We start from the raw sequence: 57,126 nt of genomic DNA on the forward strand, positions 1-57,126 counted from the left end.
TGTGTCACCAGCCCTGGGTTGTTGTTCGAGGCGGTGCAGGCGCGCCGCGGACTGGCCGACGGGCCGTCGTGGATTCTCGACCAGGTGTTTCCCGCGGGTCGGGCGGCGCCGATGGTGACCGTCCTCGACGGGCACCCGCACACCCTGGCGTTCCTGGCCGGGATCAACCACGTTCCCGGTGCCGCGCTCGGGGTCAGCCGGTTCGGGCAGGTCGGCTCCCTCGACGACGTCTACCGCTACCACGGCATCGACACCGATGCCGTCGTCCGCGCCGCCCTCGACATCTCCTGAACATCTCGATACCTTTTGGGTATCAAAGTATCCAGAACTAGTGTTGGACTTGAATGGTTGTCGCTCCTAGCCTTGGACACAGCGCGCACCGACAGTGACGCGATTGCGAACGAGGAGAACGAAACCCATGGCCACTGCGTCCCCCCAAGAGATTGCCCACAAGCTCGGCTCCGGTCTGTTGTCGTTCCCGGTCACCCATTTCAAGAATGACCACTCGTTCGACGAGGCCGCGTACCGCGAGAACATCGGCTGGCTCGGGCAGTTCGACGCCTCCGGTTTGTTCGCCGCGGGCGGCACGGGCGAGTTCTTCTCGCTCACCCCGCCCGAGGTGGAGCAGGTGGTCCGGGCCGCGGTGCAGGAGGCGCCCGACGGTCTTCCGGTGATTGCGCCTGCCGGTTACGGCACGGCCACCGCCGTGCAGATGGCCCGGTCAGCCGAGAGCGTCGGCGCGCACGGCATCCTGCTGCTTCCCCCGTATCTCACGGAGGCAAGCCAGGACGGTCTCGTCGCCCACGTCAAAGAGGTTTGTGCTGCAACCACTCTCGGTGTGACGATCTACAGTCGCGCCAATGCCGTCTACACCGAGGCCGCTGTCGCGGAGCTCGCGGACAGCTGCCCGAACCTGGTCGGTTTCAAGGACGGTGTCGGCAACATCGAGCAGATGACGCGCATCTACGCCGGCCTCGGCGACCGGCTCACCTACGTCGGCGGACTGCCCACCGCCGAGATGTTCGCCTTGCCGTATCTCGCACTGGGCGTCACCACGTACTCCTCGGCCATCTACAACTTCGTGCCGTGGTTCGCGATCGACTTCTACAACGCGCTCCGCAGCGGCGACAACGCGTTCGTCATCAACGCGCTCAACGAGTTCGTGATCCCGTACTGCAACCTGCGCAACAAGAAGCAGGGTTACGCGGTCAGCATCATCAAGGCCGGAATGACGGTGATCGACCGACCCGCCGGCCCCGTCCGTGCGCCGTTGACCGACCTCGACGCCGTCGAACTGGCCGAGCTCGCCGACCTGATCAAGAAGGTGAGCTGAGTCGCACCGTCCGCGGATTCATCATCGGAGAACGCCATGACACTCACCGCAGCACGTGCACAACTCGCCCTCGATCTCGCTCGGCGCCATGCCGCGACACTCGACGTCGCCGTTGCCGTCAGCGTTGTCGACGACGCCGGAAAACTGATGTGCTGCTCCCGAACCGACGGCGCTGCCGCGGAACTGCTCGACTCCGCGACCCGTACTGCACTCGGCGCCGCCCGGCGAAGGTCGGGCACGACTGACGGGCGAGAGGTAGAGCCGGCGCCCGGTGTGAGGGTCGACTGCGGCGAGGTCCCTGCGTGGACACCGCATCCCGCCGACAAGACCGCTGCGGTGGGCGTACTCGCGGTCGCGACGTCCGTCAGTGGTGCCGGGCCACGCATCGTCGAGACCGTCATCGACGAGATCCACCGGTTCGACGAGCGACACCGCCGCAACATTTCGTGACTAGCCCGATCCGCCTCCAGCGGGCCCGTTCGGCGACTATCATCGCCAGCACAGTGGGAGGCGGATCAATGGCCGAACAGATCGACGACTACTTCACCTCTGTCGTGTCGGGGCTGGTCCCCGGGGAGAGTCGCTCCGGTGTCCGTCCGGAGGATCCGATCCAGCCGCCGTCACCGTTGTCGGTGCAGGGCGCTCTGGACCTCTTCGACGCCCAGGTCGGCAGCAGGCATCTCGATCTGGCGGCCCGCTGGTTGCGGTCGCGAGGCAAGGGTTTCTACACGATCGGCTCGTCCGGGCACGAGAGCAACGCCGCCGTCGCGGCCGCGCTGCGACCTACCGATCCCGCTCTGCTGCATTACCGTTCCGGTGGCTTCTTCTTGGCGCGGGCGCGGCAGGTGGACGGCAGTGATCCGCTGCGCGACGTCCTGCTCGGACTCGTGGCGGCGACGGAGGAACCGATATCGGGTGGTAGGCACAAGGTGTTCGGCCGCCGCGACCTCAACATCATTCCCCAAACCTCCACCATCGCTTCACATCTCCCACGCGCTGTCGGGGTCGCCTTCTCGATCGCCCGGTCGGAGAAGCTGCACGTGCCCTCGCCGTGGCCGGCCGACGCAGTCGCCGTGTGCAGCTTCGGGGACGCGTCCGCGAACCACTCCACGGCCGTCGGTGCCATCAATACCGCGGTGCATGCCGCCTACCAGGGGTTGCCGTTGCCGCTGCTGCTGGTATGCGAGGACAACGGGATCGGGATCAGCACCAAGACACCGCAGGGCTGGATCGCCGCGAACTTCGGCAACCGTGAAGGCCTCGAGTACTTCGAGGCGGACGGCTCCGACCTGCCGGCGGCGTACGCAACGGCGAAGCATGCCGCCGACTGGGTCCGCAGGCACCGGAAGCCCGCGTTCCTGCACCTGCGCACCGTCCGGTTGATGGGTCACGCCGGCTCCGATGTCGAGGCCGCGTACCGGACGTCCGCCGAGATCACCGCCGACTTCGACCGCGACCCGGTGCTGTGCACGGCGAAACTACTGGTCGAGCGAGGACACCTGAGCCCGACCGATATCCTCGACCTCTACGAGAAGAAGCGCGCCGAGGTCCTCGGACTGGCCGAACAGGTCGGCGAGCTGCCGCAGCTCGACAGTCCCGCGGCGGTGATGAAACCCCTCGCCGACTGTGCCGAGCAGGCCGCCGCGACCGTGCCGGAGCGCGTCGACCCGGACCGTCGCGCGCAGTTCATCGGATCACCGCTTCCCGAGGAGGAAGGTCCGCTGACCACCGGTCTCGCGATCAACCGTGCCCTGCTCGACGTGCTGGCCCGATACCCCGAGGCGCTGGTGTTCGGGGAGGACGTCGCCCGCAAGGGCGGGGTCTACGGGGTGACTCGTGGCCTGATGAAGAAGGCCGGGTCGGCGCGCGTGTTCGACACGCTTCTCGACGAGCAGGCGATCCTGGGACTCGCGCTGGGCGCGGGGGTGTCCGGTCTGCTGCCCATCCCGGAAATCCAGTACTTGGCCTATCTGCACAACGCCGCCGACCAGATCCGGGGGGAAGGCGCGACATTGCAGTTCTTCTCCGACCGCCAGTACCGCAACCCGATGGTGGTGCGGGTCGCCGGATACGGGTACCAGAAGGGGTTCGGCGGGCATTTCCACAACGACAATGCGGTCGCCGCTCTGCGCGACATTCCCGGCATCGTCGTGGCGTCGCCGGCACGCCCCGACGACGCCGCGGCCATGATGCACACGTGCGCCGCGGCCGCCCGCACCGCCGGGGCGCTGTGTGTGTATCTGGAACCCATTGCGCTGTACCACACCCGGGATCTGCACGAGGACGGTGACGAGCAGTGGCTGGCATCGTATCCGGATCCTGTGAAGCAGGCAGAGAACCACGTGCCGATCGGCTCCGCTCGCACTTACGGTGACGGCACCGACCTGACCATCGTCACGTTCGGCAACGGAGTACGTATGAGCCTGCGGGTCGCCCGCCGGCTCGAACAGGCGCACATCGCTGCGCGCGTGGTGGATATGCGCTGGCTCGCACCGCTACCCGTCCACGACATCGTCCGGGAGGCGAACGCGACCGGCCGGGTGCTCGTCGTCGACGAGACCCGCAAGTCGGGAGGTGTGTCCGAAGGTGTGGTCGCGGCGTTGGTCGACGACGCCTTCACCGGAGTACTCGCACGCGTCACGAGCGACGACAGCTTCATCCCGCTCGGCGACGCCGCACTCGAGGTCCTGCTCTCCGAGGAGACCATCGAGGCCGCGGCGGTCAAACTCGTGAGCCGCTAGCGCCCGCATCCCTCGCGCTTCGCTATGACGGCAACGTCAACCGGTATCCCCTCCGCCATTGCCAAGCTGTTGTCCGGTCGGGCATGTTCGAACTGCATCTCTCCACACCGGCGGACAGGAACATTTCATGAGTGGCGATCAGCGACCCCACATCGTGGTGATGGGGGTGACCGGCTGCGGGAAGACGACAGTCGCGCAGCAACTTTCCGAACTGACCGGCCACTGGTTCCTCGACGCCGACGACCTGCATCCGCCGTCGAACGTCGAGAAGATGGCCGCCGGTATCCCGCTGACCGACGACGACCGGGCACCGTGGCTCGCAGTCGTCCGTGACCGGCTGCAGGAGCTGTCCGATCAGGGACGCCGTGGTGTGGTGGCGTGCTCGGCGCTGCGGCGGAGCTACCGGAACATCCTCCGCGACGTCTCCGACCTGGTGCTGTTCGTCCACCTCACGGGGGATCGGGACGTGATCCACGGCCGGATGCAGGCGCGGAACGGGCACTTCATGCCGCCTGCCCTGCTCAATTCCCAGTTCGCGCTCCTCGAGCCGTTCGACGCCGACGAGTTCGGAGTGGTCCTGGACGTCGATCCGGCACCCGACGTGATCGCACGGGCCGCCGCCGAATACCTGCACGAAGAACGAAAGGTTGTCACACAGTGAGTTCGCACGGGAGTTTCGATGTCGAGGGCAAGATCGCGCTCGTCACGGGGTCGAGTCGGGGAATCGGCTTCGCACTCGCCAACGGACTCGCCGAGGCGGGTGCGGAGGTCGTGCTCAACGGCCGCGACGCCGACGCCCTCGCCCGCAGCCGCGACGAGATCGTCCGCGCCACCGGTGCGACAGTCCACACCTGCGCCTTCGACGTGACCGCTCCCGCCGAGGTCGCCGCCGCCGCGCAGCGGGTCGAGAACGAGATCGGTCCCGTCGAGATCGTCGTGAACAACACCGGCGTCCAGCACCGCAGCCCACTGCTCGAGTTCGGCGACGACGACTTCCGTCGCGTACTCGACACCAACCTGAGCAGCGCGTTCTTCGTCGGCCGCGAGTTCGCGCGGGCGATGGTCCGGCGGGGGCGCGGGAAGATCGTCAACATCTGTTCGGTCCAGAGTGAACTCGGCCGGGCGGGCATCGCCCCGTACGCCGCGAGCAAGGGTGGGCTGAAGATGCTCACGCGCGGAATGTGCGCCGACTGGGCACCGTTGGGGCTGCAGGCCAATGCCATCGCACCCGGGTACTTCGACACCCAGCTCACCGAGGCGCTCCTGAACGATGCCGACTTCAGTGCGTGGCTGACCAAGCGCACGCCCGCCGGGCGGTGGGGGCGCACGGAGGAACTCGTCGGCGCACTGCTCTTCCTCTCGTCGCCGGCGTCGGACTTCGTCAACGGCCAGATCCTGTACGTCGACGGCGGCCTGACCGCCGTAGTGTGATCCCCACCCGACCGACTCGAAAGACCATGATGCCGAACACCGCAACGCCTCGTATCCACCTCGGACCGAATCCGGACGCCGCCCTCATGAAAGGGATCGAGCGGGGCGGAGGCGTACTCACGCCGCTTGCCGACGCCGAAGCCGTGGTGTGGGCGCAGGGTCCCGACACGTTCCCCGCGCAGTTGCCGGACTCGGTGCGGTGGGTGCAGCTGCCCTCGGCGGGTGTGGAGCCGTGGATTTCCGCCGGGATCGTCGACACCGACCGGACCTGGACGTCCGCGGCCGGCGCCTACGCCGGTAACGTCGCGGAACACGGAGTTCTGCTGCTCCTGGCCGGGATCCGCGCCCTCACCGAGCAGGTGCGCGCGACCTCGTGGCGCAAGGCCGAGTTCGACCCGCAGGTGGGCACCCTGCGCGGGGCGACGGTCGCCATCGTCGGGTGCGGTGGCATCGGCCGGGCGATGATCCCGCTGCTCGACGCGTTCGGCGTTCGGGTGCTGGCCGTGACCCGTTCGGGAACCCCGGTCCCGGGTGCCGTCGAGACGCTGCCGTCCGATCGGACGTCGGAAATCTGGTCGAGAGCAGACCATTTCGTCATCGCCGCACCGGCGACGGCGGCGACCGCGCAGATCGTCGACGAGGCCGCGCTCGCGCAGATGAAATCGACGGCATGGATCGTGAATGTGGCACGCGGCTCCCTCATCGACACCGCGGGGCTCGTCGACGCGCTGCGCACCGGATCGATCGGCGGCGCCGCCCTCGACGTCACCGATCCCGAACCCCTTCCCGACGGACACCCGCTCTGGACCCTGCCGAACGCGATCATCACGCCGCACGTCGCGAATCCGGCGACCGGTCTGACGCGGCTGCTTGCCGATCACGTCGAGTCCAACGTCGAACGCTTCTCTGCCGGAGCGCCTTTGATGGCACCGATCGACCCGACCCGGGGTTACTGAATCCCTCGTTCGGCTTCCGAACTGGTCCTGATGTAGTTGGCGACGACGCTGCGCACCACCTCGCGTACCGCCTCGGCAGGTCCCGAGAGCGGCTGATTGGCGGGTGTTCCGAGGGAGACCTGGACTTCGATCGACGGTTCGATCCGGCGGAGTTCCAGGTTCTCCACATTCATGATGCGGCGTGCCACCGAGAACGGTAATACCGTCGCGCCCAGACCGTTTCGGACCGCCTGCGCCATCAGAGTCACCGATTCCACTTCGCCGACCACCCGCGCGTGCTCGAAGGCGTGTTCGTAGGCCTGCTCCACCACCTTGCGGATGGTGTGCATCGGGCCCGGCAGCAGCAGCGGCAGGTCGACGAGGTCCTTGATGGCGACGGCGGTCCCGGTGTCCCCGGGCAGACCGGTGCCTGCCGGCGCGACGACCATCAGCTCCTCGGTGAGGAGACGCTCGAAGTTGACGCCCTTGATCGGACCGGCGTCGTAGAGCAGCGCCATGTCCATGCGGCCGGTCATCATGGCCTCGCTCAGCACGCCGCCGAAGTTCTCGTTGATGTGCAGGAGGATGCTGGGGTACCGCGACCGCACCGCGGTGAGCAGCGGCAACGCGATGGAACTCACGGTGCTGTATGGCGCGAGCCCGACGGAGACACCGCCCGCCAGTTCTCGACCGACGACGCTCACCTCGGCCTGGGCGCTCTCCACCTGCCGCAGGATCACCTGCGCGTGCCGGTACAGCGCGCGCCCCGCATCGGTGGGTTCCACTCCCTGCTTGCTGCGGATCAGCAGCTGCTGACCGAAGTGGGTCTCCAGCGCCGTCATCTGCTGGCTCAGGGCCGGCTGGGCGATGTGCAAGATGTCGGCCGCCCGCGTGATGCTTCCGGCGTCGACGATGCGGACGAATGAGAACAAGCGTCGGGTATCCACGAGCGATCTGCCTTTCTGACAATGCGGCGACGCACGCACGCCGCGGTTTCGACAAGGTTGCCGGGCGGAAACACCGCTGTAGCCAAATGCGAGGCGCTGTTCTTCCCTTTTTGCATCGCCGCTGTTCAAACACCATAGACGTTCGTTATCGCCTCACGTAAAACAGGTATTAACCGCCCGAACCGGATCCTGCGTAGCGTCCGTCTACATCGAAAGTTCACAGGAACTGCACCAGCGGTTCCACTGCAGGTCCCCATGGGAGGCACCGTGACTGTCAAGATCGATCTCGTCGCCGACCTCGGCGAGAGCTTCGGCGCCTGGACGATGGGCGACGACGACGCGCTGCTCGACGTGCTGACGTCCGCCAACGTCGCGTGCGGATTCCATGCCGGTGACCCCAGGACCATGGACGCCACGGTCCGAGGATGCGTCGCCCGCGGAATCGGCATCGGCGCGCACCCCAGCTTTCCCGACCTCGCAGGGTTCGGCCGGCGCGCGATGGACCTCACCGCAGACGAGGTCCGCACGGACGTTCTGTACCAACTCGGCGCGCTGCACGCCTTCGCGACTTCGCACGGCACGACGCTCTCGCACATCGCACCGCACGGTCGGTTGGGAAATCTCGTCGCGACGCGGGCGGATTACGCACGTGCCGTCGTCGATGCGGTGGAAGCGTTCGACCCGCGGCTGATCGTGCTGGCCCAGGACGGTGAACTCGCCGACCACGCCCGTGACCGCGGGATTCGCGTCGCCATCGTCGCCATTGTCGACCGCGCGTACCGCTCGGACGGCACCCTGGTGCCGCGGTCCGAGGCCGGTGCCGTGATCCACGACCAGGCCACTCTGGTGGCGCGCACGGTGCAGATGGTCACCGAGGGTGTCGTCGAGGCCGTCGACGGCACGCGCATCCCGATCGAGGCCGACACGGTGCTGCTGCACGGTGACGGCGCCGACGCCGTACGCAACGCGCGAGCTATCCGCGACACGCTCCTGCGGGCGGGTGTTGTCATCGCCCCGGTGACCGAGGTTCTCGCGGCCAAGGAAGAGAAGGAGTCCGCGTCGTGTCCGGCGTGACCTGCATCCGGCCGCACCGGGAGTTCGTCCTCTCGGATTGCGGAGACTCCGCGGTACGTCTCACGTCGTTGTCCTCGGATGCGGAGGAGCGCTGGCGGGTGGTCCACACGGTTGCCGCCGCGCTCGACGCACGCGGCGACGAGGTCGCGGTCACCGGCATCATTCCCACGTACGACGCGTTGCTGGTCGAATTCGATTGTGGTGCAACCACCCACGACGCCATTCGTGCGCACGTCGAACGACTGATCGAGCTCCCCGCGGATGCCGCGGCGCGTGGCCCGCGGCAGTTCGAGATCCCGGTCGTCTACGGGGGAGAATTCGGCCCCGACCTCGACGAGGTGGCAGCACACCTCGAACTCTCACCCGCCGAGGTGATCCGACTGCACGGTGCCGGCCCACTGACCATGCGCTGCTTCGGTTCCCCGGGCGGCGCCCCGATGCTGGACGGTCCCGCGTTCCCGCGGCCCGTCCCACGCCGCACGATTCCGCGGCCGCATGTACCGGCAGGCGCCGTCGCAGTCGCGGGCAGGCAGGCCGTCGTCTCCGCGCGTCCCGCTCCGGGAGGCTGGCCGGTGATCGGTCGAACACCGCTGACCATCGTCGACCCGGCGACCGACCCACTGTCCGACTTCCGGCCCGGCGACACGTTCCTCTTCGTTCCGATCACCGCGGCCGAGTGGTCGACGTACGAGGGGGTCCGGCATGGCTGAATCGATCACCGTCACGACACCCGGGCTGACCTCGATCCAGGACCTCGGCCGGCTCCGCGCGTCGCGGTTCGGTCAGATGACCGGCGGAGCCTCGGACCAGTACAGCGCCGACGTGGCGAACGCACTGGTCGGGAGCCCGCGTACGGCGCCTCTGCTCGAACTCGTCGCGATGGACTTCGGCGCCGTCGCGAGCATCGACCTGCTCGTCGCGGTGACCGGAGCGCCGGCGGAGGTGCGGGTCGGGGGTGTCACCCGCCCACAGTGGGAGCCGTTCGTGTGGACCGCGGGCGAAGAACTCACCGTCCGCGGAATCCGCGACGGGCTCAGGGTCTACCTCGCCGTGCACGGAACGATCGACGCGCCCTACCTGCTCGGTAGCTGCGCCCCCGACTCGGTTCTCGGTTTCGGCCGGCAACTGACGGTCGGCGAGTCCGTCGCCATCGACGTCGACGGACCGCCGATCGACCACCCGCACTTCCGGATGCCGCTGTTCCGGCTCGGCGCCCGGCCCGCGGCCTTCACCGGGTGCTGGACCATCGACGTGACCGATGGCCCCGACGTGCACGAATTCGGCGCGACCGCCACCCGATTGTTCGAGACCCCCTTCGTCATCGGCGACAACTCGAACCACATCGGTCTCCGCCTCACGCCGACCGATCCGGGTAGCCCCGTCCCCAGGCGGGACCGGTCCACGGAGGTGCTCTCCCGCGGAGTGCCGATCGGTGCGGTCGAGGTTCCCGCCGGCGACGAGATCCTCGTTCTGCATCGTGGACGAGGGGTGACCGCCGGATACCCGGTACTCGCGGTCGTGACCGCCACCGCCCTGTCCCAGCTCGGCCAGGCACGTCCCGGCCAGGAGGTCCGGTTCAGGAAGGTGACCGTCCCCGACGCCGTGGACGCCTACCGGACACAACGCCGCTCGATAGGGCTCCTCCGCTCCCGCGTGGCGAACGCGTTCGCCAGTCTTCAGATCCCCCTTCACACAGAAACGACATCCGCCCAGCACAGCTCGGTACCCCAGATGGAGTCAGCATGACCAACGCGATCTCACCCGACACGGCCGGGCACACGGCCGATCACGAGGTGCAACCCCGCCAGCTACGCAAAGTCGTTCTCGCAGGCTGCGTGGGCATCTTCGTCGAGCTCTACGACAACGGCATCTTCGCCTTCATGGCGACCGCCCTGGCCATCGTCTTCTTCGACGTCTCCAAGTCGAGTGACGCGCTGATGCTCGTCTTCGCCGGCTACGCGATCTCGTTCTTCGTGCGACCTCTCGGCGCGGTCGTCTGCGGGATCCTGGGGGACCGGATCGGCAGGCAGAAGATGCTCGTCTTCGTCATCATGCTGATCAGCGTCGCCACCGCGGGGATCGGTGTTCTCCCGACCTACGCCGCGATCGGCATCGCCGCACCCGCGTTGTTGATCCTCCTGCGCATCCTGCAGGGATTCTCCGTGGGCGGTGAGGCGGCGGGAGCCATGACCTTCCTCGCCGAGCACTCCCCGGAGGGCAAGCGCGGACTCATCACCAGCTACGCACAGATCGCGTCCTTCCTGGCCCTGCTCACGGGCACGCTGGTCGCGTTCGCGATGTCACCGTGGCTCAACGAGGCCGCCATCAACGGCGGCGGACCGGCCAGCTGGGCCTGGCGTGTGCCGTTCCTCGTCGCGATCCCGATGGGCATCATCGGCTGGTACATCCGCCGGGCCATCAGCGACACCCCGAACTTCGAGAAGCTCAAGGCCGAAGGCGGACTGTCCCGCAACCCGCTGAAGGAAGCGTTCGCGACCCCCGAGCACCGCAAGGCGATGCTGCTCGCGCTGTTCATCCCGCTTATGAACGGCTCCGGATACTACGTGCTTTTCTCCTACATGCCGACGTTCCTCAAGGGTCAGAACATCGGGTTCTCGACCGGCACCGCCCTGCTCGTGACCGCGGCGAGTCTGGTGGCGATCTGCATCGCCATTCCGTTCATGGGTGCTCTCTCGGACCGCGTCGGCCGCAAGAAGGTCATCGCCGGCGCGGCGATCGCCATGGCCATCGGTGCCATCCCCTGTTACGCCCTGATCGCGACCGGCAACTTCGTGCTCGCGGTGCTCGGGGCGTGCATCATGGCGGTGATCTTCGCCGGTCACACGGCCGTCATCCACATCCTCATCGTGGAACTCTTCCCCACCCGGGTCCGGTACTCGGCGTACGGGCTGGGCTACAACATCTCCTCGGCGGTCTTCGGCGGCACGGCGCCCCTGCTCATGACCTGGCTGATTCCTCAGTTCGGAATCTACGTTCCCGCGGTCTACGCCGTCGTCACCGCGGTGGGAACCCTCATCGCCGTCAGCACCATTACCGACCGGGCGCACGTGCCTCTCCGTGACACGCTCTGACGGATCCAGACTCGGCCCGGTGGTCTCCTGACGACTCGAAGACCACCGGGCTGTACCAACTTTCACCACCACCACCAGCAAGGCAAGGGAGCGTTATGCCATTCAACGACTACCGGGCGGCACTCGTCACCGGTGCCAACACCGGAATGGGTGCGGCGGTCACCGAGATCCTGACCAAACGCGGACTGACCGTCTACGGTGTGGCCCGCAACAAGGAACGGCTCGACGAGGTCGCGGACCAGACGGGAATGATCCCGCTCGCCGTCGACATCACCGACATCGACGCTTTGAGCGCCGCCGTCGAGGGGCTCGAGATCGACGTGCTGATCAACAACGCGGGAGTGTCGGCCACCGGCAACATCCTGGATGCCTCCGCGGAGTCGGTCGACGCCATGGTGGACGTCAATCTCCGTGCGGTGCTGCACCTGTGCCGGCTGCTGATGCCGGGAATGGTCGAGCGGGACCTCGGCCACATCGTCAACATCAGCTCCATCGCCGGCCTGTACAACTTCTACGGCCACACCGCCTACCACGCCACGAAGGCCGCGGTGCACCAGATCTCGCGGCAACTGCGCAACGACACCATCGGCAAGCGCATCCGCGTGACCGAGATCTGCCCGGGCAGAGTCGAAACCGAGATCTTCGGACGCAACCTCGGCGGGTCGCCGGAGGCGATGAAGGAAGCGTGGGAGACGTATTACGAGGGCTTCGAATCCATCACGACCAAGGACATCGCCGACACGATCGAATTCGCGATCGACGCCCCGCGCCACGTCAATCTCGGACTGATCGAAATCATGCCCACATTCCAGGTACCGGGTGGACTCGACTTCATCCGGCGCAACGATTGAGGCCCGCGGTGAACACTGCACAGCGCGAGTCCGGCGCTCCGCCTCCGACCGAGACCCTCGGGGTGGTGGCGCACGCCGCGGGTGACCTGCGCATCGAATCGGTGCCGCTGCGCCGGCCCGAATCATCCGAGACGATCGTCGAGATCGCCTACGGCGGGATCTGCGGATCCGACCTGCACTACTGGACGCACGGGGCGGCGGGTGAGTCGATTCTGAAGGCGCCCATGCTGCTGGGCCACGAAGTGGTGGGAACGGTGGTGCAGGGAGCGGCCGACGGGAGCGGTCCCGCAGCGGGTGAACGTGTAGCCGTGCATCCCGCCACCCCCGGCGGTCGCGGCGCCAGGTTCCCCGAGGATCGCCCGAACCTCTCGCCGGGATGCACCTACCTCGGTAGTGCAGCGCAATTCCCCCACACCGAAGGGGCATTCGCGAAGTATGCAGTTCTGCCGTCCCGGATGCTGCGGCCGCTGCCGGCCGACCTTCCGCTGCGCACCGCCGCCGTCGCGGAACCCGCCGCCGTCGCATGGCATGCCGTGGCCCGCGCCGGCGGCGTATCCGGGAAGAGCGCTCTCGTCATCGGGTGTGGGCCCATCGGCGCCCTCGTGGTGGCGGTCCTTCGGCGGGCCGGTGCGCGCGAGATCACCGCAGTCGACGTGCACGAGTATCCCCTCACCGTCGCACGGGCGCTCGGCGCCGACCGGACCCTGGACGCCACCGACGCCGAGAGCATCGCGGCCGTCGACGCCGACATCGTGGTCGAGTGCTCCGGCAACCGCTTCGGGCTCGAGTCGGCCATTCGCGGCGCGACGCGCGGCGGCAGAGTCGTGATGCTCGGGCTGCTCCCGACGGGTCTTCAACCTGCGCCGCTCTCGCTCGTCATCACGCGGGAGCTCGAACTCGTCGGTTCCTTCCGATTCAACGACGAGATCGATTCAGTACTAGCCGCTTTGGCGGACGGCAGCCTGAACGTCGAACCGGTGATCAGTCACGAGTTCGGCATCGAGGACGGCCTCGAGGCCTTCGCCGTCGCGAAGGACGCGTCCACGTCCGCGAAGGTGTTGCTGGCGTTCTGATTCCAGCCATGCCGAACGGCTATCACCCGACAAGTAATCGGTCTTGTACAGGCGCGATGTGCCCCCGATAGCCTGGGTGTGAAGGTACCGCCCGACTTCCCGGCTTCTTTCGATCCCACGCCCTCTACCAGGAGGAACAATGTCCACCTTCGTCCCTGCAGCACGAGTCGACCAGATGCGTGAGTCACCGAGTGTGGCAGCTGCGCAACGGGTTCGCGAGCTCCGGGCGTCGGGGCGGGAGATCCTCGACCTGACGGTCGGAGAGCCCGATTTCGACACGCCGGACCACATCAAGGCGGCTGCCGTCGCGGCGATGGAATCCGGTCTCACCAAGTACACCCCTGTCAACGGCATTCCCGCACTGCGGGACGCGATCGCGAAGCGGATGCTCGACCGGACCGGTGTCGAGTTCGCGGACAACGAGATCACCGTCGGCGGAGGTGCCAAGCAGGTCATCTTCCTGGCGCTGATGGCGACGGTGGAGGAGGGCACCGAGGTGATCGTGCCCGCACCGTACTGGGTGTCCTATCCCGACATGGTGACCGTCCACGGCGGAACACCCGTCGTCGTCGACTGCCCGGAGTCCGACCGGTTCCTGCTCACCGCGGAGAAGCTCGCCGCCGCCATCACTCCCGCGACGAAATGGGTGATCCTCAACGCACCGTCGAATCCGACGGGCGCGGTGTACAGCGGGCAGGAACTGGCGGAACTGGCAGCGGTTCTCGACCGGAACCCGCACGTGAACGTGCTGTGCGACGAGATCTACGACGAGATCGTCTTCACCGACTCACCCGTTCCGAACCTGTTGTCGGCCGCGCCGCACCTCCGCGATCGGATCCTGGTCACCAACGGTGTGTCGAAGGCCTACGCGATGACCGGCTGGCGCCTGGGGTACGGCGTCGGGAACAAGGGGCTGATCGGAGCGATCAACAAGCTGCAGTCGCAGAGTTCCTCCTGCCCTTCGTCGATCAGCCAGGCCGCCGCGGCCGAGGCCCTCACCGGGGATCAGAGTTTCGTCACCACGTCCGTCGCGAGCTATCGCGCCCGGCGGGACGTCATCTTCGAATTGTTTTCCGGCATAGACGGTCTGGAACCCGTACTGCCGCAGGGCGCGTTCTACCTGTTCGTCGGATGTGCGGGCCTCGTGGGCAAACGGACTCCCGACGGCACGCTGCTCGAGAACGACCAGGACGTGGTGCTCTTCCTTCTCGACCACGCGTCGGTGGCCACCATCCAGGGTTCCGCGTACGGCGCCCAGTCGTACTTCCGCGTCTCGTTCGCCACGTCCGAGGACGTGCTCAGGAACGCGGCCGCCGCGGTCGAGAAGGCCGTCGCGTCGCTCAGCTGATCCCACCCGCCATACACGACATACGGAGACAACATGGTTCACGTCACTACCAAGATCGACCGCGCCGACAAGGCCGCGATCGACCGACTGGGCGCCTACTCGGCCGCCACCATCCACGAGGCGCAGGGCCGCAAGGGCGCACTGGATTCGGGGATCAAGCCCATCGATCGCGACATGTCGTTCTGCGGAACGGCCTTCACCGTCGTGTGCCATCCGCGCGACAACATCATGCTCCAGGTCGCCATCAGCTACGCGCAACCCGGTGACGTGCTCGTCGTGTCCTCCGGCGATCAGCCCGCAGGACAGTTCGGTGACGTGCTGGCCAATGCGTGCGTGGCCCGGGGCATCAGCGCACTGGTCACGGACGGCGGAGTGCGGGACAGCCGGGAGATCCGCGAACTCGGGTTTCCCGTCTTCTCCAAGCACGTGTGCATCGAGGGGACGGTGAAGGAATCCCTCGGTCCCGTCAACCAGCCGTTGGTGTTCGGCGGCCAGATCATCTATCCCGGCGACGTGATCAAGGGTGACTGCGACGGAGTGGTCGTGGTCCGACGCGACGAGGTCCAGTTCGCCATCGACGCTTCCCGTGAGCGCGACGCCGCCGAAGCCGCCTACATCGAGCGGTACAAGAAGGGCGAAACCCCGATCCAGGTCAGCAATCTCGCCCAAGTGCTCGAGGCGAAGGGTCTCACCGTCGACCAGTGAGCCGGCCGCTCCCCGCCGCAGAGGTCCATCAGAGTTCCACGACGAAGGCGTAGGTCATGACTGTTCAAGACTTGGCTCCACCGGTTTCGGCACCGGATCGCGCTGCCCCGGGAGCTTTGGCCCACCGTGCCGCGCTGACGCAATTGCGTGATGCGACGGACATTCTCGGTCTCGACGAGGGCATGTATCGGCTGCTGGCCACTCCCCGGCGATCGCTGACCGTGTCGGTGCCGCTGCGGCGCGAAAATGGAAGCGTCGAAGTCTATTCCGGATACCGTGTCCAGCACAACCTCACGCGCGGGCCGGGCAAGGGCGGGGTGCGGTTCCACCCCGACAGCGACATCGACGAGGTGACGGCGCTCGCGATGTGGATGACCTGGAAATGTGCGCTGCTCGGGCTGCCCTACGGCGGAGCGAAGGGTGGCATCGCGATCGATCCGCGGGGGCTGACGCTGTCGGAGAAGGAACGGCTGACCCGGCGCTACACGCAGGAGATCCTCCCGTTCATCGGCCCCGACAAAGACATTCCCGCGCCCGATGTCAACACGGACGAGTCCACCATGGCCTGGATGATGGACACCTACTCCGTCAATGCGGGCTACTCCGTCCACGGGGCCACGACGGGGAAGCCGCTCACCGTCGGTGGATCGAACGGCCGCGCCGGCGCCACCTCCCGCGGGGTCGTGCTCGCCGCACTCGACGCGATGCGCCACCAGAACATCGACCCCACGGGACGCACTGTCGCGGTGCAGGGGTTCGGCAAGGTCGGTGCCGGTGCCGCGCGGTTCTTCGCCGAGGAGGGCTGCCGCGTGGTGGCGGCGTCCGACATCAGCGGAGGGTGCTACCGGGCAGGCGGACTCGACATCCCGAACCTCGAGGCGTGGGTCGCGGCGGGCGGATCCCTCGCGACCTACCCGGACGCGGACTCCGTCACCAACCGGGAACTCCTCGGCCTCGACGTCGACGTTCTGGTTCCCGCCGCGATGGACGGCGTCCTGACCGCGGACAATGCCGCCGATGTCCGCGCCCGCATGATCGTCGAAGGCGCCAACGGGCCGACATCACCCGAGGCCGACGCCATCCTGCAGAGCAACGGCGTCACCGTGGTCCCGGACATTCTGGCGAACGCCGGCGGGGTGGTCGTGTCGTACCTCGAATGGGTCCAGAACCTGCAGGCGTTCTCGTGGACCGGTGCCGAGGTGGACCGGAAGCTCTGCGTGTTCATGCAGAACGCCTCGCGTAGCGTGTGGGCCCTCGTTGCGGAGAAATCCCTGACGCTGCGTCGCGCTGCCCACGTCATCGGCGTCGGGCAGGTCGCGGAGGCGCACGAGGCGCGGGGCCTGTTTCCCTGACTGCCGTCCCACGGAGCGATTATGCCGTGAACACCTGCTTGGAGGATTCTTCGCGGAGACGATGTTCGTCCTCGCCGGGTGTGTCCGAGCCGCCGGTCAGCTCGTCGAGGAGGATGTATCCCCCGTAGCCGAGGCCGGCGACGGCGAGGACGGCGGCGTACAGCCGGTCGAGCATCAGTTTCTCCGTATCGTCTGCGGAAACCCCCGAGCCGGGAAAGTATGCCCCCGGACCGGCTGATCCGGGTACTGCCCGAACGGACGGTTCAAAGACTCTCCTTGACAGACCTCAAGGTAAGGAAACCTTGCAATCGTGATGTGACTCTGGTCTCATTGTGGGATGTCCACCTCTGTCGGCGGCCCAGCGTCTGTCTCTCTCGTGAGCCGAGACGTCGAGGAGGCGCGTCACGTGGGCGGGCGGCTCTTCTATCCGCATTCCGTGGAAGTTCTCGGCGACCAGCGGAGCTTCGGCATACACCTCGATGCTGCCGAGTTGGGTCCCGTCACGATGGGCTGGCTGTCCTACGACACCGAGGTCGAGATCGAGACCGGTGAACTCGAGGACTGGTACCAGGTCAACGTGCCGGTGAGTGGCCGGTTGAAGACGAGTTCGGGCGCCGAACGGATCATCGCGACCCCGTCGTGCGCCGCCGTGTATCGCGCGGACCGCGGATCGGTGCTCCAGGGCTGGGGGCAGGAGACCCGACGGATCCTGGGGATGAAGATCGATCGCCGCGCCGTCGAGGAGCAACTCGCACTGCTCCTCGGACGCCCGATCCGCAATCCGATCGCCTTCGACCTCGCGTTGGACATCACCACCGGGCACGGGCAGCAGTGGTGGTCAGTCATGCAGGCACTGTCGGTGCAACTGCGCGACACCGACGCGCTCTTCCGTCACCCGCTACTGCTGGCGCCGCTGACGCAGAGCGTGATCGTGTCGCTGCTGCTGGCATCGCGGCACGACTACAGCGAGCAGTTGGCGGCGACCGTCGCCCCCGCCTGCCCGGCGGCGGTCGAGCACGCCAAGCAGTACGTCGAGGCGCACGCAGCCGAGCCGTTGACCGCCCTCGAGATCGCCGGCGCGGTCGGGGTGAGTCTGCGTGCGCTGCAACACGGGTTCCAGACGTCGTTGCAGACCACCCCGATGCGCTATCTACGGGACCTCCGGCTGCAGAAGGTCCGCGGCGACCTGCTGGCGGCCGACCCCGAGACGGCAGGCGTCGCCGAGATCGCATACCGGTGGGGTTTCAACCACCTGGGCCGCTTCGCCGGGCAGTACCGCGAGATGTTCGGTGAAAGCCCATCTGCGGCACTGCGTTCGACTACTCCCGCCTGATCAGAACCGGAGGACCGGTTTGATCGAGGCGCCGCTGGTCATGTCCGCCACGGCGGTGTTGATGTCGTCGAACGCGTAGTGCGTGATGAGGCGGTCGATCGGCAGCCGGCCCGACTTGACGAGGTCGACGAGCACGGGGATGAGAGTCTGGGTTTCGCTGTCGCCGAGCGTGAGACCCACGATGGTGCGGCCCGGGATCATGGCGTTGACGTCGACCGGCACCTCGGTGCCGAAGGCGGGTGCGCCGACGATGACGGCCGTGCCGCGAGGTGCGAGCGCGTCGATCGCGGTCCGCAGCACCCCGACGTTGCCGGTGGTCTCGACCGCGCCGTCGACGCCGCCGGGAACGATCTTCGCCAGTTCCTCGGCGGTGTCGACCTCGGCAGCGTTGATCACCTGGGTCGCGCCGAGTTCGCGGGCGAGATCGAGCCGCGCCGGGACCCGGTCGACGACGATCACCTTCGACGCCGGGGTCAGAGCCGCAGCCATCACGGCCGACAACCCGACAGCGCCCGCTCCGGTGACGAGTATGGTCTGCCCGGGTCGGGGGTTGAGCACGTTCCACACGGCCCCGACTCCGGTCTGCACACCGCACCCCAGCGGCGCCAGTACGTCGAGTGGGGCGTCCGGGTCGACCTTGACCGCACTGCGTACGTCGACGATGGCGTGCCGGGCGAACGACGACTGCCCGAAGAAGTGCCCACCGATAGCCTCGCCGCCGCGACTGACGGGGCTGGTGCCGTCAGCGCGCCCGCCCCCGATCAGGTTGAGTGGCAACCAGGTTGCGCAGTAGGCCGGATGACCGTCGCGGCAGTTCCCGCACGAGCCGCACGAGCTGAACGACAGGAGGACGTGATCACCGACGTCGACTGTCGTCACGCCGGCGCCGATCTTCTCGACGATCCCGGCTCCCTCGTGCCCGAGCACACCGGGCAGCGGGAACGGCAACGCGCCCGAGGCCACTCCCAGGTCGGTGTGGCACAGGCCCGCTGCGACGAGACGAACAAGGATCTCGTCGGGGCGTGGTTCGTCGAGGTCGACTGTGGACACGGTGAACTTCGCTCCGCCGGTTTCGACGACGGCGGCAGTGGTGCTGGTGATCATGGATGCTCCTGAAAGGTGGGTGCGCACTAAGCGAGGGAGATGACGACGGACTTGACCTTGGAATACGACTCGAGGGCCTCCGGGCCGTATTCGCGGCCGAATCCGGAGTTCTTCACGCCACCGAACGGGACGGCGGGGTCGAGCATCGCCCAGTCGTTGACCCACACGATTCCGGCCTGCAACCGGGCGGCGACGCGGTGGGCGCGGGCGACGTTCGACGTCTGCAGGCCCGAGGCGAGCCCGTATTCGGTGCTGTTGGCCAGCGCGATCGCCTCGTCCTCGGTGTCGAACGGTTGCACCGTCAGCACCGGTCCGAAGATTTCCTCCTGCACCACCCGGGAAGAGTTGTCGAGATCGGCGATGACGGTCGGCTCGTAGAAGAAGCCGCCGTTCAGGTCCAGACGTTCGCCGCCGGCGACGATGCGGCCACCGTCGGCGCGGGCAATCTGCACGTACTCCTCGACCTTCCGCACGTGCTTGTCCCCGGCCATCGGTCCGACGACGGTAGTCGGGTCGAACGGGTCACCCACGGGCACACCGGGAACGGCCTGGCCGAGGATGCCGACCACGGTCTCGTAGAGCGGGCGGGCCACGAGCAGTCGCGGGCCGCCCATGCAGAACTGTCCGGTGTTGAACACGAAGCCCTTGATGATCGCGCCGATCGCCTTGTCCACGTCGGCGTCCTCGAAGACGAGGTGCGCGGCGTTGCCGCCGAGTTCCATGGTTACGGGTGTGAGGTTCTCTCCGGCGACGCTCGCGGCGTGCCGGCCGACAGCAGTCGATCCGGTGAACGCGATCTTGTCGATCCCCTTGTGCTGCAACAGGGCTTCGCCGACGGTCGACCCCTTGCCGGTGACGACGTTGACGACACCCGCGGGAACCCCTGCCTCGGTGAGGATCTCCGCCATCAGCAGGGCGCTCAGCGGGGTGTCCTCCGCGGGCTTGTGGACCACGGTGTTCCCGGCGGCCAGGGCGGGAGCGATCTTCGACGTACTGAGGATGAGCGGGAAGTTGAACGGGGTGATGGCCCCGACGACCCCGAGGGGTTCGCGGCGAGTGTAGGCGTGGGCGTCGAGTGGCGTCTCCCGGTTCGATCCGCCCGCGGTCTGCGCGAGCGCGGCGCAGTACTCGTACTGTTCGGCGGTGGTCACCACGTCGACCGGTCGGCACAGGGAGACGGGCTTGCCGACATCGACGCTCTCGACGGCGACGATCTCGTCGGCCCGTTCGCGGACGAGTGCGGCGACACGGAGCAGGATCCGGGCCCGTTCGCGGCCGGGCAGTCCCGACCATCGGCCGTCGTCGAACGCGGCACGTGCGGCGCGTACGGCGGAGTCGAGATCGTTCGCGTCCGCCTCGGCGACGGTGGTGACGGGATTCCCGGTGGACGGGTCGACGATCTCGAATCGTCCCCCGGCAGCGGCCTCGCGCCACTGCCCGTCGATGAACAACTGGCGCGGCCCGATCTGCGGGCGGGTGATGACGGCGGTGTCGTCGGTGACTGTCATGTCGCTGCCTTCGCTTCGTGTGAGCTGCCGACCGTGTTCGGCAGGGTTCCTGGTGTTTGTCGTTGCGGTCGAACCCGGCTCGGGCGAACTAAGATCGTCAGGAAACCTGAGGTCCGAGTTCGTGGGCCTCGAGCTCGAGGCGCGGGGAGAAGTGGACGATGGCGGCGGACCTTCCGGACGAGATCGACGAGACACCGCTCGACGGGGAGTACGCGCACGACTCCGCGCCGACCCTGCTGTACGCGATCAAGCAGGTCGAGCTGGCGATCCGGTCCCACATGGATGCCCTGCTGCGGCCGATGGCCATCACCGCGTTGCAGTACACGGCGCTGACGGTCCTGCGCCGCCGCGACGGGTTGTCGTCCGCCGAGCTGGCACGAAACTCCTTCGTCACCGCGCAGACGATGGGCGAAATGCTCGCCGCGCTGGAGCGCCGCGGGCTGGTGACCCGGCGCGTCGACCCCGCCAATCGTCGCCGCATGCTCACCAGCCTCACCGCGGAGGCTCTGGACCTTCTCGCCGAGTACGACGCGAGTATCTGCGGTCTGGAGGAACAGATGCTCGCCGACATGAGTGTTCGTCAGCGCGAGGCGTTCCGCGGATACCTCAGCCGCTGCCGGATCGCCCTGGCCGAGACGCACGCGCACTGAGGCGCGTGGGGCGTCAGAGGTTCTGGCCACGGAACCGCTGCGGCCACACACCGGACTTGCCGGGCGCGATGATGCCGTTGGGGTCGAGCGCGTCCTTGATCTTCTCGTGGAACTTCAGCAGCGCACCGTCGCCCCAGTCGAACGTCGCCATCACGTCGTCCATCAGGGCGTTGTGGGTGCGATATTCGCCGTAGCCCGCTTCGGCGGCCTCGCGGACGAGGACCTTCGTCATCTGCAGGATTTCCTCACGAGCGTCGGGAATCGCCGTGTCGTAGATGAACAGGCACACATGGTGCATCTCGCGGAGTCCGACGATGAATTGCGCCGCGTAGTCCTTGGCGTATTCGTCGGCGCGAGCGCGGACCATCTCGAACTGCTTCATCGCCTCGCGCCCGTCCGGCGCCGACACCGGGGAGAATCCGATGTGCCCGCCGTTGGGCACCCAGTCCAGGAGTTGCAGTTCGTCCAGGCTGGGGATGCCGTTGTTGATCTTGTGCCTGTCCTGCAACACATGTCCACCGCGGTCGTCGCGTTCCTCGTGCGTGAAGAAGCGGGCACCGGGAATCTGGCCGAACGCCTCCTTGATCATCCCGTAGTACATCTCGATCAGCGGCGGCGGTCCGTACAGGGTGCCGTAGAAGTTCCAGAATCCGAGGTCGAGATCCTTCTTCATCCGCTCGATCGCTTCGGCCGGCATCGGCCCGTCGCCGTCGAACCATTCGGTGCGCTTCGACACCGCGGCCGCGTCCATGAAGATGTTGCGCAGCACCGGAACATTCTGCAGCGGAGCCATATTGATGCGCAGCGGCAGCATGATGTCGACGATCTGCTCCAGATCCTCCTCCTTGTCGAAGGTGATCAGGAACGACTGCGATGCGGGCGGCCGTTGCATCAGGGCGATCCCCATCTTGGTGACGATCCCGAGATTGGACTGGGTGAACATGCCGTCCGGGAAGGGGCCGAAACCGTAGGGGAACAGTTGCCACGCGTCGCTGCCGGGCAGTGCGCCCATGCCGGTCCGCATCACATCACCCTGCGGCAGAACCACTTCCAGCCCCGTCTGCCACATGAAGTGATCGCCGTACGGGGTGTACCCGACGCCGCGGTCCAGGGTGTTACCGACCACACTGCCCCATCCCAGGTCGGGGCAGTCGAGCATCAGGCCGGAATCGTGACTCTGGAGGTACTCGTACAGGTCGAAGTAGGTGACCCCGGGTTCGAGCAGTGCGTAACCGTACTTCTCGTTGACCTCGAGGATTCGGTTCATCCGTTCGCCGGTCTTGACGATCACCGAACCCGACAGCCTCGGAGCGGCGCCGCCGTAACCGTTGTTCTTTCCGGTCGAGACCGGGGAGAGGGGGATGCCGTACTCGTTGGCGATCCGGACGATGTCCTGGACCTGCTCGGTCGACTCCGGTGAGACGACGGCCGACGGCATGTTGGCCTCGGCAGCGCCGACCGGGTACGGGTCGCGGAACGCTTCGAGTTCGTCTGCGGTCGACAGGACCCACTTGTCACCCACGACGTCGCGGAAGCGCTGGAGCGCCGCGTCGAATCGCTCGTCGGAAACGCCAGGGGGAAGGGTTCGCGCCATTCTTGACTGCTCCTCGTTCGGCGGCCGCCTCGCGGCGGCCGGGTCGTACGCAAGACCTGCGACAGCTGTTCGCTGAATATCAGGTTTCCTTGCTTACAAGTGTGAGGGGCGTCACTGGAAGGGGCAATCCGCTATGCGCTGGGCGTGATGTGGATTTCGTCGGCATCCGTGCAGGTCAGCGGGCTTCTCGCCGAGAGGTCTATCCGGTTTGCGCAAAACGGCGGCGGTGGCCGGGTCACCCGTCAGGGAGCCCCGGCCACCGCCGCTTGCGCCTGCGTTGCTCAGGGTTTGAGCTGGATCTTCACCGCACCGTCCTGCTTCTTCTGGAAGATCTCGTAGGCGTGGGGTGCCTGTTCGAGGGGGAGTTCGTGGGTGGCGAAGGTGTCGACGCCGAGTGGGTCGTCGTCGCCGAGGAGCGGCATGATGTCGTCGACCCACTTCTTGATGTTGGCCTGGCCCATGCGCAGCTGAATCTGCTTGTCGAACAAGGTGAGCATGGGAATCGGGTCGGCCATGCCGCCGTAGACGCCGATGATGGAAATGGTGCCTCCGCGGCGGACGATGTCGATCGCCGAATACAGCGCGCCGAGACGGTCGACACCCGCCTTCTGCATGAGGGGCGCCGCGACCGCATCGGGAAGGTACCCGACGATCTGCTGGGCGAGTTTGCCGATCGGTGAACCGTGCGCCTCCATGCCGACCGCGTCGATCACCGAGTCGGTGCCCCGACCGTCGGTCGCATCGCGGATGACGTCGGCGAGGTCGCCGCCGTGCTCGTCCAGGTCCAGGGTTTCGATGCCCCGGGCCTTGGCGCGAGCAAGACGTTCAGGGACGTTGTCGACCGCGATGACCCGGACGCCCTTGTGGTGGGCGATGCGCGCCGCCATGTCTCCGATCGGTCCGAGGCCGAGCACGGTGACCGACCCGCCCTCGGGGATCGCGGCGTACTCGACCGACTGCCACGCCGTCGGCAGCACATCGGACAGGTAGACGAAACGGGAATCCGGCGGGCCCTCGGGAACTTTCATGTGGGTGAACTGGGCTTGGGGGACGCGCAGGTACTCGGCTTGTCCTCCCGGCACCTCGCCGTAGAGCTTGGAGAAACCGAACAGCGCCGCTCCCTTGCCCTGTTCGCGAACCTGCGTCGTTTCACACTGCGTGTACAGCTGCAAGTTGCACATGAAACAGTCGCCGCACGAGATCTGGAACGGGATCACGACGCGGTCGCCGATCTTCAGGTTGCCCGCCTCCGCCCCGACTTCCTCGACGATCCCCATCGGTTCGTGGCCGAGAATGTCCCCTTGTCCCATGAACGGACCGAGAGTTTCGTACAGGTGCAGATCGGAACCGCAGATGTTCGTCGTCGTGACGCTGATGATGGCGTCCGTCGGGTGTTGGATCTTCGGATCGGCGACGGTGTCGACGCTGACCTTTCGTTTGCCTTGCCACGTGACTGCTCGCACTGGGAACCAAACCTCTCATCGGCCGATGTCCGTACTCGGGTGCCCGACGGGAGATGGCGGTAAACCGTGCTCGGGGTGCGTGCTACTTGACGGCGATGACGTCGACGGGACGAATGTCGGGGTCCTTGGCGAGTAGCTCGGGGCCGACGTTGCCCAGTGCCTGGGGGATGGCTCCGGTCAGATGCGCCTGCCGGGCTTCCTCGTTCTCGAACGTGTCGAAGATGCCGTATGTCGTGTCGCTGACTTTGAACGCGTACCAGGTGACGGTGCCGTGTTCTTCTGCCGCCAGGGCGCGTCCCTGCTCCAGGAACGCGGCCAGTTCTTCGCCCTTGCCGGGCTTGGCCTCGAGCAGTGCCAGTATTCCTCTGTCGATCGTCATGATGTCTCCTCCTCATCGGTTTCCGGCGTCGTCCACCCCTGACGCTATGGGCGACGAGCGGCAAGCGGGGCGGCGGACGCGCCACCTTTGTTACCGTTTCCGTCATGAGAGTCGCGGTGCTCGCCGTGGACGGCATGTTCGATTCGGGTCTGAGTGTCATGCTCGACGTCCTGGCGACGGCTGACGCCCTGCGCGACGACGCGGAGGCCGGTGACCAGGCGTTCACGGTCACCCCGGTCGCCGTCGGATCGTCGGTCCGCACCGGTCACGGACTCGTCCTGGCCACCACCCCGCTGAGGGAGGTCGCCGAGCCGCCCGACGTCCTCGTCATGCCCGCCGTCGGGGTGAAGACGCCGGATCGGATCGTCGACGTCGTGCGCGGGCATCCCGCCCTCGACTGGGTCGCGGAGGGTCGCAGTTCCGGGGTTGCCCTCGCCGCGGCCTGCAGCGGGACGTTCTTCCTGGCCGAGGCCGGGGTGCTCGACGGCTTGACCGCGACGACGAGTTGGTGGCTCGGGCCGGCGTTCCGCGCCCGCTATGCCCGCGTCGACCTCGACGAGCGGCGCACGCTCATCCACGACGACCGGGTGACGACGGCCGGGGCGGCGTTCGCACACATCGATCTCGCGCTGACGATCGTCCAGCAGAACAGCCCCGCGCTGGCGGATCTCGTCGCGCGGTACCTCCTGATCGGCGACCGGCCCTCGCAGGCAATCTTCGCGGTGCCGTCCCTGCTCGCTACCGCCGATCCGACGATGACCGCCTTCGAACGGTGGATTCGCGATCACCTCGCGGAACCGTTGCCGATCAACGCGGTCGCACACGCGATCGGGGTGAGTGAACGAACGCTGCAACGCACCACCGCCGCTGTGCTGGGTATGTCGCCGGTGGAATTCGTTCAGGAGATCCGACTCGATCAGGCGACGTTCCTCCTGCGCACGACACAGCAGAGCGTCGACACGATCGCGTCCGCTGTGGGCTACCAGAACTCGGCCACACTCCGCGCGCTGATTCGCCGTCGGCGTCACACGAGCACAACCGAGATCCGGCGTGGCAATGCGTCATTCGGTCCCGAACATAGGAGGAGCGGGCGGGGAGCGCGGACCGGTCGGTAGTTGCGCACTGGCGCCGGACGGACTCGGGCGGGACGATCGATGGTGACGAACGGAGAGGAGCATCGTGAATCGAAATCAGCCGTTCGTGTGCGAGATGGCGTTCCACATCGTGCACCTGCACCGGGCGGGGGAGACGGACAAGGCGCTGAATCTGCGAAAGCAGCCGCAGGGAATGACCGTCGACGACGAACAACTTCACCGCGCGGTCGCGCAGATCTACGGGCTGCCCGACCAGTCGACCGAGGCGATGGAGGAGTGGGTGCGCTCCCAGTACCTGGCGGACGGACGTGACAAGGGCTATCTGTCCGACGACGAGGCGTCCGCCCCTCTGTGGCTCCTGGCCGGCAAGGCGCACACCTACTACGGCGACCTGAAACCGCAGGCGAGCTGAGGGCCCCCGCACTCTGCTATTCGGCGCGGGCCGAGACGAGGGCGGCGAGACCGTCGAAGATCCGAGCCAGGCCGAATTCCAGCGCGTCGTCCTGCCCTGACATGGAGCTGGCCGACGCGAACGCGGCTGTCACCTGGGGGTAGCGGTCGGCGTGGTCGGCGAGGATTCCCGTCATGATCGCGTTCAGGGACTTCTCGGGTGTGTCGGTTTCGGCGCCGGGTGCCGTCGTCTGCTGAGCGAGGCTGCGCACGTGGCCGGTGATCAGGACCACCGCGTCCAGGCGTTCCCCGCCGGTGAGTCCGGTGTCGCGCAGCGCCTCGAGGCCGGTTTCGAGCCAGTCCAGTTCGTTCGGGCCCAGCACTCGCGGACCGACCGCGACGTCGACTACCCACGGATGCCGCCGGAGGCCCGCCCACATCCGGAGAGCCCACTCGTGGAGCGCAGCGCGCCAGCCGCCGTCGATCTCGGACAGGTCGGGCGCGGGTCCGAGAGCGGCATCGAGCATGAGGGCGGTCAACTCCGCCTTGCCGGGGGTGTAGCGGTAGAGGGACATCTTGGTGAACCCGAGGTCCTCTGCGAGGCGCTGCATCGACAGCGTGGCGAGGCCCTCGGCATCCGCCATCGAGATCGCGGTGGCGACGATCTGCGCGAGGCTCAGCGCAGGTTTCGGTCCCCGCTTCGGTCTCTCCGACGATCCCCACAGCAGCTCGGCGGTACGGGGCTGGGTGACCATCTGCGCTCCTCCGGGCCGACTCTTGATCCGGAATAGTGTCTACCATACACTGAATTGCGTCCGTCAGACGCAATTAATCCGTGGAGGCTCCCATGCCGAATAGAACCGTCCTGATCTCGGGTGCAAGCATCGCCGGGCCTGCTCTGGCGTTCTGGCTCAGCCGCTGCGGATACGCCGTCACCGTCGTCGAGCGGGCACCGGACCTCCGGCTCGGCGGCCAGGCCGTCGACTTCAAGGGGGAGATTCACCGAAAAGTGTTGGAGAGGATGGGAATACTCGACGACGTGCACCTCAGGCAGACCGGGAAGACCGACCTCCTAATCGTCGACGAACGCGACAGGCACTTGGCGACCATCCCCGGGGAATTCGTCGGCGGCGACGTCGAAATCCTGCGGGGCGACCTGACCGAGATCCTCTACCGGCGCACCGCGGATTCGTGCGAGTACCTCTTCGGCGATTCCGTCACCGCTCTGATCGACACGGACTCGGGCGTCGACGTCACGTTCGAGAAGTCGGACGCACGCCGGTTCGACCTGGTGTTCGGCGCCGACGGCATCCACTCGGCCGTCCGCCGGCACCGGTTCGGGCCGGAGGACGAGTTCGTCCGATTCCTCGGGTACTACTACGCCGTCGTCGGGACCACGCGCTCGGCGAGTGACGAATCGCCGGACAGGGAACGCGGGACGGGACTGATGTACAACGAGCCGGGACGGATGGCCGTCGTCGGTGGACCGAAGGCTCCGGAGTTGTTCGTCTTCGCCTCCGACAAGATCGAGTACGACCGCGCCGACATCACCCAGCAGAAACGAATGCTGACCACCGCGTATGCCGATGCGGGTTGGCGCGTGCCCCGCCTGCTCGCGCAACTGGACGACGCGCCTGACTTCTACCTCGACTCGATCGCGAGGGTCGAGACCGATACCTACACCGCCGGCCGTGTGGCCTTGGTCGGCGACGCCGCGTACGGAAATACGCTGGGCGGCTTCGGGACCGGACTCGCCCTCGTGGGTGCGTATGTACTGGCGGGTGAGCTCGCTGCCGCCGACGCCGACCACCGCGTGGCGTTCGGACGCTACAACGAGCAGATGCTTGGGTACGCGAAGATCGCCCGCAAGGGCAGCGCCGGACCGTTTCTCGCGCCGAAGTCGGCGACTCGAATCAGGCTGCGAAACTGGACGTTCAAGTCCACGTTCCTGTTCGGCCTGATGATGAAGCTGACCGACTCCTTCGCCACCGACATCGATCTGCAGGACTACCCGGCGCTGCGATCAGCCTGGTGTGCCGGCGATGTTGACCATCCATGAAATGCCGAACTTGTCTGTACAGGCACCGAATTCGTCTCCCCACATCTGCTTCTCCAGGGGCACGGACACGGATCCGCCGTTGGCGAGCTTGGCCCAGTAGCCGCGGAGTTCGTCGCCGTCGTCTCCGCTCAGGCTCACCGCGATGTTGGTCCCCGGGTTGTGTTCCATACCGGGCGGGGTGTCTGCACCCATGAGCGTGTAGCCGTTGTCCGACTCGAGCATGGCGTGCATGATCTTGTCTGCGCCCTCGCCCTCCGGCGCGCCGTATTCACCGAACGTGTTCAACGCAAGGGTGCCGCCGAAGACGTCCTTGTAGAACTCCATTGCCTGCCGCGCGTTGCCGTCGAAGCTGATGTAGGGGTTGAGCCGAGAGGTCATGGGACATGCTCCTTCTTCGTGCCGGAACCGACAGCAACGACGGTACAACGACCGGCCGACACGATGTGGGGAACGGACGGCCGAGGCGGATCAGTGCGTCGAGACCGTCGCGAACGCCGCCCACAGCACCGGTGAGTGCTCGATCGTCCGCTCGTCCCGCCAGGCGGCCACCCGGTCGCGTTGCCAGTCGCAGAGGGCGCCGACCGCGTCGGGCAGTTCGTGCGCCGTGTCGATCGAGCAGATTGCGTCCTGCAGCGGCCGCGCGTGCGATGCGGCGCCGGCGATGCGCTGGAACGCGAGGTCGGTGGGCAGGGCCCAGCGGCTGGCGGTGACGAGTTCCGCCCCGCCGGCGATCATCGCGGAGACCAGTCCGAGTGCCTCGCTGAACCGCAGGTCACCGCCGCTCTCGCAGGCGATCAGCGCAACCCTGCTCGGGATCGGCCACAACTCCGCGCCGCGGATCGGCTCGGCCGTGAGCGTGTGCGTTCCCAGCAGAAGGTCCTTCGCGGACAACGGCCGGTGGGCGCGGGTCGGCTCCGCGAACCCGACGGAGTCCGCGGCGCAGGCGAGGTGCAGTTCGGCGTGCTCGCTCTGACCGGATTCGGGTGCCGCCGCGGTGACGTGCCCGACGTAGACCAGCCGGCCCGCACCCTCACGCAACGCTGCACCGAGCCACTCCCGGTCGACGTCTTCGCGGCGGAAACAGTCCGTCGAACCGTCCACGGAAGGGAGCAGCCGGCCCTCGTCGGCGTACGTCGCGACCCGCTGCGACAGCGGGTTGTCCGCGGCCATCCGCCCCAGGACCGAGCCGAGTTCCGAATCCGCACGGAAGCCCGGCACCCGCGGGTCGAGCACCGCGACGACCGGGAGTTGCCGGGTGTGCGCCCAGGTTCGGACCGGTCGGCCGGGCGAGTGGACGATGCTGAGCGGAGCCAGCAGGCTGACATCGGCGATGTCGACGAGACGCAGCCCGGCGTCGGGTGCGATCAGTTCCCACGGCACCTGAGCGACGCGGGGCGACGGTTGGATCCGGAGGTGCGGCCGCACACCGCGGGCGAGCAGGTCGTGCAATTGCTGCGCGAGGACGAACGGAACGAATGTGCGTGAAAGAAGCTGAGCCAGATCATGCTCCGACTCGTAGGCGGAGAAACCGCCCGCCGTCAGCGCGTGGTGCAGTCCCTGCGGATCCGTGAGGTCGGGCAGGGCCCGGGCCAATGCGGCGAGGGCTTCGTCCACCTGCGCGGCGGGTGCGACGCCGACACCGCCGGGATGCGAGTCGTGGGTCCACCGCCACGACGTGTACAGATCGCCGGCGTCGGCCATCCGCACGATCGCGGTCGGTTGTTCGTGCGAGGTCACCATGCGCCCGCCACCCGGCGGTCGCGGACGTACTGTCGCGGAACGGTCAGCAGGTGACACAGGTGAGTCGGCACCGTCCCAGCATCCCCTACCCACCCAGGTCGTGGCGTGTGTACCGGGCACGCGGGTCGATTTGAAAGCCGAAAGCCGTGCCTGACATGCAGGCACGGCTCGTCGACCTCGGCGGAGCTATCCGACCGTTGCGGCGGTGGAATCCTCGGCGGGGACGCCCGTCCGGATGAGCCGATCGAATGCGCTCAGTGCTGCCGTTGCCCCGGCACCAGCGGCGATCACGATCTGCTTGTACGGCACCGTCGTGCAGTCGCCGGCGGCGAACACGCCGGGCACCGACGTCTGGCCGCGGTCGTCGATCGCGATCTCGCCACGATCGGACAACTCGACCGACCCGGCCAGCCACTCGGTGTTGGGCAGGAGGCCGATCTGGACGAAGACACCCTCGATGTCGAGCGTGTGCGAGGTATCGGTCGAGCGGTCCTGGTAGGTCAGGCCGGTGACCTTGTTTCCGTCCCCGAGGACCTCCGTCGTGAGCGTGTTCAGGAGGATGTCGGCGTTCGGGAGGCTGCGCAGTTTGCGCTGCAGCACCTCGTCGGCGCGGAGCACCGAGTCGAACTCGACGAGAGTGACGTGCTCGACGATTCCTGCGAGATCGATCGCGGCCTCGACTCCGGAGTTACCGCCACCGATCACGGCGACGCGCTTGCCCTTGAACAGCGGTCCGTCGCAGTGCGGGCAGTACGTCACACCCTTGTTCCGGTACATGTCCTCGCCGGGCACGTTCATCGAGCGCCACCGCGCACCCGTCGACAGGATCACCGTGCGTGCGAGAAGAGAAGCACCGCTTTCCAGCTCGATCTCGACGAGGCCGTTCTCGGTGGCGGCAGGCACGAGCTTCGCGGCCCGCTGCGTGTTCATGATGTCGACGCCGTACTGGCGGACGTGATTCTCGAGCGCCGACCCGAACTGGGGACCCTCGGTGTAGGGAACGGAGATGAAGTTCTCGATCGCCATGGTGTCGAGTACCTGACCGCCGAAGCGCTGAGCGGCGATTCCGGTGCGAATTCCCTTGCGCGCGGCATATACCGCGGCCGCGGCGCCGGACGGACCGCCTCCGACGACGAGCACGTCGAACGGATCCTTCTGGGCGATCGCGGCGGCTGCGCGGTCGGCGGCGCCGACGTCGAGCTTGCCGGCGATTTCCTCCAGGCTCATCCGGCCGGAGCCGAAGAGTTCGCCGTTGAGGAAGACCGTCGGCACGGCCATGATCTGGCGGCCGTCGACCTCGTCCTGGAACAGCGCGCCGTCGATCGCGACGTGGCTGATGCGCGGATTGAGCACGCACATCAGGTTCAGGGCCTGCACCACGTCCGGGCAGTTCTGGCAGGACAACGAGAAGTAGGTCTCGAAGTGGAAGTCGCCGTCGAGGTCGCGGACCTGCTCGAGCAGCTCGGGGGCCTCCTTCGACGGGTGGCCGCCGACCTGGAGCAAAGCGAGTGCGAGCGAGGTGAACTCGTGGCCGAGAGGGATGCCGGCGAAGCGGACCTCGATGTCCGTGCCGCTGCGGCGGACCGCGAACGACGGGCGTCGCGTGTCGTCGTCGCGGCGTTCGTAGGTGATCTTTTCCGACATCGCCGCGATCTGGGTGAGCAGTTCGGCGAGTTCGACCGACTTGGGTCCGTCGTCGAGTGAGGACACGAGCTCGATCGGCAGGGTCAGCTTTTCGAGCAGGGACTTCAGTTGGCCGGCAAGCGAGGCTTCGAGCATGAGAATCTACTCCATCGATCGGGAGGACAAGGGATCGGAAACCGGAAATTTTGGTTCAGGTGGTCCGGAAGGTGTTGGTGCGACACCGATTTGCCCCCACGGGAGCTGAGCACCGGGAACCGCCCGCACGGGCTCAGGAGACCTGAGCCCGTGCCTGCGGTACGACTGCGCTGCGTCAGATCTTGCCAACGAGATCGAGCGACGGGGCGAGGGTCTCTTCGCCCTCTTCCCACTTGGCCGGGCAGACCTCGCCCGGGTGCGACCGGACGTACTGAGCGGCCTTGACCTTGCGAACCAGCTCGGCGGCATTGCGCCCGATGCCTTCCGCGGTGACCTCGGTGAACTGGATGACACCGTCGGGGTCGACGAGGAAGGTGCCGCGGTCGGCCAATCCCTCGTTCTCGCGGAGGACCTCGAAGTTCCTGCTGATCTCCTGGGTCGGGTCGCCGATCATGGCGTACTTGATCTTGCCGATGGTGTCGGAAGATCCGTGCCACGCCTTGTGCGTGAAGTGAGTGTCGGTGGACACCGAGAAGACCTCGACGCCCAGTCGCTGCAGTTCCTCGTGGTGGTCGGCGAGGTCGCCGAGTTCCGTCGGGCAGACGAAGGTGAAGTCGGCCGGGTAGAAGTAGAAGACCGCCCACTTGTCCTTGATGTCGTCCGCGGACACGGTGATGAACGCGCCGTCCTTGAAGGCGTTCGCGGCGAAGGGCTTGATCTGCGTGTTGACCAGGGCCATTGAAACCTCTATTCGTGGAGACGGGAAGTCGATAGCGACGAGGCTATCCAGCAGATTGGAATAGGTCCAATCTATGAGACCTATTCGATAGATTGGATGGGGCTATCAATGGGCGCCGAATCGGCAGCGTTGCAGGTCAGTGCCACACACCACCCACACCGACGGACGCACGGTGTGACGACCGCGACACTCATTGCACCGAAAGTCCTCGTAGGGAATGGAAGCGGAGTTCGACGGGCGAGGTCACGATGCGGGCACCACCCGGCTGTCGCGGACCTCGCGCCCATAGCGTTCCTCGGCGACCGCGATCGAGGTACCCAGTGCAATCCGCCCATCCGGCGTCACGCCGAGCCGCGGAGGAAGGGGCACCGGCAGACCGGCGCCGGCCGCGACTCCGGCCAGTGCGGCGCCGAGCAGGAACGAACCCTCGGTGACGGTCGCGCCGGCCGGGGGAAGGTCCGGCAACTCCAGGGGGAGGCGCGCCGGCGTGCTGTGCCCGGCCCGGCCGACGTCCACCGTCGTCCCCGCGCACTGCGCTTCGACGAGATCGGCCACCAGGCGCGCGTCACCCGAGGTGTACGCGAGCCGGAACGCCAATTGCATCGCCGGATCGGCGATCTCGCGGTTCCACTGCACACGCTGACGCCCGTTCGGGAGTGTGTACCGCACGGCGTCGATGGCGATCGCCGCGGGCACGGCGAGCGCGGTGGCGCGTGCCAGCACGGCGCTGTCGGGGGGTGTCGGCGGCCGCGAGCGCGGACTCGAGGAGGGCTGCGTGCCAGAAGTCGACCTGCGCACAGTGCAGCCCGAGCCCCAGCCCGCGGTACGTGTCGAACGCGGCGGCGAGCAGTCTCTCCCCCTCGTCGGGTCGCCCTTCGCCGAAGGCGACGGTGGCGAGACGGGTCTCGACGTCCGCGACGTCGAGTACCGCTCCGGAACTCCGGAAATAGTCGAGGCTGCGGCGATAGAGTGTCGTCGCGCGTTCGGTGTCGCCCCGGCCCTCGGCGAGAAACGCCAGCACCTTCGATCCGATCCCCGCCCGGTGGCCGATCCCGCCGCGCTCGAAATTCGTCTGGCTCGACAGCAGCAGCGGCTCCGCGTCGTCGGGTCGCCCCGAGCGGACGTGCATGATGCCCAGGTTCTGCTGCGTTTCGGCGACCGCGTTGACGTCGCCCGCGGCCTCGAACGCGTGGAGCGCCTGCCCGGCGAAGTCGTCGGAGAGGTCGAAGCGCCCGGTCTCGAAGTGGATGGCGGCCAGGTTCATGAGCGGGTGACCCGCCAGCGCGGGGGCGAAGCGCACTGCCGCGTCGAGGGACTCGGTGGCGATGTCGGCCGCGTGCGCCCACTGCTGCCGGTGCATCGCGACCGCGGTCAGTGACAGCAGGCACGCGACCCGCAGGTCGCCCTGATCGTCGGCTGCCGCGAGCAGTCCCCGCGCCTGCTCGAGCGCGTCCTGTGCGCCGTCGAGGTCGCCGATGTGCTGCAATGCCTGCGACAGGTTGACCAGCGCCGCGGGACGCATCCGGATCGCGTCGGCCGGCATTGCCGCGAGGGCTTCCCGGTAGAGTTCGACGGCCCTCGTGTGATCGCCCAGCTCGTCGGACATACTGGCCGCGTTGATGATCGCGCTCGTCCGAAAATCGCCGGTGGTCGATCGGGCAACCTGCTCGAACGTCCGGAGTGCCTCGCCGACGTCTCCCCGCGAATACGCTGCGGCCCCCGTGGCGAGGAGGTCACGCGCTTCGTCCGGGCCGAGCGTCTGTTCTCCCACGTCAGAAGTCCGAATCCGAGGCAGCCGCCGCTGTCTCGGCGAGCAGGGATGCGTCCGACCCGTCGTCCGCCGCCATCTCCGAAGCCCGACGTAGCCGCCGGCGGACCAGGGCCCGAACCCGCTCCCGGACCTCCGGGCCGCCACCGTCCGCGGAACCGTTCACGCCGAACCCGGGCAGATACACATCCACGGACACCCCCGCCTCCGAGCCCTGCGGTGCGGCCGACTCGCCGAACCAGACATCCCCCGACAGTCGCAGCGCGACGTCGACGGTGCCCGAAGCGGTGCCGAGCAGCGCGTGTGGACGCACATGTTCCGGAACGGGTTCGGAGAGACCCGGTATCGCAACGACATTCACCCGCACGGTCGTGCTCCCGGCGGCGCGCACCACCTCCCACGACACCGCACGCTCGGACGCGTCGACGAGCCCGGGTGGGTACCGGCGCCAGTCGGATCCGGTGGTACCCCGCGCCAGGACGAGCGTGCTCGGCAGCGTCGCGGCCGCCGCGCCGGCCGCGAGGGCGTAGTCGTCTGCCCGCGCGGGACGGTCGGCGAGCACCGGGCCGGTCGGCACGACGGCGTCGTCCCCGTCGACGAGTAGATCGCATTTCTCGACGAGGGTGGCGATCTCGCCGTTCAACAGCCCCTCGTCGAGCGGCGGGACGGCGTCGACCGTCGAGGTCGGCCACCACCGCGCCGCCCAGTGCGCGTACGCGAGTCGCCGTGCGGCTGCAGCCACCCGGGGTCTTGCCGGCGCGACCGTGACGTCGCGTCCGGAGCCGGCCGCCACGGCGAGCGCGACTTCCGCGCCGAACACGGCCCACACCCAGTTCTGTGCCGATTCGACGTCGTCGAGCACCGCGACCGGGACCGTGTGGTCTGCGAGCACACTCCACGACAGGTGCCCGCCGTGGACCTCCAGTACTGCCACGTCGATACCTGCGGCGTCGTCGAGGACGCTCGGTGCGTCGCCGGGGGCGATGATCCAGACCCCGTCGGGCGCGCGCTCGATCCGCACCGTGCCGGTCGTCAACTCGCCCTCGATTCGGCAGCAGCCGCCGCATCAGCGAGCGGAATTGCGCTGAGCGCCTGCTTGACCCGCATGCGGTGATCGAGGATGACCGATCGCGCCACCCCGTCGAGGAGGTCCCAGAGCTCGTCCGGTTCGTGGACGGAGAACTCGCGCACGTCGCGGCCGTGGAGGCGGACCCACAGGCGGCGGAGGTAGGGCCGCCAGGGCTCGAGGAGTTCGGCGGCGATGGCCGTCAGCGGATTCGCTTCGGGTAGCGACGCGGCGTCGGCGTTCACCATGAGGCGGCGTGCCTGCAGGACGTACGCCTCCCGTCGCCAGCGGCCGTTGATCACCCGGACGGCGGTCGTGTCCGTGGCCGCAGGAGAGGACGCCGTTCCGATCGGGCGGAGACCGGTCGCCAGTGCGGCGCCCGTCGTCGCCGCGACCCGCAGAGACTCGTCGAGAAGCGCCCAGGGCGAACAGCTTCGGGCGATCTCGGTGGTGACCAGTTCGTGGATCGGTGGCAGCTCCGCACGATCGGTCGACGCGCGGAGCACCGTGAAGACGCGTTCGTAGACGGATCGGTCGAACGGGAGCGCGAGCGCCGTAGTGGACGCCGACGTTCCGAGACGTGGCGGTCCGGGGAGGGGATGCACCGTCAGGCCGAACCGGTGAGCCGAGACCTCGGTCGTCCACAACGCAATCCCGTGGTGAGTGCCCGCATGACCGGCGACCAGGCTGTCGAGAGCCCACCGCCCGTTGTCACCGTCCTGCTCGAGGCGCGCCCCGGGACAGGCGTCGAGGACCATGTCGATCTCGGCGGTGTGGTCGCCGGTGGCCGCGCCCGACAGCGGTCGCCGTCCCCACGCGACGTCGATCAGAGCGTTCAGTTCGCGTGCCCGCGCCGGGTCGGTGACGTGTGCTTTCAACGCCTGAGTGGTGCGGCCGGCCGCGAAATCGTGCACGTTGCGCAGCGTGTCCTCGGCGACGGATTCGTCCCGGAGCGGGTCGGGGGCGCCCGAACCGGTCGCGAGTTCGAAACAGCGTTGGAAGTACAGGTCCTGGGGGTTGCCGTCCGTGATCCGCAGCGCCCGGCGAACCCGTTTGAGCAGGGTGAACCAGGCGGCGGTGGCCCGGAGCGCGTCAGCGGAGGCGTGCACCCGGGTGGCGAGCAACTGCGCCCCGTCGGACGAGACGATCGGACCGGCGCACAGCGGGTTCTGCACCGGGCGGATGACCAGCGGATCGAGGATCAGTTTCACGGTGCGGCTCAGCGGTCCGCCGTCCGGCCCACTGAGCGGTTCGACGCCGTCCAGCTCGCGCCACACCTCGTCGAGGACCATCGCCCGCGGTCGCCGAGCGGCCACTGAGCTCCTCGATGCCGTCCGCATTCGAGCAGGTTACCGCAGGGATGCCCCGTCGACGTGTCGACAAATCTGGGATCGGTAGGGCGCGAGTAGTTCCTACCTTTCTCACATCGGCTCCAGTCCGCGAGCCGAAGGAATCGACGACGGGCGCCGTGCGCCCCTCACGAAACGTGAAGGACGGATCATGAACAAGATCGTTCGGACTCAGAAGCGCGTCTACACCGCCGGCATCGTGGCGGCCGCCGCTGTCGCCCTGCTCGTCTCGGGCTGCAGCGACACCAGTGACAGCAGTTCCGGTGGTGGAAGCTCCGAACAGTCCCCGGCCGCCGCGAGCCCGGCGGGTGCGTCCTCGGCCGCGGTCGACGGTAAGGCACTGGACGCCGACTTCGACGCCACCTGCGCCAAGCAGGGCGACATGCTGGCGTTGGCACTGGCGGACACCGCCAACGCGACGTACGGCGACCTGGCGGTCTCCGCGACGATCACCGGCACCGACACGGTGCAGGCCGTCGGAATCGCGGGCAGCAAGGGCGGGTCGAACGGCCTCCCGTACGCCCTCGGCTTCGGGCAGGGAATGCCCGGCGGCTCCGCGACGGTCGTGAAAGACGGCGATATCTACACGATCACCGGTGAAGGCGTCGGTGCGCCCGACATGAGCAACCCGACCGCGCCGAGTTCGGCGAAGTTCGACATCACGTTCGCATGCTCGACCGTCGTGGGCGGCTGAGCCGGCTCGCCGGGGACGCGCGCGAAGTTGCGGCAACCGAGTTCGCGCGCGTCCCTCCAGTTCTTCCACCCCAGTTCAGGCACGGAAAGGACACATCATGAAGAAGCTCGTGCGCACCGCCGCTCTGGTGTTTCTCGTCGGGTCGGTCGGCTACTACCTGTGGTACTGCCTCGGCGATCGGGGACGGTCGAACTACGGAATCGAAGCGCTGTCGTGGGTCGGCCCGCAGATGATCTGGCCGATCGTCGCGGTCAGCGTGGTCGTGGTCTGTTTCGCCGTCACCGGCGACAGCGTGCTGGCAGCGTTCACGGGACGCAACAGTGCCGCGTTCCCGCACGGAGCGGTCGGGATCGGGACGGTGCGGTCGGTGCGTCAGACGGGGATGACGCTCAACGATCAACCGGAAGTGCGGATCGACCTCGTGGTGGAGGGCGCCGACGGCACGATCTTCGAATCGCACGCCAGGATGATCGTGCCGCTGACCGAGTTGGCGCTTCTCCGTCCGGGTGTCGTTCTCCCCGTCCGCTACCTGCCGGGCCGCACCGACAAGGTCGAGATCGATCGCTCGGGAGACACGTCGACGGCGCAGGACGCGTTGAACCGATCCATGATTCGTCAGGGCCTCACCACCCCGGGCAAGCTCGACATCGCGGCCCGCGGCGTTCCCGCGCAGGCGGTGGTGCAGTCGCTCAGTGTGCCCGGCGAGATCCGCGACGGAAACTCGAAGGTCGATCTCGGGCTGGTGGTCACGCGGCCCGACGGCACGACGTTCACGACGCGTGTCGAGAAGTTCCTGCCGCCGCGCAGTGTCGGGCACGTCCAGGTCGGCCGGGTGGTGACGGTCCATTATCTGCCGGGGAACGAGCAGGAGGTCGTCATCGCCCTGCCGGCGAACGTGTAATGACGGGATCAGTCCCCGGCACCGTCCCGGGGCGGTAGTCCCAGCGACCGGACGAGAAGGAGGAGTTGGTCGCGCAGCGACCCGACGTCACCGACCGCGGCGGTGAGGGCCGCATCCTCCTTCTCGAGGGTCAGTAGGTGGCGGTAGATCGCGCGACCCGACTCGGTGATCGCGACCCGCTTGCGCCGCTCGTCGCGCGGATCGATCTCCCGGTGACGTGCCCGGTTCGCTCGAGTCGGTCGATGGTGCGGCCGATGGTCTGGTCCGTCACCCGCGAGGCCTTCGCGATGTCCCGTTGCGAGGCCGGCCGGTCGGAGATCGAACATCGCAATCCGGGCATCCGGTCGTCGAACCGTCCCGCATTGGAGAGCACGTGACCACAACTGCCCCGCCCACGCCCGGTTCGTCGCCTTCGGTGGATTCTGCCAGCCCTGCTGGTGATCGTCTGGCTGGCCGTCGGCGGTTTCGGTGGTCCGTTCGCCGGCAAACTCTCCATGGTCCAGAACGACAGCACGTCGTTTCTGCCCGCGTCGGCCGAGGCCACCGAGGTGTCCGCGCTGCAGAAGGCTTCATCGACACGCGGTTCGTGCCCGCGATCGTCGTCGCCGAGCGGACGTCGGGGATCACCGCGACCGACACCGAGTTCCTCTCGGGAACCGCGGCCTCCCTCGCCGGTTCGGAGGGGTTCGGTGACGAGGTGTCGCCGCCGATCCCGTCCGTCGACGGTCGGGCGCTGCAGATGTTCGTGCCCGTCGACAGCTCGGGGGAGGTCGGCGACAGTGTCACGGAACTCCGGGACGCGCTCGGCGCCGCACCGGGAGGTCTCACCGTCCTCGTCACCGGGCCCGCCGGTCAGGTGGCGGACCTGTCCGCGGCGTTCGCAGGCATCGACGGGCTGCTGTTCCTGGTGGCTGGTGTCGTCGTGATCCTCATCCTCATCGTCGTCTACCGCAGTCCGATCCCCCCGTTCGCGATGATCACCTCCGCCGTCTTCGCGCTGGGACTGTCGAGTCTCCTCGTCTACCTGCTCGCCGACGCAGGCGTGATCGCGCTGAACGGGCAGAGCCAGGGAATCCTGTTCATCCTGGTATTCGGCGCCGCGACCGACTACGCACTGCTGCTCGTGTCCCGCTACCGCGAGGAACTGCGGATCGAGCAGGACAAGTACCGCGCGATGCGGACCGCGTGGCGGGCGACGCTCGAACCCGTCGCCGCCTCCGCGGGCACGGTCATCGCCGGCGTGCTCTGCCTGCTGCTGTCCGATCTCAACTCCAACCGCGGACTCGGACCGGTGGCGGCCATCGGCATCGCGGCGTCGTTCGTCGCGTCCATGACGTACCTCCCCGCGGTGCTCGTGCTCCTCGGCCGGACGGCGTACTGGCCGACCCGGCCCGCCTTCGACGCGCGGCACGCCGAGAAGGACGAGGCCGCAGACCACAAGTTCTGGGCCGCGCTCGCGGCGCGGATCGGTGCGCACCCGCGCCGATTCTGGGTGGCGTCCGGCCTGGTGCTGGTGCTCTTCGCGCTCCTGATGCCCCAGTTCGAGGCGAGCGGGGTCGCGGAGTCCGAGACGTTCCTTCTCGACGTCGATTCCGTTGCGGGCCAGCAGATCCTCGGCGACCACTTCGACGCCGGTTCCGGTTCGCCGGCGGTGATCATCGCGAACGAGGGCTCCCGCGACGCGGTGGTCGACGCTGCCCGGGTCGACGGGGTCGGCGACATCACCGTGCTGTCGACCCCCGGCACGCAGGACCCACTGGTGGTGGACTGCCGGGTGGCGATCGAAGCCACTCTGACCGATCCGGCCGATTCCCTCGCGGCCGAGGACACCATCGTCCGCCTGCGTGACGCCGTACACCCGATCGACGGCGCCGACGCCCTGGTCGGTGGCACCACCGCCACGGACCTCGACACCAAGACCACGTCGACGCGTGACCGCACCCTGATCATCCCCGTCGTGATCCTCGTGGTGTTCGCGATCCTGTGCCTGCTGCTGCGTTCGCTACTCGTGCCGCTGCTGCTGATGGGAACGGTGGTCCTGTCCTTCGCTGCGACGCTGGGCATCTCGTCGTTGGTCTTCGAGCACATCTTCGGGTTCCCGGGTGCCGACCCCGTCGTCCCGCTGTTCGCGTTCGTGTTCCTCGTCGCCCTCGGAATCGACTACAACATCTTCCTCATGACCCGGGGCCGGGAAGAGGCACGGCGCATCGGCACGCGCCGGGGAGCGCTCCGCGGCCTGACCGTCACCGGCGGAGTGATCACGTCGGCGGGAGTGGTTCTGGCGGCGACCTTCTCGGCGCTCGCAGTGATCCCGCTGATCTTCCTCGCGCAAATCACCTTCATCGTGGCGTTCGGTGTGCTCCTCGACGCACTCCTCGTGCGGTCACTCCTGGTGCCCGCCCTCACCGTCGACATCGGGCAGAAGATCTGGTGGCCGAGCAAGCTCGCGTCGGCACCGGAGGCCGACGAGAACGTCTCTGCGGAGCCTGAATTGGATTCGAGTCGTACGTGAGCGCGTCACGCCAACGCGAGTAGTGCCAGTGCTGCCTGGTCGGGCACGGTGACGTTCAGGCTCGTCAGCTTCTCGAATCTGCCGAGCCGGTTGAGCACCGTGTTGCGGTGGCAGAACAATTGCGCCGCGGTGTCGGTGACGCTTCCCGTCGCGAGGTAGGCGCGCACGGTCTCGAGGATGCGTTCGCGTTCCTCGTCGGTGATCGAGGCGAGCCCGGACAGTAGGTGGGCCGAGAAATCGGTCTGATCGTCGAGCCGGCCCTTGGTGACCCGGGCCCACGCGTCCGTCAGCGTCGTCAGGCCGTGTTCGTCGGGGCGGATCGTCCGGAAGATCTCGTGGGCGGTGTTCGCGGCCGCCGGTACCGCGGCGAGGCCGGATACCGCCGCGACCATGCCGCCGGCCACGTCCTGCAGTTGCCGATGCTGTGTCTCGAGCCCCCGGGTGGGTGTCCGCGGCGCCGGCCACAGAACCACCACGCGGCCGGACTGATTCAGGACGAAGAGTTGTTCGCCACCGGCCGCGAGAGTGTTCGCGATCCTGTGCACTGCCTGGGATGCTTCGGGATCCACGACGACGACTCGGAACGTCGCGTCGGCGTCGACCTTCAGCGCCCGGGCGATCTGTTCGATCTTGCTGGGGACGAGGCCTGCCGGCCCGAACAGTTCCGCCAGGTACGTCTGCTGCTCGTCGCGGGTGAAGGCGGCCATCGCGGCCTTCTCCTCGAGGTAGCTCTGGTGGACGGCGCGAGCGTAGTCGTCGACCACGTTCCACAGGCTGTCGACGTGCAACGCGAGGACGGCCATGTCTGCCGAGTTCGCGCGCCACAGCAGAGCAGACCAGATGATGCCGAAGTCGAGACGGACCGCAGTGACCAGATCTTCGACGGGTATTCCCTGCCGCGCGCGCAGACGACCCAGGTCCGAGGGCAGCGAACTGAGCTGAGTCGTCGTCGCGCCGGCGGTGACGGCTTCGAGTATCAACCGAATCGACTCGCGAGCGGAATCGCGCAGACCGCCCTGGTCGACCAGCCCGGACTGGTAGGCCTCGACAGATTCGAGTCTGTCGAGGAAGGCGGCAGCCAGATCGTCCGTGTTGCGCATGGTTCCGACGATCAGTTCACGCCAACGAGGCAGAGTCTCCTGCTTCCGCTTGGCGAGGTTTCTCACGGCAACGTCCTTTCGCCCGAGTTTGCGGTCAGGTTTCGTCGAGATCTCCGATTCGAGCATCGGGGTAACACGTCGTTGGAGATTCGTTCATCGGCTCTCGTCGCGGTGGGCGAATCACCTGGGGCAGCTCGACCGGCATCGTTGCTCCTTCGCCGTCACATTATGCACATACACAATAATCCTGCCCTTCCTCGAGGCAGATTGCGATTTCCTCCCGCTGCGGGGTGCGGTTTGATTGAAGACACGCCAATTGGACTTTCCTGCCCTTCACCCACGACATTCGGAGCAACACCATGAGCCCCTCGGCAACCCGACAGGTCGGCCCCCCGACCCCGATTCCACGAGACACGTCCCGTCGCGTGGCGTTCGCTGCATTCGTGGGAACGGCGATGGAGTGGTACGACTTCTTTCTGTTCACCACGGCCGCCGCGCTGGTGTTCAATGTGCAGTTTTTCGTCTCCGACAACGCGCTGACGGCGACGCTCGCCTCGTTCGGCACGCTGGCGGTCGGATTCGTTGCGCGTCCGGTGGGTGGACTTCTGTTCGGATGGCTCGGCGACCGGATCGGTCGCAAGAAGATCTTGATGACCACCATCGTCGGTATCGGGGTCGCCACCGTGCTGATCGGCATGCTGCCCAACTACTACTCGATCGGTGTCATCGCGCCGATCGCCCTCATCGTGCTGCGCGTGCTTCAAGGACTGGCCGTCGGAGGCGAGTGGAGCGGTGCGGTCACGATTGCAGCCGAGAACGCCTCACCGGAGGAACGGGCGAAATACGCGTCCATCCCGCAGCTCGGATCCCCGGTCGGCACGATCCTGTCCTCGGGTGCCTTCTTCCTGACCTCGGCCCTGCTGTCGGAGGACGTCTTCGATTCCTGGGGTTGGCGCATTCCCTTCCTGCTGGCCCTGCCGTTGCTGGGAGTGTCCATCCTGATCCGTCGTCAACTCGAGGAGTCCCCCGAATTCGAGGCCTTGCAGGAGGAGGATGCCGTTGCGGAGGCACCACTGCGCCAGGTGTTCGTCGGGGCGTGGCGGCAGCTGCTCGTCGGTGCTTCCGTCATGCTCATCGGCGCAGGCGGCTTCTACTTGATCACGACGTTCATCATCAGCTACGGCAAGCGGGTTCTCGGCCTGGAAGCTTCGATGCTTCTTCTTGCGACCGTCATCGCGGCGGTGATCGAGATTCCCGTCATCATCTCGGGCGGACGATGGGGTTCGCGATTCGGTTCGTGTCGCGTAGTGATCGGCGGTGCCATCGCCACAATGGTCCTCGCGTTCCCGATCTTCTGGGCGATCGGCACCGCGAACCCCTTACTCGTGGTACTCGGGATGAGCGTGGGCGTTGCTGCCGTGTCCTATCCGTACGCGGTCAGCGGGGCCGTACTCACCAGTCTGTTCCCCGCGAAGGTGCGGTACAGCGGCGTCGCCGTCTCGTCGAACATCGCCGGACTGGTATCCGGCTGCGTCCCGTTGATCGCGACCGCCGTGTTGACCGTCACCGGCGACCACCTCTGGCCCGCAGCGATCATTCTCGTTGCCATCGGCGTGATCGCTCTGGCCGGCGGCGTTCTCGCACCGCGATGGAGTGTTGTCGAAGACGGCCTCAAGCACTGACATTCACTCTCGACCCACAGAAGGAACAGTCGTCATGAGCACAGCAGAGCAGCAGATTCCCGCGTCCGGCCCGGCCGCGACGCAGGAGCAGAGCGAATGGGACCTGCGCGTCGAGTTGGCGGCCGTGTACCGCCTCGTCGCGCACTTCCGGATGACCGATCTCATCTTCAGTCATATTTCACAACGACTTCCGGGCGAGGAACCTCGCTTCCTGATCAATCCGTACGGACTGCTGTTCGAGGAGATCACCGCGTCGAACCTCGTCGAGGTGGGTCTCGACGGCGAGCTGTTCACCCCGTCGGAGTACCGGGTCAACCCGGCCGGGTTCGTCATTCACAGTGCCATCCACGCCGCCCGGCCCGATGCGCACTGCGTGCTACACACCCACTCCCGCAACGGTTGTGCGGTGGCAGCTCAGAAGAACGGCCTTCAGCCGGTCAACCAGACGTCGATGGAGTTCTACAACCGGATCGCGTACCACGACTACGAGGGTGTCGCACTGAACGATGCGGAGAAGGTCCGACTCGTCGCGGACCTCGGTGACAAGAACGCGATGATCCTCCGCAACCATGGCCTCCTGACGGTGGGGGACAGCGCGCGCCGGACCTTCCTGCGCATGTTCTATCTCGAGCGGGCATGCGAGATGCAGGTCGCAGCGCAGTCCACCGGCCAGGAACTGATCGTTCCCTCGCCGGAGGTCTGCGAGCACACCGCTCGACAGCTGAACAACGAAAACCGAGTCGGCGCAACCGATGACCACGACAACAGCGACAATTGGGACCTCGCCTGGTCTGCGCTGCTGCGTCTGGTCGATCGCATCGCCCCGGACTACCGGTCCTGAGATGGCGCACAACACGAAACGCCGTGCCGTGGTGGTGGACGGGGTCGGTACGCTCGTCGCCGATCCCGCACTGCTGCCGGACCTCTGGATGCTCGACGTGTTGCCGCATCTGCCGCACGGTGACGACGTCATCGCCATGGCGGTGAATCCGGAGACTGCTCAGGTCGGGCCGGAGGACCTGGATCGGGTCCCGAATCTGCGGCTGCTCGCCGCGACGTCCGCCGGCACCGATCATCTCGACGTCGAGGAGGCACGCCGCCGCGGTATCACCGTCACGAACACCCCGGACTACTGCACCGACGAGGTCGCCGACCACACCACGGCGCTCGTCCTCGGGCTTCTCCGCCAGACGCACCGCCTCGACCGATCGGTTCACCTCGGCGGCTGGACGGTGGGCACCCCCCGTCCCCGGTTCGTACGTGGTGCAACCCTGGGGATCTGGGGTTTCGGTGCGATCGGGCGTGCGGTCGCACACCGCGCACATGCCCTCGGCATGCGTGTGCAGATACATTCGCGCGGGCCGATCGGCGGAGACTTTCCGGACTACACACAGGTGAGCTGGGACGAGCTGATCACCACCAGCGACGTTCTGTCCGTGCACGTGCCGTTGAGCGACGAGACGCGGGGCCGGCTGGACGCACCGGCGCTGCGGTCCATGCGGCGGGACAGCTATCTGGTCAACGTGTCTCGCGGCGGAATCGTCGACGAAGTGGCCCTCGACGCCGCGTTGCGCTCCGGCCACCTGTCGGGAGCCGCGGTCGACGTGCTCAGGACCGAACCGCCCGCCGAGGGTCACGTTCTCTCCTCCACACCGAATCTGGTCATCACACCGCACGCAGCGTGGATCTCCGAGTTGTCGATCCACGCCCCGTTCCGCATGTTCGCCGAGGCTGTGGCAGCGCTTCCGGAGTAACCGGACCGGTAGCCTGAGCGGTCGAAGACATGTGTATGCCCACCCACACGACGAAAGTCGTGTGGGTGGGCATACGTGTCACGCCCGAGCGAATCCGCCGCAGGGGATGCCTGTGGGAATGCACAACGATCCTGCGCGAACCGGTTGAGGTTCGTCATCCCGAAAACATGCCTGGACGTGCTTGTATTGATGCATCCGCAGTCGCACACGATGTCGACTCCGCTACCCGGACGCCGGGGCCGGCGGACGCAGATCCACTCCCGGGAGGAATCCACATGACCACCGCCAGCAAGACCGATTTGGATCGTTCCGTGGTCGCGGACTTCGAGCAGTTGTCACAGTTCGGCGCGACACCGGGTGGCGGCGTCGACCGGCAGGCCGCCACCGATGCCGACGGGGCCCAGCGGGCCTGGCTCGCCGAGTGGCTCGTCGCCCGAGGCTTTCGTGTCGAATACGATCGTGCAGGCAACCAGTTCGGCCTGCTGGAAATCCATCCCGGTGCCCCCTATGTTCTGACGGGCTCGCATCTCGACAGTCAGCCGCTCGGTGGCCGCTACGACGGCGCGTACGGGGTGCTCGCCTCGGCGCACGCCGCTCAGCGCGTCGCGCAGGAGTGGCGGGAGGGCAACATTGCGCCGAAGTACAACCTTGCGGTGGTCAACTGGTTCAACGAGGAAGGCTGCCGGTTCAAGCCGAGCATGATGGGCAGTTCCGTCTTCACCGGCAAACTCGATGTGGAACAGGCGTTGTCGACCACCGATCGCGACGGAGTCTCGGTCGCGGAGGCACTGTCCGGTGTCGGCTGCCTGGGATCGGGTGCCGGACCGCAGGCCGCCGCATACGCCGAGATCCACATCGAGCAGGGTCGAAATCTCGAGAACGACGGAATTACCATCGGCGTGGTCGACTCCACGTGGGCGGCGCAGAAGTACGAACTGGTGGTCCACGGCGATCAGTCCCATACCGGGTCGGCGACGATGCCCGATCGGCAGGACGCGCTCCTCGGTGCCTCCCTGCTGGTGGTGGCGGCGCGCGAGCTGGCGGAGGATTTCGCGGCCGCGCCGCTGCACACCTCCGTCAGCCAGATGACCATCGAGCCCAACTCCCCGGTCGTCATCGCCCGGGAAGTGCGGATGCACCTCGACCTGCGATCGCCGAACGAATCGGTCGTCGATCTCGCCAACGAGCGACTGATGGCCCGGTTCGCCGAGATCGAATCCCGCGCTCAGGTGCGCATCGAGAAAGCCACCGCGCATTCCTGGGGAGTGGCGGACTACCAGCCCGAGGGTGTGAAGCTCTCGATGGCCGCCGCGGAAGACCTGGGTCTGACATATCGGCAGATCATGACTGTCGCCGGGCACGATTCGGTGAACATGAAGGATGTTGTTCCGACGGTGATGTTGTTCGTGCCGAGCGTCGACGGAATCTCGCACAACGAGCACGAATTCACGACCGACGACGATGTGTGCGCCGGTGTGGACCTGTTGACCGAGGTGGTCGGCCGCCTCGCCGTCGGAGAACTCGACGAGACCGCGTAATCGGAATCCGAATCAACCGCGCCGGCCCAGTCGGCGCGGTTGATTCAGCTCTGCTGCGCCGCGAGCGCGACCATGGCGAGCGCCGCGTCGGCCGGTTTCGTGATGTCGAGCCCGGTCAGCTCCTCGATTCGGTGAAGCCGGTTCAGCACGGTGTTCCGATGGCAGTAGATGGTCGAGGCCGTTCCCAGCAGGCTGCCGGTGTGCAGATAGGCCGCCATTGTCTCCAGCAGCCGCTCGTTCTCCCGCTCGGTCGCCTCGCGTAGAGGGACCAGAACGTATTGCCCTAGATCGCAACCGATCTCGGCGAGATACTTCTTCGCCAGCATCGGCCACGAGGCCTTCAGATCGGTGACGCGTTCCTCGTCCGGCCCGAGCTGATCGACCATTCTGCTCGCGGCCAGCGCTGCCAGGGGGATGTCCGCGATCGCGCGGGCGATCGGCGCCACCGCCGCTCGAACCTTGTCGAGTAGCGCCAGTTCACGGGTCGTCACCACCATCGGTGAGGCGGCGGGAATCTGCCAGAACGCGATGAGGTGGCGCCCCTGCTCGTGCGTGAAGACCCGTTCGGTGAAGTGCGCCTTGTCGATATTGTGCCGCAGCGTCACCGCCGACTCGCTGGGAACTGCCACGACACGGTAGTAGGACGACACCGAGACTCCGAGAGCGCGGGCGATCTGCACATGGTTGACCTCGAACTGGCCGACGGCGTCGAACAGGAGGCTGATCTGCTGCCGCTGGAGGTCTTGGCGTTCGCGGGTCAACTGGTCCTGTTCCGCCAGGTACGCGGCCTGAGCGAAGCGGGCGAAGGTGTCGACGACGTTCCACACCTCCTCGGCGTGCGCGGCGAGCACGTGCGCTTCACTCCGGCCGGCCGTGGACAGCAGTCCCGACCACAGAATCGGGAAATCGAGCCGGATGGCCGTGAGCATCGAATCGAGAGGGATGCCGTCGCGCGCCCTCCGCCTCCCGAGGCGGGAGGCCAGCCGCTCGACCGCTCCGACCTGCGTGGGATCGACGAGGGCACGAAGCATCAGTGCGAACACGTCACTGCTGGTGGCGCGGAGTTCGGCCTCGCGGAGCCCGGCATCGCGGTACTCGCCGGCATCGAGCAGCCGCTTCATGAACTGTTCGACCAACGTGCCCAGGTTCTCGCTCTGCCGCGACACCAGACCGTGCCACCGCTGAGTCTCTTGTCGGTTGGTCATCGCCACCGTTCTCCGTTCCTACTGTACTAACGCACAAATGCGCCGCCGGACCGGTCGCGAGCCCTCGGCGCCCGTTCGGAGATCCACGTGGTCGGGTCCGGCGTCGCGGCGAAGTCGTGAGGAGGCACTTGCTCCGGGTGACAATCGTGGACCATCCGAACCCAGTGTGTACAGCGGATCGGACGAGCACCAGGAACCTTCCCGAATCGATGTGCTTTCGCCCATTTCTGCCTCTCGTTTTCGTTGACCGCTGTCATTGGATGTGGCGCACTTCACCAGCAGACTTGAATTCGCAAAGTTCCCAAAACAATTCCGGAGTTTCCCAGTGCGTATTGCCGTCCTTCAAGCAACGTCCGTGGTCGGGCACATCGACGCGAATCTCGACACCCTCGCCGCCGCGGCCTCGGATGCGGCGGACGGTGGTGCGGACATCCTCGTCACCCCCGAACTGTTTCCCACGGGCTATGCGCCGGAAAGGATTCACCACCTCGACGGTGCGCCTGTGCGCCAGGCGGTCTCGAAGCTGGCCGAGCGTAGTGGCATCGCCGTCGTCGCCTCTACCGTCGAACAGTCCGATTCCGGACGGTATATCACCGCCACCCTGTTCGGTGGTGACGGCACACCGGTGCTCCACTACCGGAAGTCACACCTCTTCGGCACGGAGGAGGCGCAGTTCTTCACCGCGGGCACGGAACTGTCGCCCATCGTTCGTTTCGGTGATCTCACAGTCGCGCTGGGGATCTGCTACGACGTCGAGTTCCCGGAGTATGTTCGCGCTCTCGCCGTCGGAGGGGCCGAACTGGTGCTCGTGCCCACGGCGGTTCCCACCCGCGTGTCTTCCGCCTTCGATTCCGCCGCCGTGCCAGGTCTGCTCGTGCCGGCGCGCGCACTCGAGAACACGGTGGCGATCGCGTACGCCAATCAGTGCGGCACCGGCTTCGCCGGCCGCAGTTGCATCGTCGCCCCGGACGGATCCTTCGCGGCGGAGGCCGAGAACGAGCCGAAGCTGATCTTCGCCGACCTCACGAGCGAAGCGATTCGCGGCGCCAGAGCCGACAATCCGTACCTGCACTCGCGCCGGCTCGACTTGTACTGACCAGAAACGTCTTCCGAACCGACCACCCTGAAGGAGTAGCGTGTCTTCCCCTGCCCCGATCACGATGCTGATCCCCGATTTCCCGTTTCCCTACGACGAGTACGTTCGTCATCCCGCCGGGATCGGCGCCGTGCCGAGCGACGCGTACGGTCGCAAGGTTGCCGTCGTCGGCGCCGGCATGGCCGGACTCATCGCAGCGTACGAGCTCATGAAGATGGGCCTGCATCCGGTGATCTACGAGTCCGCGGAGATCGGCGGGCGGATGCGAGGCAAAAGATTCGGGACCGCCGGGGGACCGGTAGCCGATCTCGGCGGGATGCGGTTCCCGGTGTCTGGACAGACGTTCTTCCACTATGTCGATCTGCTCGGGTTGAACACCGCACCGTTCCCCAACCCGCTGACCGACGCGAGCTCGAGCACGGTCGTCGAGTTGGGCGGCAAGGCGCACTACGCCCACACCCCGGACGAGCTGCCCGAGTTCTTCCACGACGTCTCCACGGCATGGAGCGACTGCCTCGAGGAGCGAGCCGCATTCACCGAGATGCAGACCGCAATCCGAGACCGCGACCTGAAGAAGATCAAACGCATCTGGAACGAGCTGGTGCCTGCATTCGACGGAATGTCCTTCTACGGATACCTGGAATCGTCGAAAGCTTTCTCCGCGCTGCCTTTCGAATACCGAGAGGCATTCGGCCAGGTCGGTTTCGGCACCGGCGGATGGGACACCAACTTCCCGGACTCGATGCTCGAGGTTCTGCGCGTCGTCTACGTCGACGCGGATGCGCACCAGCAGCGCATCCTGGGCGGCGCCGATCAGGTGCCGCACGGGCTGTGGAACCACGCTCCTGAGGACCTTGTCCATTGGCCGGACGGAACAACTCTTGCGTCCCTCCACAACGGCTCGCCCCGGTCCGGGGTACAGCGGATCAGGCGAGACCGTACACCGAGCGGAGATCCCGGCCGGATCGCGATCACGGATCGGTGGGGAAACGACGAGTCGTACGACGCGGCCGTCGTCACCTGTCAGTCGTGGCTCCTGTCGGCCCGCATCGATTGCAGTGAAGAGTTGTTCAGCCAAAAGCTCTGGATGGCAATCGAACGCAGCCACTACATGCAGGCCTCGAAGACGTTCGTGATGGTGGATCGCCCGTTCTGGAAGGACGTCGATCCCGAGACGGGACGCGACGTCATGAGCACGACCCTGACCGACCGCATCACCCGCGGCACGTACCTGCTCGATGACGGACCGGACAAGCCGGCGTTGATCTGCCTGTCGTACACCTGGAACGACGACTCCCTCAAGTGGATGCCACTCGACGCCGACGAGCGCGTGAAGATGATGCTCCACTCACTCGCCCAGATCTACCCCGGTGTCGACATCGCCTCACATATCATCGGCGAGCCTGTCACCGTCTCGTGGGAGGCGGATCCCCATTTCATGGGTGCCTTCAGCGACAACCTGCCCGGGCACTACCGCTACCAGGAGCGGTTGTTCACACACTTCGAACAGTCGGACTTCGAACCCGGGCACAAGGGGATCTATCTCGCCGGTGACGACATCTCGTTCACCGGTGGATGGGCGGAAGGCGCCGTCACCACCGGCCTCAACGCGGTGTGGGGTGTCATGAATCAGTTCGGTGGCGCCACGCCGCCGTCGAATCCCGGTCCCGGCGACCTTTTCGACTCGATCAAACCTGTTCGACTGGACTAGGAGAGCACTGTGAGTACGAGCCATTCACCCGAATCGCCTGCGGTACACATTCCGTCGGACTCCTCGACACGCATCGCCCATGAGGGGGACGAGGACTACAAGAAGGACCTCAAGACCCGGCAGATCCGGATGATCGCGATCGGCGGCGCGATCGGAACCGGGCTGTTCCTCGGAGCCGGCGGCCGCCTCGCATCAGCCGGACCTGCCCTGGTGGTCGTGTACGCGGTCACCGGTTTCTTCGCCTTTCTGATGCTCCGCGCGATGGGTGAGCTGGTGCTCCATCGGCCGACGTCCGGATCCTTCGTGTCGTATGCACGGGAGTTCTACGGCGAGAAGATGGCGTTCGTCGCCGGGTGGATGTACTGGATGCTGTGGGCGATCACCTCGATCGTCGACGTCACTGCCGCCGCGATCTACGTCCACTATTGGCACTTCTTCACGTCGGTTCCGCAGTGGGTCCTCGCGTTGGGCGCATTGGCGATCGTGCTGTTCGTCAACCTGTTGTCCGTCAAGGTCTTCGGGGAACTCGAGTTCTGGTTCGCGATCATCAAAGTCGTTGCGCTCGTCTCGTTCCTGGTGATCGGCGGGATCGTCGTTGCACTCCGCTTCCCCGTCGACGGTCACGCGACCGGCTTCACGCTCATCTCGGACAACGGTGGGTGGCTCCCACACGGCATGCTTCCCCTGGTCATCGTGATCGTCGGCGTCACGTTCGCCTACTCCGGCATCGAACTGGTCGGCATCGCGGCTGGAGAGACACCGAATCCCGCCAAGATCATGCCCCGTGCGATCAACAGTGTGATCGTCCGCATCATGGTGTTCTACGTCGGTGCCGTCCTGCTGCTCGTCCTGCTGCTGCCGTACACCGACTACAGTCCGACGCAGAGCCCGTTCGTCACGTTCTTCACCCAGCTGAGCATACCCGGCGCCGGCAACGTCATGAACTTCGTGGTGCTGACCGCGGCGCTGTCCAGCCTGAATGCCGGTCTGTACTCGACGGGCAGAGTCCTCCGGTCGATGGCGATGAGCGGGACGGCACCACGATTCACAGCGCGCATGAGCGGCTCCGGCGTGCCCTACGGCGGAGTCCTCCTCACCGCGGTGGTGACGCTGATCGGGGTGGAACTGAACTACGTCGTCCCCGACCACGCATTCGAGATCGCGATCAACGTGTCCTCGCTCGGCACACTGACGACGTGGGCGGTGATCGTGCTGTGCCAGATGAAGTTGCACCGTTGGGCGACTCGGGGAGTGGCGGAACGCCCGGCGTTCAGAATGCCGTTCGCCCCGTACTCGTCGTATGCGACGCTGGTGTTCGTCGCGGTGGTCCTGATTCTCATGGCGCTCGACTATCCGGTCGGGACGTATACGGTCGCGTCGGTTGTCGTCGTCATCCCGGCACTGGTCGCGGGATGGTTCGCCGTTCGGCACCACGTGCAGCTTCTTGCGGGTCGGCAGCAGACGCACCGGTGATCGATATCCCGACTGTGCCCACCGGTGCCCCCGCTCCGCACGCGTACTCGGATGTTTCCAGCAGATGTCGCGATCGTCACATCGCTTCTCACCCGGGAACTCGAGGGTGCCAGGCGGCCAGTCATTCTCTACGAGAACGGCTCCCGGATCACGATGCTGCTCGCCCTCATCGTCTACGAATGTCCGCGACGGCCGGGTCCGTAGCGCGCTGACCGGTTGGGCGGCAGGTCCTGGACCGGGCGGTGGGAATCTGCCCATCGGGGAGTTGTAAACAGTGTGTGTTTCCCTATTGAATGTGTCTCCTGTCACAGCGGATAGTTGATGCCATCGGGAGTGGTCAGCTACCCGTAACACTCTTTCCCAGCCGTTCTTTGGAGAACCCATGGCTCAATCTGCAGTCGGCGGCCAGGCGTCGCAAGGTATCAAGAGCAAGATGCGCAAGATCGCCACGGCCAGTGTTATCGGCACAACCGTCGAGTGGTACGACCTCTTTGTCTTTGCCACGGCCTCGGCCCTGGTCTTCAACAAGATCTTCTTCCCGAGCTTCGACGCGCTCGTCGGAACCATGTTGGCCTTCGGCACGTTTGCCGCCGCGTACGTCGCGCGGATCGTCGGCGCCGCGCTGTTCGGCCACTTCGGCGACAAGTTGGGCCGCAAGTCCATGTTGCTGATCTCCCTGATCACCATGGGCGCGGCAACATTCTCGATCGGACTGCTACCCACCTACTCGGCGATCGGCGTCATGGCCCCGATCCTGCTGTTGACTCTTCGCGTCATTCAGGGCCTCGCGCTCGGCGGCGAATGGGGCGGCGCGGTACTGATGGTGGTCGAACACTCGCCCAAGACGAAACGTGGATTCTACGGCTCATTGGTCCAGGTCGGGGTTCCCGGCGGAACATTGATCGCCAATCTGGTCTTCCTGATCATCGCCGCAAACACGCCGGAGGAATTTCTCCTTACCTGGGGTTGGCGTATTCCGTTCCTGGCGAGCGCTCTCCTGGTGGCCGTCGGCCTCTACATCCGCTTGACGCTGGAGGAGACACCGTCGTTCCAAGCGGTCAAGGAAGCCGGTGCGAAAGCCAAGATTCCCTTCGTGGTTCTCATGCGCAAGTACTGGAAGCAGGTTCTGCTGGGCGGTATTGCCACCTTGTCCACCGGCACCGCGTTCAACATCATGGTGGCCTTCGGACTCACCTACGGCAAGCAGCAGCTCGGCTTCTCCAGTGACACCATGCTGCTGGCGGTTCTGATTGCCTGCGCCACAGGGCTGTTCATGATTCCGGCGTTCGGCGCACTGTCCGACCGCATCGGGCGCAAACCCGTGATCATCGGCGGCATTGTCGCCGAGGCTCTCGTCGCCTTCCCCATGTTCTGGATGATGGATACCAAGTCCGTCCCGATGGTGATCTTCGCCTATATCATGATGATGACCGCCTTTTCGGCCAACTACGGCCCCATCGCCACATTCTTGGCCGAGCTGTTCGGGCCCCGGGTCCGGTACTCGGGTCTGTCCATCGCCTACATGCTCTCCGGACTGCTGGGGAGTGCCGCAACCCCCGCCATCACGACGGCGCTCTTGAGTGCCACGGGCTCAGGGTCCTCCGTGGCCTGGTACATGATCGGATCGGCGGCAGTCTCTATCGTTGCTCTGCTGCTGCTGACGGAAACTCTGCGAAACAGCCTCGACTCGGCCGACGAAGCGCCGGCCGAGAGTTCTCTCCCGGAGGCGGATCCTGAGCGGGTCCGGGTCTGATGCGGCGTATAGGTGTAGTGTCCGGCGACGTGCGTCCGGTCGGACCGTTCTCTCACGCAGTGGTGGCCAACGGGTTCGTGTTCACCTCGGGTCAGCTCCCGGTCATCTCGAACCTCGGCGATCAGCCGGACGCCTTCGACGAGAAGGTGCGTCAGACTCTGGCAAATCTGGAGGCGACGCTGCGCGAGGCCGGATCTTCCCTGCAGAACGTGGTCAAGGTGAACACCTACCTCACCGACCCGGGGCAGTTGGAGCCATACAACGCGGTCTATTCGGAGTTCTTTGGGAGCGACCTGCCCGCCCGAACCACGGTGTGCGTCAATATCTTCGGTATCGCCCTCGAGATCGAGTGCGTGGCCGTCCTCGCCGAGAACTCGATCCCGGAAGGAACATCATGACTCGAGCTCAATCGTCCACTCCGCAGCAGATGCTGCCCACCTCGTCGGCGCTGCTGGCCAAGCTTCACCGGGTCAGCTTTCCGACCATCGGGCACTACCTCGAAGAGGGGTTCGTGGATCCGGCCATCCGTTCTCTTCTCTCCGATGTGCGTGTGGTGGGCCGCGCACTGACGGTGCGCATTGCCGATGCGGATGCGGTGGCGATGAATCACGCATTGAATGCCCTGACACCGGGTGACGTGCTGATCGTCGACATGGGAGGCGACGCGGTTCACGCTTCGGTCGGAGCTGTCACCTCCTGCGCGGCACTGTCCGCCGGCGCGGTCGGAATCGTCGTCGACGGAGTGGTAACCGACATCGTCGAACTGCGACAGGGTGGTCTGCCGGTATTTGCCCGCGGCACTTCGATTCTCACCACCAAGAAGCATGACGGCGACAACAGCGCGATCAACGTACCGGTCACGGTTGGCGGTGTTTCGGTCAACCCTGGTGATATTGTCCTCGCCGACGACAACGGTGTCCTGGTCCTGACTCCGGACGGTGCGGCAGATGTCGTCGATCTGGCTCTCGCGTCCGATGCTGCCGAACCCGAAACTCTTGCCCGTCTCCGGGCCGGCGAAGCCGTCGCCGACGTGCTCTATATGGGAGAGAAGACAATTAGACCGTGAAGGAACCACCGAGGTGAACCCGGGGTCAGGCACAGGGTTCACCTCGTGTACAGGACGGCGGCCTCCAACATGCTGTCGATGAAGGGGCGCGGCACGGTCGGCCAGTCCGGAGGCCACCGTCCGGCGAGCTGATCGTCGCGGAGCGCACGCAGGAGGGGCACGACCTGCGGTCCACCGTCGAGCGGGTAGCGAACCATGCTTTGTTCGGCGCACTGCGCGGCGATCGACGCGAGCAGGCTCTTGGCCTCATCGGTGCGTTCCGCGGTTGCCAGGCATGCCACCAGTAGTCGTTTGGCCTGCAGCAGTGCCCGGTCCCGGCCGCGTCCCTCGAGCCGAGCCTCCCATTCGGTGACCCACTCGCAGGCAAGGTCAACACGCTCCGGGGAGTCCTCGTCGAGCAGCAGTCTGATGGCGGTGGCCTCCTCGAGTTGCGCGGTGATCTCCTCGATGCCGTCGACCGGGCGTTGGCGCGCGGCATACTCGACGGGTGTCCGCGCCTCGATGCCGGGTGCGACGGGGAGTCCCAGCCTGACCCGCTCGTTCTCGAGCTTTGCCCGCAGCCTTGGCAGAGATAGTGTTTCGGCGGCCAAAGCGCACTCGGCCAGACGTCGGCCGGCCTCTCCTCGATCACCACGCAGTGCTTTGATCCGGGCCCCGATCACGTAGCGGGCAAGTTTGAAATCGACTCCGCCGCCTTCGGATCCGAGCTGGTAGCTCTCGTCCAACAGCCGTTCGGCCTCGACTATCTCACCGCGCTCGTACAGCAGCTCGCCGAGAAGTGCACAGGCGAGACGTGCCGCATGCGAATGGATCCCGCCAGACCGCCTCGCGACGTGAAGGGCTCTGCGGAAACTGTCCTCGGCAGCGGTGAGGTCGAGCTGTTCGCTGGCCGCGATCCCGCGGTAACAGTGTCCGTGCATCATGTTGTACGGAGCGTCGTTGGCCTCGTGGTAGCCGAGGGCCCAGTCCTGCAATCGGCGGACTTCTTCGAAGTCGAATCGGTAGAGCGCGGCGAAGGTAGCGATGTTGGCCGCGTTGGACACGAGCCAAGGTGTCAAGGTGTCGGGCCGGGACAGTGCCTCCGAAACGAGTTCGTCGATGCCCTCGATCCGATCCGCGCGGAGCCGCATCGTGGCCTTTACCAGGTCGATCTCGACCCGCAGTTCGGCGATTGCGGTGTCGGTGAGAGCGCTTCGCTCGAAGGCGTTGTCGATACGGGCCAATGCTCGTTGCGTTGGTCCGGCGCGATGCAACCGAATGTTTGCCCATGCGATGGTGAGTTGAAGTCGGGGGCTGGACGCCACGATGGTCGGCGGTAGCTTGTCGACGAGGGCAAGTAGGGCGATGAATTGAGAGTGTTCGATGAGGTGCATGCCGTCGCGTTCGACGAGTTCGACCGCGCGCCGCCCGTCGCCGGCGGCGAGGGCGTGGTCGACGGCCTCGCCCACGAGGTGATGGTCGGCGAACCACCCTGAGGCGGCGCGGTGGAGCACTTCCAACCTGCCGGGATGGTCGCGTTCGAGCCTGCGCTGCAGGAACTGTGCGAACAGGTGGTGGTAGCGGAACCATTCGCGGTCCTCGTCGAGCCGGCACAGAAACAGATCTCGCTCCTCGATCTCCTCCAGCAGGGCTTGTCCTCCGTCGACCTCGGTCAGGGTGCAGGCGAGCGGGGCGCAGATCCGTTCAGTGACCGAGGTGGCGAGGAGGAAGTCGAGGATCCGGGGTTCGAGGGTGCTGAGGACGT

Annotated in this window: 50 protein-coding genes and 4 pseudogenes (1 of these 54 only partly in view); 35 read left to right on the forward strand and 19 right to left on the reverse strand. The window is 66.7% G+C overall.

Features of this window, described 5'->3' with window-relative positions:
* The 7 genes and pseudogenes from ACFWAY_RS16415 to ACFWAY_RS16445 all read left to right on the forward strand — a co-directional run.
* Window positions 1-291 (forward strand): annotated as a pseudogene (locus ACFWAY_RS16415) (pyruvate dehydrogenase); the annotation flags it as partial.
* Window positions 292-418: 127 nt separating this feature from the next.
* A complete protein-coding gene (kdgD, locus tag ACFWAY_RS16420) occupies window positions 419-1,333 on the forward strand; it encodes a 5-dehydro-4-deoxyglucarate dehydratase (protein WP_378511281.1) in 915 nt (304 codons plus the stop codon).
* Between the two features lie 36 nt (window positions 1,334-1,369).
* The gene (locus tag ACFWAY_RS16425) at window positions 1,370-1,783 is read left to right on the forward strand and encodes a heme-binding protein (RefSeq protein WP_378511282.1); all 414 of its coding nucleotides are present in this window, start codon (window positions 1,370-1,372) and stop codon (window positions 1,781-1,783) included.
* 68 nt (window positions 1,784-1,851) lie between these two features.
* Complete coding sequence (locus ACFWAY_RS16430) at window positions 1,852-4,074, forward strand: thiamine pyrophosphate-dependent enzyme (RefSeq protein ID WP_378511283.1); 2,223 nt, start codon at window positions 1,852-1,854, stop codon at window positions 4,072-4,074.
* Window positions 4,075-4,201: 127 nt separating this feature from the next.
* A complete protein-coding gene (locus ACFWAY_RS16435) occupies window positions 4,202-4,735 on the forward strand; it encodes a gluconokinase (RefSeq protein WP_378511284.1) in 534 nt (177 codons plus the stop codon).
* Window positions 4,732-5,505, forward strand: coding sequence for an SDR family oxidoreductase (locus ACFWAY_RS16440; protein ID WP_378511285.1), 774 nt, complete (start codon window positions 4,732-4,734; stop codon window positions 5,503-5,505). Before ACFWAY_RS16435 ends, ACFWAY_RS16440 begins: the two co-directional genes overlap by 4 nt.
* A 26-nt stretch (window positions 5,506-5,531) precedes the next feature.
* A complete protein-coding gene (locus ACFWAY_RS16445; RefSeq protein ID WP_378511286.1) occupies window positions 5,532-6,461 on the forward strand; it encodes a D-isomer specific 2-hydroxyacid dehydrogenase family protein in 930 nt (309 codons plus the stop codon).
* Here ACFWAY_RS16445 and nac read toward each other — a convergent pair.
* Window positions 6,455-7,372 (reverse strand): nitrogen assimilation transcriptional regulator NAC, encoded by a 918-nt coding sequence (gene nac, locus ACFWAY_RS16450; protein ID WP_378450629.1) that lies wholly within the window; start codon window positions 7,370-7,372, stop codon window positions 6,455-6,457. The two genes, ACFWAY_RS16445 and nac, sit on opposite strands and share 7 nt — an antisense overlap.
* Before the next feature lie 270 nt (window positions 7,373-7,642).
* Between nac and ACFWAY_RS16455 the strand changes: the two genes are divergently transcribed.
* The 9 genes from ACFWAY_RS16455 to ACFWAY_RS16495 all read left to right on the forward strand — a co-directional run bounded on the left by ACFWAY_RS16455 (window position 7,643) and on the right by ACFWAY_RS16495 (window position 16,882).
* Window positions 7,643-8,461: a LamB/YcsF family protein gene (locus ACFWAY_RS16455; protein WP_378511287.1), complete on the forward strand. Its 819-nt coding sequence runs from the start codon at window positions 7,643-7,645 to the stop codon at window positions 8,459-8,461.
* Complete coding sequence (locus ACFWAY_RS16460; protein WP_378450425.1) at window positions 8,449-9,171, forward strand: allophanate hydrolase subunit 1; 723 nt, start codon at window positions 8,449-8,451, stop codon at window positions 9,169-9,171. Before ACFWAY_RS16455 ends, ACFWAY_RS16460 begins: the two co-directional genes overlap by 13 nt.
* Window positions 9,164-10,207: a biotin-dependent carboxyltransferase family protein gene (locus ACFWAY_RS16465; RefSeq protein WP_378511288.1), complete on the forward strand. Its 1,044-nt coding sequence runs from the start codon at window positions 9,164-9,166 to the stop codon at window positions 10,205-10,207. The genes ACFWAY_RS16460 and ACFWAY_RS16465 overlap by 8 nt, the downstream gene beginning before the upstream one ends.
* On the forward strand, window positions 10,204-11,553 hold the full coding sequence (locus tag ACFWAY_RS16470) for an MFS transporter (RefSeq protein ID WP_378450427.1): 1,350 nt from the start codon (window positions 10,204-10,206) through the stop codon (window positions 11,551-11,553). The genes ACFWAY_RS16465 and ACFWAY_RS16470 overlap by 4 nt, the downstream gene beginning before the upstream one ends.
* Before the next feature lie 95 nt (window positions 11,554-11,648).
* On the forward strand, window positions 11,649-12,404 hold the full coding sequence (locus ACFWAY_RS16475) for an SDR family oxidoreductase (RefSeq protein ID WP_378511289.1): 756 nt from the start codon (window positions 11,649-11,651) through the stop codon (window positions 12,402-12,404).
* Window positions 12,405-12,412: 8 nt separating this feature from the next.
* The gene (locus ACFWAY_RS16480; protein WP_378450429.1) at window positions 12,413-13,477 is read left to right on the forward strand and encodes an L-idonate 5-dehydrogenase; all 1,065 of its coding nucleotides are present in this window, start codon (window positions 12,413-12,415) and stop codon (window positions 13,475-13,477) included.
* Window positions 13,478-13,616: 139 nt separating this feature from the next.
* A complete protein-coding gene (locus ACFWAY_RS16485; protein ID WP_378511290.1) occupies window positions 13,617-14,825 on the forward strand; it encodes an aspartate transaminase in 1,209 nt (402 codons plus the stop codon).
* Window positions 14,826-14,858: 33 nt separating this feature from the next.
* The gene (locus tag ACFWAY_RS16490; RefSeq protein WP_378450431.1) at window positions 14,859-15,530 is read left to right on the forward strand and encodes a 4-carboxy-4-hydroxy-2-oxoadipate aldolase/oxaloacetate decarboxylase; all 672 of its coding nucleotides are present in this window, start codon (window positions 14,859-14,861) and stop codon (window positions 15,528-15,530) included.
* A gap of 56 nt (window positions 15,531-15,586) precedes the next feature.
* The gene (locus ACFWAY_RS16495; RefSeq protein ID WP_378450432.1) at window positions 15,587-16,882 is read left to right on the forward strand and encodes a Glu/Leu/Phe/Val dehydrogenase; all 1,296 of its coding nucleotides are present in this window, start codon (window positions 15,587-15,589) and stop codon (window positions 16,880-16,882) included.
* Window positions 16,883-16,901: 19 nt separating this feature from the next.
* Here the strand turns inward: ACFWAY_RS16495 and ACFWAY_RS16500 are convergent, their stop codons facing one another.
* Window positions 16,902-17,057 (reverse strand): hypothetical protein, encoded by a 156-nt coding sequence (locus ACFWAY_RS16500; protein WP_378511291.1) that lies wholly within the window; start codon window positions 17,055-17,057, stop codon window positions 16,902-16,904.
* Window positions 17,058-17,258: 201 nt separating this feature from the next.
* Here ACFWAY_RS16500 and ACFWAY_RS16505 point away from each other — a divergent pair, with 201 nt between their 5' ends.
* Window positions 17,259-18,215, forward strand: coding sequence for an AraC family transcriptional regulator (locus ACFWAY_RS16505; RefSeq protein ID WP_378450434.1), 957 nt, complete (start codon window positions 17,259-17,261; stop codon window positions 18,213-18,215).
* On the opposite strand, the gene ACFWAY_RS16510 is transcribed toward ACFWAY_RS16505, so the two are convergent.
* Window positions 18,216-19,319, reverse strand: a complete 1,104-nt coding sequence (locus tag ACFWAY_RS16510; RefSeq protein ID WP_378450435.1) for an NAD(P)-dependent alcohol dehydrogenase — start codon at window positions 19,317-19,319, stop codon at window positions 18,216-18,218. It lies immediately after the preceding gene.
* Between the two features lie 26 nt (window positions 19,320-19,345).
* Complete coding sequence (locus ACFWAY_RS16515; protein WP_378450436.1) at window positions 19,346-20,827, reverse strand: aldehyde dehydrogenase family protein; 1,482 nt, start codon at window positions 20,825-20,827, stop codon at window positions 19,346-19,348.
* Between the two features lie 158 nt (window positions 20,828-20,985).
* On the opposite strand from ACFWAY_RS16515, the gene ACFWAY_RS16520 reads away from it, so the two are divergent.
* Window positions 20,986-21,477 (forward strand): MarR family winged helix-turn-helix transcriptional regulator, encoded by a 492-nt coding sequence (locus ACFWAY_RS16520; RefSeq protein WP_378450437.1) that lies wholly within the window; start codon window positions 20,986-20,988, stop codon window positions 21,475-21,477.
* 13 nt (window positions 21,478-21,490) lie between these two features.
* Here ACFWAY_RS16520 and ACFWAY_RS16525 read toward each other — a convergent pair whose 3' ends face one another.
* The 3 genes from ACFWAY_RS16525 to ACFWAY_RS16535 all read right to left on the reverse strand — a co-directional run bounded on the left by ACFWAY_RS16525 (window position 21,491) and on the right by ACFWAY_RS16535 (window position 24,913).
* Complete coding sequence (locus ACFWAY_RS16525; RefSeq protein WP_378450438.1) at window positions 21,491-23,071, reverse strand: FAD-binding oxidoreductase; 1,581 nt, start codon at window positions 23,069-23,071, stop codon at window positions 21,491-21,493.
* A gap of 281 nt (window positions 23,072-23,352) precedes the next feature.
* Window positions 23,353-24,534: a zinc-dependent alcohol dehydrogenase gene (locus ACFWAY_RS16530; RefSeq protein ID WP_378511292.1), complete on the reverse strand. Its 1,182-nt coding sequence runs from the start codon at window positions 24,532-24,534 to the stop codon at window positions 23,353-23,355.
* Window positions 24,535-24,616: 82 nt separating this feature from the next.
* Window positions 24,617-24,913 (reverse strand): putative quinol monooxygenase, encoded by a 297-nt coding sequence (locus ACFWAY_RS16535; RefSeq protein ID WP_378450440.1) that lies wholly within the window; start codon window positions 24,911-24,913, stop codon window positions 24,617-24,619.
* 104 nt (window positions 24,914-25,017) lie between these two features.
* Between ACFWAY_RS16535 and ACFWAY_RS16540 the strand changes: the two genes are divergently transcribed.
* Window positions 25,018-26,028, forward strand: coding sequence for a GlxA family transcriptional regulator (locus tag ACFWAY_RS16540; RefSeq protein ID WP_378511293.1), 1,011 nt, complete (start codon window positions 25,018-25,020; stop codon window positions 26,026-26,028).
* Between the two features lie 64 nt (window positions 26,029-26,092).
* Complete coding sequence (locus ACFWAY_RS16545; protein ID WP_378450442.1) at window positions 26,093-26,419, forward strand: hypothetical protein; 327 nt, start codon at window positions 26,093-26,095, stop codon at window positions 26,417-26,419.
* A 16-nt stretch (window positions 26,420-26,435) separates the two neighbouring features.
* Here the strand turns inward: ACFWAY_RS16545 and ACFWAY_RS16550 are convergent, their stop codons facing one another.
* Window positions 26,436-27,152 carry a TetR/AcrR family transcriptional regulator gene (locus ACFWAY_RS16550; protein WP_378450443.1) on the reverse strand — a complete coding sequence of 239 codons (717 nt, stop codon included), beginning with the start codon at window positions 27,150-27,152 and terminating at the stop codon, window positions 26,436-26,438.
* Between the two features lie 92 nt (window positions 27,153-27,244).
* Between ACFWAY_RS16550 and ACFWAY_RS16555 the strand changes: the two genes are divergently transcribed.
* The gene (locus ACFWAY_RS16555; RefSeq protein WP_378450444.1) at window positions 27,245-28,456 is read left to right on the forward strand and encodes an FAD-dependent monooxygenase; all 1,212 of its coding nucleotides are present in this window, start codon (window positions 27,245-27,247) and stop codon (window positions 28,454-28,456) included.
* Here ACFWAY_RS16555 and ACFWAY_RS16560 read toward each other — a convergent pair.
* The 7 genes and pseudogenes from ACFWAY_RS16560 to ACFWAY_RS16590 form a co-directional block, all read right to left on the reverse strand.
* Window positions 28,421-28,834 (reverse strand): VOC family protein, encoded by a 414-nt coding sequence (locus ACFWAY_RS16560; protein WP_378450445.1) that lies wholly within the window; start codon window positions 28,832-28,834, stop codon window positions 28,421-28,423. The genes ACFWAY_RS16555 and ACFWAY_RS16560 overlap by 36 nt on opposite strands.
* A gap of 90 nt (window positions 28,835-28,924) precedes the next feature.
* Complete coding sequence (locus ACFWAY_RS16565) at window positions 28,925-30,196, reverse strand: CHAT domain-containing protein (protein ID WP_378511294.1); 1,272 nt, start codon at window positions 30,194-30,196, stop codon at window positions 28,925-28,927.
* 186 nt (window positions 30,197-30,382) lie between these two features.
* On the reverse strand, window positions 30,383-31,975 hold the full coding sequence (gene ahpF / locus ACFWAY_RS16570; RefSeq protein WP_378450447.1) for an alkyl hydroperoxide reductase subunit F: 1,593 nt from the start codon (window positions 31,973-31,975) through the stop codon (window positions 30,383-30,385).
* 175 nt (window positions 31,976-32,150) lie between these two features.
* Complete coding sequence (gene ahpC / locus ACFWAY_RS16575; RefSeq protein WP_378450448.1) at window positions 32,151-32,714, reverse strand: alkyl hydroperoxide reductase subunit C; 564 nt, start codon at window positions 32,712-32,714, stop codon at window positions 32,151-32,153.
* Window positions 32,715-32,957: 243 nt separating this feature from the next.
* Window positions 32,958-34,485, reverse strand: a pseudogene (locus tag ACFWAY_RS16580) (tetratricopeptide repeat protein).
* Window position 34,486: 1 nt separating this feature from the next.
* The gene (locus ACFWAY_RS16585; protein ID WP_378450450.1) at window positions 34,487-35,518 is read right to left on the reverse strand and encodes a hypothetical protein; all 1,032 of its coding nucleotides are present in this window, start codon (window positions 35,516-35,518) and stop codon (window positions 34,487-34,489) included.
* Window positions 35,515-36,840: a hypothetical protein gene (locus ACFWAY_RS16590; protein ID WP_378511354.1), complete on the reverse strand. Its 1,326-nt coding sequence runs from the start codon at window positions 36,838-36,840 to the stop codon at window positions 35,515-35,517. Before ACFWAY_RS16590 ends, ACFWAY_RS16585 begins: the two co-directional genes overlap by 4 nt.
* A gap of 208 nt (window positions 36,841-37,048) precedes the next feature.
* On the opposite strand from ACFWAY_RS16590, the gene ACFWAY_RS16595 reads away from it, so the two are divergent.
* Both ACFWAY_RS16595 and ACFWAY_RS16600 read left to right on the forward strand, forming a co-directional pair.
* Entirely contained in the window at window positions 37,049-37,591 is a 543-nt protein-coding gene (locus tag ACFWAY_RS16595; RefSeq protein WP_378511295.1) for a lipoprotein LpqH, read from the forward strand.
* 97 nt (window positions 37,592-37,688) lie between these two features.
* Window positions 37,689-38,492, forward strand: a complete 804-nt coding sequence (locus tag ACFWAY_RS16600; RefSeq protein WP_378511296.1) for a hypothetical protein — start codon at window positions 37,689-37,691, stop codon at window positions 38,490-38,492.
* 8 nt (window positions 38,493-38,500) lie between these two features.
* Here ACFWAY_RS16600 and ACFWAY_RS16605 read toward each other — a convergent pair.
* A pseudogene (locus ACFWAY_RS16605) lies at window positions 38,501-38,814 on the reverse strand (MarR family transcriptional regulator); the annotation flags it as partial.
* Window positions 38,815-38,929: 115 nt separating this feature from the next.
* Here ACFWAY_RS16605 and ACFWAY_RS16610 point away from each other — a divergent pair.
* Window positions 38,930-41,004: pseudogene (locus ACFWAY_RS16610) on the forward strand (MMPL family transporter).
* A gap of 5 nt (window positions 41,005-41,009) precedes the next feature.
* Here the strand turns inward: ACFWAY_RS16610 and ACFWAY_RS16615 are convergent.
* On the reverse strand, window positions 41,010-42,170 hold the full coding sequence (locus ACFWAY_RS16615; RefSeq protein WP_378450453.1) for a PucR family transcriptional regulator: 1,161 nt from the start codon (window positions 42,168-42,170) through the stop codon (window positions 41,010-41,012).
* 293 nt (window positions 42,171-42,463) lie between these two features.
* On the opposite strand from ACFWAY_RS16615, the gene ACFWAY_RS16620 reads away from it, so the two are divergent.
* From ACFWAY_RS16620 to ACFWAY_RS16635, 4 genes are all read left to right on the forward strand, one after another.
* On the forward strand, window positions 42,464-43,786 hold the full coding sequence (locus tag ACFWAY_RS16620; RefSeq protein WP_378450454.1) for an MFS transporter: 1,323 nt from the start codon (window positions 42,464-42,466) through the stop codon (window positions 43,784-43,786).
* Between the two features lie 34 nt (window positions 43,787-43,820).
* Window positions 43,821-44,627 carry a class II aldolase/adducin family protein gene (locus tag ACFWAY_RS16625; protein ID WP_378450455.1) on the forward strand — a complete coding sequence of 269 codons (807 nt, stop codon included), beginning with the start codon at window positions 43,821-43,823 and terminating at the stop codon, window positions 44,625-44,627.
* A gap of 1 nt (window position 44,628) precedes the next feature.
* Window positions 44,629-45,540 (forward strand): NAD(P)-dependent oxidoreductase, encoded by a 912-nt coding sequence (locus ACFWAY_RS16630; RefSeq protein ID WP_378511297.1) that lies wholly within the window; start codon window positions 44,629-44,631, stop codon window positions 45,538-45,540.
* A gap of 275 nt (window positions 45,541-45,815) precedes the next feature.
* On the forward strand, window positions 45,816-47,078 hold the full coding sequence (locus ACFWAY_RS16635; protein WP_378511298.1) for a M20 family metallo-hydrolase: 1,263 nt from the start codon (window positions 45,816-45,818) through the stop codon (window positions 47,076-47,078).
* A gap of 44 nt (window positions 47,079-47,122) precedes the next feature.
* Here ACFWAY_RS16635 and ACFWAY_RS16640 read toward each other — a convergent pair whose 3' ends face one another.
* A complete protein-coding gene (locus ACFWAY_RS16640) occupies window positions 47,123-48,283 on the reverse strand; it encodes a PucR family transcriptional regulator (RefSeq protein WP_378511299.1) in 1,161 nt (386 codons plus the stop codon).
* 325 nt (window positions 48,284-48,608) lie between these two features.
* On the opposite strand from ACFWAY_RS16640, the gene ACFWAY_RS16645 reads away from it, so the two are divergent.
* The 7 genes from ACFWAY_RS16645 to ACFWAY_RS16675 all read left to right on the forward strand — a co-directional run bounded on the left by ACFWAY_RS16645 (window position 48,609) and on the right by ACFWAY_RS16675 (window position 55,382).
* Complete coding sequence (locus tag ACFWAY_RS16645; RefSeq protein WP_378511300.1) at window positions 48,609-49,379, forward strand: nitrilase-related carbon-nitrogen hydrolase; 771 nt, start codon at window positions 48,609-48,611, stop codon at window positions 49,377-49,379.
* 64 nt (window positions 49,380-49,443) lie between these two features.
* The gene (locus tag ACFWAY_RS16650) at window positions 49,444-51,090 is read left to right on the forward strand and encodes a flavin monoamine oxidase family protein (RefSeq protein WP_378450631.1); all 1,647 of its coding nucleotides are present in this window, start codon (window positions 49,444-49,446) and stop codon (window positions 51,088-51,090) included.
* A 48-nt stretch (window positions 51,091-51,138) separates the two neighbouring features.
* Window positions 51,139-52,563, forward strand: a complete 1,425-nt coding sequence (locus ACFWAY_RS16655; RefSeq protein ID WP_378511355.1) for an amino acid permease — start codon at window positions 51,139-51,141, stop codon at window positions 52,561-52,563.
* A gap of 51 nt (window positions 52,564-52,614) precedes the next feature.
* Window positions 52,615-52,767 carry a hypothetical protein gene (locus tag ACFWAY_RS16660; RefSeq protein ID WP_378511301.1) on the forward strand — a complete coding sequence of 51 codons (153 nt, stop codon included), beginning with the start codon at window positions 52,615-52,617 and terminating at the stop codon, window positions 52,765-52,767.
* A 229-nt stretch (window positions 52,768-52,996) separates the two neighbouring features.
* Window positions 52,997-54,316 carry an MFS transporter gene (locus ACFWAY_RS16665; RefSeq protein WP_378511302.1) on the forward strand — a complete coding sequence of 440 codons (1,320 nt, stop codon included), beginning with the start codon at window positions 52,997-52,999 and terminating at the stop codon, window positions 54,314-54,316.
* 17 nt (window positions 54,317-54,333) lie between these two features.
* On the forward strand, window positions 54,334-54,714 hold the full coding sequence (locus ACFWAY_RS16670; RefSeq protein ID WP_378450461.1) for a RidA family protein: 381 nt from the start codon (window positions 54,334-54,336) through the stop codon (window positions 54,712-54,714).
* Window positions 54,711-55,382, forward strand: coding sequence for an RraA family protein (locus tag ACFWAY_RS16675; RefSeq protein ID WP_378511303.1), 672 nt, complete (start codon window positions 54,711-54,713; stop codon window positions 55,380-55,382). The genes ACFWAY_RS16670 and ACFWAY_RS16675 overlap by 4 nt, the downstream gene beginning before the upstream one ends.
* A gap of 38 nt (window positions 55,383-55,420) precedes the next feature.
* Here the strand turns inward: ACFWAY_RS16675 and ACFWAY_RS16680 are convergent, their stop codons facing one another.
* Window positions 55,421-57,126, reverse strand: the end of a protein-coding gene (locus ACFWAY_RS16680) for a protein kinase (RefSeq protein WP_378511304.1). The gene runs 1,792 nt beyond the window's last position; the window shows 1,706 of its 3,498 coding nt (coding positions 1,793-3,498); its start codon lies off the right edge, out of view — the gene reads right to left on this strand; it ends in the stop codon at window positions 55,421-55,423.

The sequence above is a fragment of the Rhodococcus sp. NPDC059968 genome, from assembly GCF_042738615.1.
Taxonomy (GTDB): Bacteria; Actinomycetota; Actinomycetes; order Mycobacteriales; family Mycobacteriaceae; genus Rhodococcus_F.

Bases quoted from the DNA above. Each gene is read 5' to 3' on its own strand.
- ACFWAY_RS16630 (WP_378511297.1), top strand. From the start codon at position 44,629: ATGGCGCACAACACGAAACGCCGTGCCGTGGTGGTGGACGGGGTCGGT.
- ACFWAY_RS16555 (WP_378450444.1), top strand. From the start codon at position 27,245: ATGCCGAATAGAACCGTCCTGATCTCGGGTGCAAGCATCGCCGGGCCT.
- ACFWAY_RS16430 (WP_378511283.1), top strand. From the start codon at position 1,852: ATGGCCGAACAGATCGACGACTACTTCACCTCTGTCGTGTCGGGGCTG.
- ACFWAY_RS16635 (WP_378511298.1), top strand. From the start codon at position 45,816: ATGACCACCGCCAGCAAGACCGATTTGGATCGTTCCGTGGTCGCGGAC.
- ACFWAY_RS16500 (WP_378511291.1), bottom strand. From the start codon at position 17,057: ATGCTCGACCGGCTGTACGCCGCCGTCCTCGCCGTCGCCGGCCTCGGC.
- ACFWAY_RS16485 (WP_378511290.1), top strand. From the start codon at position 13,617: ATGTCCACCTTCGTCCCTGCAGCACGAGTCGACCAGATGCGTGAGTCA.
- ACFWAY_RS16565 (WP_378511294.1), bottom strand. From the start codon at position 30,196: ATGGTGACCTCGCACGAACAACCGACCGCGATCGTGCGGATGGCCGAC.
- ACFWAY_RS16470 (WP_378450427.1), top strand. From the start codon at position 10,204: ATGACCAACGCGATCTCACCCGACACGGCCGGGCACACGGCCGATCAC.
- ACFWAY_RS16675 (WP_378511303.1), top strand. From the start codon at position 54,711: ATGACTCGAGCTCAATCGTCCACTCCGCAGCAGATGCTGCCCACCTCG.
- ACFWAY_RS16435 (WP_378511284.1), top strand. From the start codon at position 4,202: ATGAGTGGCGATCAGCGACCCCACATCGTGGTGATGGGGGTGACCGGC.
- ACFWAY_RS16535 (WP_378450440.1), bottom strand. From the start codon at position 24,913: ATGACGATCGACAGAGGAATACTGGCACTGCTCGAGGCCAAGCCCGGC.
- ahpC (WP_378450448.1), bottom strand. From the start codon at position 32,714: ATGGCCCTGGTCAACACGCAGATCAAGCCCTTCGCCGCGAACGCCTTC.
- ACFWAY_RS16590 (WP_378511354.1), bottom strand. From the start codon at position 36,840: ATGGTCCTCGACGAGGTGTGGCGCGAGCTGGACGGCGTCGAACCGCTC.
- ACFWAY_RS16625 (WP_378450455.1), top strand. From the start codon at position 43,821: ATGAGCACAGCAGAGCAGCAGATTCCCGCGTCCGGCCCGGCCGCGACG.
- ACFWAY_RS16660 (WP_378511301.1), top strand. From the start codon at position 52,615: ATGTTTCCAGCAGATGTCGCGATCGTCACATCGCTTCTCACCCGGGAA.
- ACFWAY_RS16475 (WP_378511289.1), top strand. From the start codon at position 11,649: ATGCCATTCAACGACTACCGGGCGGCACTCGTCACCGGTGCCAACACC.
- ACFWAY_RS16490 (WP_378450431.1), top strand. From the start codon at position 14,859: ATGGTTCACGTCACTACCAAGATCGACCGCGCCGACAAGGCCGCGATC.
- ACFWAY_RS16560 (WP_378450445.1), bottom strand. From the start codon at position 28,834: ATGACCTCTCGGCTCAACCCCTACATCAGCTTCGACGGCAACGCGCGG.
- ACFWAY_RS16495 (WP_378450432.1), top strand. From the start codon at position 15,587: ATGACTGTTCAAGACTTGGCTCCACCGGTTTCGGCACCGGATCGCGCT.
- ACFWAY_RS16515 (WP_378450436.1), bottom strand. From the start codon at position 20,827: ATGACAGTCACCGACGACACCGCCGTCATCACCCGCCCGCAGATCGGG.
- ACFWAY_RS16525 (WP_378450438.1), bottom strand. From the start codon at position 23,071: ATGGCGCGAACCCTTCCCCCTGGCGTTTCCGACGAGCGATTCGACGCG.
- ACFWAY_RS16640 (WP_378511299.1), bottom strand. From the start codon at position 48,283: ATGACCAACCGACAAGAGACTCAGCGGTGGCACGGTCTGGTGTCGCGG.
- ACFWAY_RS16665 (WP_378511302.1), top strand. From the start codon at position 52,997: ATGCGCAAGATCGCCACGGCCAGTGTTATCGGCACAACCGTCGAGTGG.
- ahpF (WP_378450447.1), bottom strand. From the start codon at position 31,975: ATGCTCGAAGCCTCGCTTGCCGGCCAACTGAAGTCCCTGCTCGAAAAG.
- ACFWAY_RS16540 (WP_378511293.1), top strand. From the start codon at position 25,018: ATGAGAGTCGCGGTGCTCGCCGTGGACGGCATGTTCGATTCGGGTCTG.
- ACFWAY_RS16520 (WP_378450437.1), top strand. From the start codon at position 20,986: ATGGCGGCGGACCTTCCGGACGAGATCGACGAGACACCGCTCGACGGG.
- ACFWAY_RS16425 (WP_378511282.1), top strand. From the start codon at position 1,370: ATGACACTCACCGCAGCACGTGCACAACTCGCCCTCGATCTCGCTCGG.
- ACFWAY_RS16650 (WP_378450631.1), top strand. From the start codon at position 49,444: ATGCTGATCCCCGATTTCCCGTTTCCCTACGACGAGTACGTTCGTCAT.
- ACFWAY_RS16620 (WP_378450454.1), top strand. From the start codon at position 42,464: ATGAGCCCCTCGGCAACCCGACAGGTCGGCCCCCCGACCCCGATTCCA.
- ACFWAY_RS16550 (WP_378450443.1), bottom strand. From the start codon at position 27,152: ATGGTCACCCAGCCCCGTACCGCCGAGCTGCTGTGGGGATCGTCGGAG.
- kdgD (WP_378511281.1), top strand. From the start codon at position 419: ATGGCCACTGCGTCCCCCCAAGAGATTGCCCACAAGCTCGGCTCCGGT.
- ACFWAY_RS16445 (WP_378511286.1), top strand. From the start codon at position 5,532: ATGATGCCGAACACCGCAACGCCTCGTATCCACCTCGGACCGAATCCG.
- ACFWAY_RS16455 (WP_378511287.1), top strand. From the start codon at position 7,643: ATGGGAGGCACCGTGACTGTCAAGATCGATCTCGTCGCCGACCTCGGC.
- ACFWAY_RS16465 (WP_378511288.1), top strand. From the start codon at position 9,164: ATGGCTGAATCGATCACCGTCACGACACCCGGGCTGACCTCGATCCAG.
- ACFWAY_RS16600 (WP_378511296.1), top strand. From the start codon at position 37,689: ATGAAGAAGCTCGTGCGCACCGCCGCTCTGGTGTTTCTCGTCGGGTCG.
- ACFWAY_RS16510 (WP_378450435.1), bottom strand. From the start codon at position 19,319: ATGATCACCAGCACCACTGCCGCCGTCGTCGAAACCGGCGGAGCGAAG.
- ACFWAY_RS16595 (WP_378511295.1), top strand. From the start codon at position 37,049: ATGAACAAGATCGTTCGGACTCAGAAGCGCGTCTACACCGCCGGCATC.